The organism is Burkholderia sp. GbtcB21 (assembly GCF_019091065.1).
GTDB classification, from domain to species: Bacteria; Pseudomonadota; Gammaproteobacteria; order Burkholderiales; family Burkholderiaceae; genus Burkholderia; species Burkholderia pyrrocinia_C.
This window is the reverse complement of the sequence record NZ_JAGXKA010000002.1, coordinates 114,982-172,652: the sequence shown is the minus strand read 5'-3', so window position 1 is coordinate 172,652 and position 57,671 is coordinate 114,982. Positions and strand designations below refer to the sequence as shown.

The 57,671-nt window shown below is 67.8% G+C and carries 42 protein-coding genes (1 of these 42 running past the window's edge); 24 read left to right on the top strand and 18 right to left on the bottom strand.

Translation table 11 applies throughout. The features are described 5' to 3' along the window. The 6 genes from KVT39_RS04975 to KVT39_RS04950 form a co-directional block, all read left to right on the top strand. Positions 1-1,008 carry the 3' portion of an HpnL family protein gene (locus KVT39_RS04975; RefSeq protein WP_217588050.1) on the top strand. It extends 45 nt beyond the left edge of the window, so 1,008 of the gene's 1,053 nt are visible here — the last part of the coding sequence; the start codon falls outside the window, past its left edge; the stop codon is at positions 1,006-1,008. Positions 1,009-1,095: 87 nt separating this feature from the next. Beyond that, positions 1,096-1,653, top strand: a complete 558-nt coding sequence (locus tag KVT39_RS04970; RefSeq protein ID WP_034183140.1) for a lipoprotein — start codon at positions 1,096-1,098, stop codon at positions 1,651-1,653. Between the two features lie 269 nt (positions 1,654-1,922). Beyond that, entirely contained in the window at positions 1,923-2,612 is a 690-nt protein-coding gene (locus tag KVT39_RS04965; protein ID WP_034183141.1) for an ABC transporter permease, read from the top strand. After that, the gene (locus tag KVT39_RS04960) at positions 2,609-3,322 is read left to right on the top strand and encodes an ABC transporter permease (RefSeq protein WP_006401214.1); all 714 of its coding nucleotides are present in this window, start codon (positions 2,609-2,611) and stop codon (positions 3,320-3,322) included. The genes KVT39_RS04965 and KVT39_RS04960 overlap by 4 nt, the downstream gene beginning before the upstream one ends. 21 nt (positions 3,323-3,343) lie before the next feature. Beyond that, on the top strand, positions 3,344-4,144 hold the full coding sequence (locus KVT39_RS04955; protein WP_034183142.1) for an ABC transporter ATP-binding protein: 801 nt from the start codon (positions 3,344-3,346) through the stop codon (positions 4,142-4,144). Between the two features lie 22 nt (positions 4,145-4,166). Next, positions 4,167-5,204 (top strand): GlxA family transcriptional regulator, encoded by a 1,038-nt coding sequence (locus KVT39_RS04950; RefSeq protein WP_217588049.1) that lies wholly within the window; start codon positions 4,167-4,169, stop codon positions 5,202-5,204. A gap of 751 nt (positions 5,205-5,955) precedes the next feature. Here the strand turns inward: KVT39_RS04950 and KVT39_RS04945 are convergent. Beyond that, the gene (locus KVT39_RS04945) at positions 5,956-6,573 is read right to left on the bottom strand and encodes a type VI secretion system amidase effector protein Tae4 (protein ID WP_217588047.1); all 618 of its coding nucleotides are present in this window, start codon (positions 6,571-6,573) and stop codon (positions 5,956-5,958) included. After that, positions 6,566-7,147 (bottom strand): PAAR domain-containing protein, encoded by a 582-nt coding sequence (locus tag KVT39_RS04940; RefSeq protein ID WP_217588045.1) that lies wholly within the window; start codon positions 7,145-7,147, stop codon positions 6,566-6,568. Before KVT39_RS04940 ends, KVT39_RS04945 begins: the two co-directional genes overlap by 8 nt. 759 nt (positions 7,148-7,906) lie before the next feature. On the opposite strand from KVT39_RS04940, the gene KVT39_RS04935 reads away from it, so the two are divergent. The 7 genes from KVT39_RS04935 (at position 7,907) to KVT39_RS04905 (ending at position 16,216) form a co-directional block, all read left to right on the top strand. Then, positions 7,907-9,139: an aspartate aminotransferase family protein gene (locus KVT39_RS04935; RefSeq protein WP_034183144.1), complete on the top strand. Its 1,233-nt coding sequence runs from the start codon at positions 7,907-7,909 to the stop codon at positions 9,137-9,139. A gap of 30 nt (positions 9,140-9,169) precedes the next feature. Beyond that, positions 9,170-10,222, top strand: a complete 1,053-nt coding sequence (gene aruF, locus KVT39_RS04930; protein ID WP_034183145.1) for an arginine/ornithine succinyltransferase subunit alpha — start codon at positions 9,170-9,172, stop codon at positions 10,220-10,222. After that, the gene (gene astA, locus KVT39_RS04925; protein WP_034183146.1) at positions 10,219-11,253 is read left to right on the top strand and encodes an arginine N-succinyltransferase; all 1,035 of its coding nucleotides are present in this window, start codon (positions 10,219-10,221) and stop codon (positions 11,251-11,253) included. The genes aruF and astA overlap by 4 nt, the downstream gene beginning before the upstream one ends. A 7-nt stretch (positions 11,254-11,260) precedes the next feature. Further along, positions 11,261-12,724: a succinylglutamate-semialdehyde dehydrogenase gene (gene astD / locus KVT39_RS04920; protein WP_217588042.1), complete on the top strand. Its 1,464-nt coding sequence runs from the start codon at positions 11,261-11,263 to the stop codon at positions 12,722-12,724. Positions 12,725-12,738: 14 nt separating this feature from the next. Next, positions 12,739-14,079, top strand: coding sequence for an N-succinylarginine dihydrolase (gene astB / locus KVT39_RS04915; RefSeq protein WP_034183148.1), 1,341 nt, complete (start codon positions 12,739-12,741; stop codon positions 14,077-14,079). A gap of 7 nt (positions 14,080-14,086) precedes the next feature. Next, positions 14,087-15,130 carry a succinylglutamate desuccinylase gene (astE, locus tag KVT39_RS04910; RefSeq protein ID WP_217588329.1) on the top strand — a complete coding sequence of 348 codons (1,044 nt, stop codon included), beginning with the start codon at positions 14,087-14,089 and terminating at the stop codon, positions 15,128-15,130. A gap of 291 nt (positions 15,131-15,421) precedes the next feature. Continuing rightward, positions 15,422-16,216 carry an ABC transporter substrate-binding protein gene (locus tag KVT39_RS04905; protein WP_034183150.1) on the top strand — a complete coding sequence of 265 codons (795 nt, stop codon included), beginning with the start codon at positions 15,422-15,424 and terminating at the stop codon, positions 16,214-16,216. Positions 16,217-16,313: 97 nt separating this feature from the next. Here KVT39_RS04905 and KVT39_RS04900 read toward each other — a convergent pair whose 3' ends face one another. Together KVT39_RS04900 and cdpA are read right to left on the bottom strand one after the other, a co-directional pair. Next, positions 16,314-17,816 carry an HDOD domain-containing protein gene (locus KVT39_RS04900; RefSeq protein WP_034183151.1) on the bottom strand — a complete coding sequence of 501 codons (1,503 nt, stop codon included), beginning with the start codon at positions 17,814-17,816 and terminating at the stop codon, positions 16,314-16,316. A 27-nt stretch (positions 17,817-17,843) separates the two neighbouring features. Beyond that, a complete protein-coding gene (gene cdpA / locus KVT39_RS04895) occupies positions 17,844-19,586 on the bottom strand; it encodes a bifunctional diguanylate cyclase/phosphodiesterase (protein ID WP_208448932.1) in 1,743 nt (580 codons plus the stop codon). Positions 19,587-19,863: 277 nt separating this feature from the next. Between cdpA and KVT39_RS04890 the strand changes: the two genes are divergently transcribed. Continuing rightward, positions 19,864-20,412 (top strand): peroxiredoxin, encoded by a 549-nt coding sequence (locus KVT39_RS04890; RefSeq protein WP_034183446.1) that lies wholly within the window; start codon positions 19,864-19,866, stop codon positions 20,410-20,412. A gap of 88 nt (positions 20,413-20,500) precedes the next feature. Here the strand turns inward: KVT39_RS04890 and KVT39_RS04885 are convergent, their stop codons facing one another. Next, positions 20,501-21,130, bottom strand: coding sequence for an SDR family oxidoreductase (locus tag KVT39_RS04885; protein ID WP_034183153.1), 630 nt, complete (start codon positions 21,128-21,130; stop codon positions 20,501-20,503). Positions 21,131-21,420: 290 nt separating this feature from the next. Here KVT39_RS04885 and KVT39_RS04880 point away from each other — a divergent pair, with 290 nt between their 5' ends. Beyond that, a complete protein-coding gene (locus tag KVT39_RS04880) occupies positions 21,421-22,878 on the top strand; it encodes an NYN domain-containing protein (RefSeq protein ID WP_217588040.1) in 1,458 nt (485 codons plus the stop codon). 90 nt (positions 22,879-22,968) lie between these two features. Here the strand turns inward: KVT39_RS04880 and KVT39_RS04875 are convergent, their stop codons facing one another. The 8 genes from KVT39_RS04875 to KVT39_RS04840 form a co-directional block, all read right to left on the bottom strand. After that, complete coding sequence (locus KVT39_RS04875; RefSeq protein WP_034183155.1) at positions 22,969-23,352, bottom strand: VOC family protein; 384 nt, start codon at positions 23,350-23,352, stop codon at positions 22,969-22,971. A gap of 106 nt (positions 23,353-23,458) precedes the next feature. Further along, a complete protein-coding gene (locus KVT39_RS04870) occupies positions 23,459-26,764 on the bottom strand; it encodes an efflux RND transporter permease subunit (protein WP_034183156.1) in 3,306 nt (1,101 codons plus the stop codon). A gap of 104 nt (positions 26,765-26,868) precedes the next feature. Then, complete coding sequence (locus KVT39_RS04865) at positions 26,869-29,982, bottom strand: MdtB/MuxB family multidrug efflux RND transporter permease subunit (protein ID WP_034183157.1); 3,114 nt, start codon at positions 29,980-29,982, stop codon at positions 26,869-26,871. 15 nt (positions 29,983-29,997) lie between these two features. Beyond that, the gene (locus tag KVT39_RS04860; RefSeq protein ID WP_034183158.1) at positions 29,998-31,356 is read right to left on the bottom strand and encodes an MdtA/MuxA family multidrug efflux RND transporter periplasmic adaptor subunit; all 1,359 of its coding nucleotides are present in this window, start codon (positions 31,354-31,356) and stop codon (positions 29,998-30,000) included. A 255-nt stretch (positions 31,357-31,611) separates the two neighbouring features. Beyond that, a complete protein-coding gene (locus KVT39_RS04855; RefSeq protein ID WP_034183159.1) occupies positions 31,612-32,436 on the bottom strand; it encodes an IclR family transcriptional regulator in 825 nt (274 codons plus the stop codon). A gap of 619 nt (positions 32,437-33,055) precedes the next feature. Further along, positions 33,056-35,020: a PhoX family phosphatase gene (locus KVT39_RS04850; protein ID WP_217588038.1), complete on the bottom strand. Its 1,965-nt coding sequence runs from the start codon at positions 35,018-35,020 to the stop codon at positions 33,056-33,058. A gap of 165 nt (positions 35,021-35,185) precedes the next feature. After that, positions 35,186-36,379, bottom strand: coding sequence for an ammonium transporter (locus KVT39_RS04845; protein ID WP_217588034.1), 1,194 nt, complete (start codon positions 36,377-36,379; stop codon positions 35,186-35,188). A 252-nt stretch (positions 36,380-36,631) separates the two neighbouring features. Beyond that, positions 36,632-36,967, bottom strand: coding sequence for a hypothetical protein (locus KVT39_RS04840; protein WP_034183162.1), 336 nt, complete (start codon positions 36,965-36,967; stop codon positions 36,632-36,634). A 194-nt stretch (positions 36,968-37,161) separates the two neighbouring features. Between KVT39_RS04840 and KVT39_RS04835 the strand changes: the two genes are divergently transcribed. From KVT39_RS04835 to KVT39_RS04820, 4 genes are all read left to right on the top strand, one after another. Next, a complete protein-coding gene (locus tag KVT39_RS04835; protein ID WP_105390758.1) occupies positions 37,162-37,590 on the top strand; it encodes a hypothetical protein in 429 nt (142 codons plus the stop codon). Between the two features lie 91 nt (positions 37,591-37,681). Continuing rightward, positions 37,682-38,137 carry an Rrf2 family transcriptional regulator gene (locus KVT39_RS04830; RefSeq protein WP_034183164.1) on the top strand — a complete coding sequence of 152 codons (456 nt, stop codon included), beginning with the start codon at positions 37,682-37,684 and terminating at the stop codon, positions 38,135-38,137. A 128-nt stretch (positions 38,138-38,265) separates the two neighbouring features. Continuing rightward, positions 38,266-38,907 carry an NAD(P)-dependent oxidoreductase gene (locus KVT39_RS04825; protein WP_217588033.1) on the top strand — a complete coding sequence of 214 codons (642 nt, stop codon included), beginning with the start codon at positions 38,266-38,268 and terminating at the stop codon, positions 38,905-38,907. 269 nt (positions 38,908-39,176) lie between these two features. Further along, a complete protein-coding gene (locus KVT39_RS04820; protein WP_034183166.1) occupies positions 39,177-39,647 on the top strand; it encodes an Lrp/AsnC family transcriptional regulator in 471 nt (156 codons plus the stop codon). Positions 39,648-39,694: 47 nt separating this feature from the next. Here KVT39_RS04820 and KVT39_RS04815 read toward each other — a convergent pair whose 3' ends face one another. Genes KVT39_RS04815 through KVT39_RS04805 form a run of 3 tightly spaced genes read right to left on the bottom strand, consistent with a single transcriptional unit; the run spans position 39,695 to position 43,194 of the window. Then, positions 39,695-40,468 carry an ABC transporter ATP-binding protein gene (locus tag KVT39_RS04815; RefSeq protein WP_217588032.1) on the bottom strand — a complete coding sequence of 258 codons (774 nt, stop codon included), beginning with the start codon at positions 40,466-40,468 and terminating at the stop codon, positions 39,695-39,697. Between the two features lie 4 nt (positions 40,469-40,472). Next, positions 40,473-42,161 (bottom strand): iron ABC transporter permease, encoded by a 1,689-nt coding sequence (locus tag KVT39_RS04810; protein ID WP_217588026.1) that lies wholly within the window; start codon positions 42,159-42,161, stop codon positions 40,473-40,475. Beyond that, positions 42,151-43,194, bottom strand: coding sequence for a Fe(3+) ABC transporter substrate-binding protein (locus KVT39_RS04805; RefSeq protein ID WP_217588025.1), 1,044 nt, complete (start codon positions 43,192-43,194; stop codon positions 42,151-42,153). The genes KVT39_RS04810 and KVT39_RS04805 overlap by 11 nt, the downstream gene beginning before the upstream one ends. 243 nt (positions 43,195-43,437) lie before the next feature. On the opposite strand from KVT39_RS04805, the gene KVT39_RS04800 reads away from it, so the two are divergent. Further along, positions 43,438-43,599, top strand: coding sequence for a hypothetical protein (locus tag KVT39_RS04800; RefSeq protein ID WP_105390764.1), 162 nt, complete (start codon positions 43,438-43,440; stop codon positions 43,597-43,599). Positions 43,600-43,747: 148 nt separating this feature from the next. Here the strand turns inward: KVT39_RS04800 and KVT39_RS04795 are convergent, their stop codons facing one another. Both KVT39_RS04795 and KVT39_RS04790 read right to left on the bottom strand, forming a co-directional pair. Continuing rightward, complete coding sequence (locus tag KVT39_RS04795) at positions 43,748-45,115, bottom strand: amino acid permease (protein WP_217588024.1); 1,368 nt, start codon at positions 45,113-45,115, stop codon at positions 43,748-43,750. Positions 45,116-45,410: 295 nt separating this feature from the next. Then, positions 45,411-47,702 (bottom strand): FUSC family membrane protein, encoded by a 2,292-nt coding sequence (locus tag KVT39_RS04790; protein ID WP_217588023.1) that lies wholly within the window; start codon positions 47,700-47,702, stop codon positions 45,411-45,413. Between the two features lie 183 nt (positions 47,703-47,885). Here KVT39_RS04790 and recC point away from each other — a divergent pair, with 183 nt between their 5' ends. Genes recC through arfB form a run of 4 tightly spaced genes read left to right on the top strand, consistent with a single transcriptional unit; the run spans position 47,886 to position 57,626 of the window. Further along, positions 47,886-51,224 carry an exodeoxyribonuclease V subunit gamma gene (gene recC / locus KVT39_RS04785; RefSeq protein WP_217588022.1) on the top strand — a complete coding sequence of 1,113 codons (3,339 nt, stop codon included), beginning with the start codon at positions 47,886-47,888 and terminating at the stop codon, positions 51,222-51,224. Further along, entirely contained in the window at positions 51,221-54,931 is a 3,711-nt protein-coding gene (gene recB / locus KVT39_RS04780; RefSeq protein ID WP_217588021.1) for an exodeoxyribonuclease V subunit beta, read from the top strand. The genes recC and recB overlap by 4 nt, the downstream gene beginning before the upstream one ends. Then, a complete protein-coding gene (locus KVT39_RS04775; protein ID WP_217588019.1) occupies positions 54,928-57,225 on the top strand; it encodes an AAA family ATPase in 2,298 nt (765 codons plus the stop codon). Before recB ends, KVT39_RS04775 begins: the two co-directional genes overlap by 4 nt. Next, complete coding sequence (gene arfB, locus KVT39_RS04770) at positions 57,222-57,626, top strand: alternative ribosome rescue aminoacyl-tRNA hydrolase ArfB (RefSeq protein WP_072435927.1); 405 nt, start codon at positions 57,222-57,224, stop codon at positions 57,624-57,626. Before KVT39_RS04775 ends, arfB begins: the two co-directional genes overlap by 4 nt. The last annotated feature ends 45 nt before the right edge of the window (positions 57,627-57,671 follow it).

Genomic DNA, 57,671 nt, shown 5'->3' with positions numbered 1-57,671 from the left:
ATCCTGCTCGCGCTGGGGCTGCACGAAGGCATCGGCGACGTGTCGCAGATGCTCGCGCGCGCCGGTTACGCGCTGCTGTGGCTCGTGCCGTTCCACGCGCTGCCGCTGCTGCTCGACGCGTATGCATGGCACCAGCTGCTCGACCGGCGCAGCTCGCTGCCGTTCCTGTGGTGGATCGCGACCGTGCGCGAGGCCGTGAACCGGCTGCTGCCGGTGGTCGGGATCGGCGGCGAACTCGTCGGCATCCGGCTCGCGCGCTGGCAGGTACCCGACGCGAGCCGCGTGACGGCGTCGGTGATCGTCGAGGTGCTCGTGACGATCGTCGTCCAGTATGCGTTCGCGGCGCTTGGCCTCGTGCTGCTGCTGTCGACGACGGACAACATGGGCGGCGGCACGATCGGCCTCGCGCTGCTGCTGACGCTGCCGTTGCCCGTGCTCGGCGTCGTGCTGATGCGGCGCGGCGGCATCTTCCATGCGATCGAGCGTTTCGCGGGCCGCCTGCTCGGCGATTCGCACCGGCTGCTGCAGGGCGTCGACGGCCGCCGGCTCGACGCCGACATCGACGGGCTGATGTCGCGCACGGGCCTGCTGTTCAGCGCATTCTTCTGGCAGCTGGCCGGCTACGTGCTCGGCGCGCTCGAGATCTACTGGGCGCTCGCGCTGCTCGGCCATCCGGTATCGATCGGCGGTGCGATCGCGATCGAGGCGATGACGCAGGCCGTGCGGCATGCGGCGTTCATGGTGCCGGGCGGCCTCGGCGTGCAGGAGGCGACCGTCGTGCTGCTCGCGCAGATGTTCGGCGTGGATCGCGAGACGGCGCTGTCGCTCGCGCTGGTCAAGCGCGGCCGCGAGGTGCTGTTCGGCTGCGTGGCGCTCGGTTCGTGGCAGCTCGCCGAGCTCGTGCGCACGCGCCGCCGCATCGACGACGCGCCGCCGGCCGGGCCGCGCGCGCCGCATCTGGCGAGCCGCACGCCCGAAACCGAAGCCGAAACCGAAACGACGCATTGAACACGAGACGGGCCGCGCGCCCGTCTCGCGCTTTTGGCGTCGTGCGGGTATGCTTGCCGCGTGTTTTCTCGACGCGCATTTCTTCCGATGATTTTCCGTTTCCGGCTGCTTCCCGTGACGATGCTGGCCGCTGCGCTGGCGCTGACCGGCTGCGACGACAAGCAAGGTAACCTCGACGTGCAACGCATCAGGGACTTCTTCAACGCGATCAAGCCCGCGCCGCTGCTGCTGAAGGGGCTGAAGGTCGGCGAATCGACCGAGGCCGACGTGCGCGGCACGATGGGCAAGCCCGAGACCGAGCGCGTGTTCACCGACGGCTCGAAGCGTCTCGAATATCCGCGCGGCCCGATGGGCAACCAGACCTGGTTCGTCGATCTCGATGCGAGCGGCCGCTACACGGGTGCGACGCAGGTGCTGACCGCCGAGAATTTCGCGAAGGTGCGCCCCGGGATGAACGAGGACGAGGTGCGGCGCCTGCTCGGCAAGCCCGGCGACATCGCGCAGTATCCGCTGAAGCCCGAGACGGTCTGGAGCTGGCGCTGGCTCGAGGACGGCGTCAACACCGACGCATTCTTCAACGTCCATTTCGGCCCGGACGGGCTCGTCTATACGACTTCGCGCTCCGACATCCTGAAGGGGCGGTGAGCCGGCCCGCGTTCGGCGCTATATCGAAAAAGCGACCGGAAAATTGCAAAAAGTCCGCTTCCCTGCGTGTCATCCGACTGTCAGGAAGCGGCTTTTTTCCTTTTGAAACAGCGGTGTAGGCCGGACTCGCAATGACCGGACGGGTTGCTGCGGCGCAGCAAACGCGTGCCAGGTGATTTGAGGCAAACAATTTCGCTTGCGACTATCCGCGTCACCCCGGCGCGGGACAGGCATTCGCGTCGGCATCCATTCCAACTCTGGAGGCGCGCGTGTTCCTTTACGGCTTTGGTCCTGTCCTCTGGGCCGGCACCGTGCAGACCATCGAGCTGTCGGTGCTGTCGCTCGCCACTGCGGTGGCGCTGGGGCTGATCGGCGCGGTGGCGAAGCTGTCGCACAACCGGGTGCTGCGAGCGATCGCGACCGGTTATACGACGTTGATCCGCTCGGTGCCCGATCTTGTGCTGATGCTGCTGCTGTTCTACAGCATCCAGATCTGGCTGAACCAGTTCACCGACCTCGTCGGCTGGAGCCAGATCGACATCGATCCGTTCGTGGCCGGCGTGCTGACGCTCGGCTTCATCTACGGCGCGTACTTCACCGAGACGTTTCGCGGCGCGTTCCTGTCGGTGCCGCGCGGCCAGCTCGAAGCCGGTGCCGCGTACGGGATGAGCGGCGCGCGCGTGTTCGCGCGGATCATGTTTCCTCAGATGATGCGCTTTGCGCTGCCCGGGATCGGGAACAACTGGCAGGTGCTCGTGAAGGCGACCGCGCTGGTGTCGATCATCGGTCTCGCGGACGTCGTGAAGGCCGCGCAGGACGCCGGCAAGAGCACGTTCAACATGTTCTTCTTCATCCTCGTCGCGGCGCTGATCTACCTCGCGATCACGACCGTTTCCAACCTCGTGCTGATCCAGCTCGAGAAGCGTTATTCCATGGGCGTGCGGCACGCAGAACTATGATCGAGATCCTCCAGGAATTCGGCAAGGCGTTCCTTTACTGGGACGGCCAGCGCCTCTCCGGCCTTGCGGTGACGTTGTGGCTGCTCGTCGCGTCGATTTCGCTCGGCTTCGTGTGCGCGGTGCCGCTCGCGGTCGCGCGCGTGTCGAAGAAGAAGTGGGTGTCGATGCCCGTGCGGTTCTACACGTACGTGTTCCGCGGCACGCCGCTCTACGTGCAGCTGCTGCTGATGTACACGGGCATGTACAGCCTCGAGTTCGTGCGTTCGCATTCGCTGCTCGACGCGTTCTTCCGCAGCGGCTTCAACTGCGCGATTCTCGCGTTCGCGCTGAACACCTGCGCGTACACGACCGAGATCTTCGCGGGTGCGATCCGCGCAATTCCGCACGGCGAGGTCGAGGCTGCGCGGGCATACGGGATGACGCCGTTCACGATGTACCGCCGCGTGATCCTGCCGTCGGCGCTGCGTCGCGCGCTGCCGCTGTACAGCAACGAGGTGATCCTGATGCTGCACGCGACGACCGTCGCGTTCACGGCGACCGTACCCGACATCCTGAAGGTCGCGCGCGACGCGAATTCCGCGACCTACATGGCGTTCCAGTCGTTCGGAATCGCCGCGCTGATCTATCTTGCGGTATCTTTCGCACTCGTCGCGGCATTTCGCCGTGCGGAGCGCCACTGGCTCGCGTATCTCGCGGCCGGCCGTCATTGATTTCACTTCGAGGAGAGCCAGATGGCCGAGATCACTCAAACGAGCGCTTCCGCTTCCACCAAGCTTGCGGCGGTCGACATCCACAAGCGCTATGGCGACAACGAGGTGCTCAAGGGCGTATCGCTGAACGCGAAGGCCGGTGACGTCATCAGCATCATCGGCGCGAGCGGCTCGGGCAAGAGCACGTTCCTGCGCTGCATCAATTTTCTCGAGCGGCCGAATGCGGGGCAGATCGTCGTCGACGGCGAGACCGTCCGCACGAAGACCGACCGCGCCGGTGCGCTCGAAGTCGCCGACCACAAGCAGCTGCAGCGTATCCGCACGAAGCTCGCGATGGTGTTCCAGCACTTCAATCTGTGGGCGCACATGAACGTGCTCGAGAACGTGATGGAAGCGCCCGTGCACGTGCTCGGCATTCCGAAGAAGGAAGCCGAGGATCGCGCGCGCGCGTATCTCGAGAAGGTCGGCCTCGCGCCGCGCGTCGAGAAACAGTATCCGTCGCATCTGTCGGGCGGCCAGCAGCAGCGCGTCGCGATTGCGCGTGCGCTCGCGATGCATCCGGACGTGATGCTGTTCGACGAGCCGACGTCGGCGCTCGACCCGGAGCTGGTGGGCGAAGTGCTGAAGGTGATGCAGAAGCTCGCCGAGGAAGGCCGCACGATGATCGTCGTCACGCACGAGATGGGGTTCGCGCGCAACGTGTCGAATCATGTGATGTTCCTGCATCAGGGGCGGACCGAGGAAGAGGGCGATCCGAAGGAAGTGCTGGTGCGCCCGCAGAGCGAGCGGCTCAAGCAGTTCCTGTCGGGCAGCCTCAAGTAACGCGACAAGGCAGGTTTCATACGTGGTACCGGTGTCCCGTCCCGCAGGCGCCACCCGCACGACGCAGGTGGCGATCGTTGCATTGCCGCCCGTGTCGATGTCGGGCGTGGGCCCGATCGTCGACGCGCTGAATCTTGCGAACGAGATCGACGGCCGGCTGCTGTATCGCTGGCAGGTATGTTCGTGGGACGGGCGGCCCGTGCCGCTCGCGGGCGGTGCGCAGTGGCATGCCGATGCCGCGTTCAACGATGCGATCGCGTGCGACTGGCTGATCGTCGTGACCGAGCGGTTTCAGCAGTTTGCCGACTATCGGCTGTTTCTCGCGAGTCTCGCGCGGGTCGGGCAGCGTACGCCGCTCGTGACCGGCATTCACCACGGCGTATGGTGGCTTGCGATGGCCGGGCAGCTTTCCGGTTATCGCGTGAGCGTGAACTGGGAGACGTATCAACAGTTTGCCGAGCAGTTCGAGCGGTCGATCGTCACGCAGCAGATCTTCGAGATCGATCGGGATCGCGCGACGTGCGCGGGCGGGCAGGCTACCGTGGATTTCATGCTGGCCATGATTGGCCGGGAACATGGTGTCGATCTCGCCGAGAGGATCGCCGATGCGCTCGGTGCGGGGACTTTGCGGAGTGGCGAGGAACGCCAGCGGATTCCTTTTGTGACGGCGCCTGGCGAGCGGCATCCTCAGTTGAACGATGCGTTGCTGCTCATGGAAGCCAATGTCGAGGATCCTTTGACGACCGATGAGATCGCCGAACTCGTTGGCGTTTCACGCCGGCAGCTGGAGCGGCTCTTTCGACAGTATCTCGGGGCGATGCCCTCCAAGTATTACCTCAATTTGCGGTTGCTCAAGGCAAGGACGCAGTTGCAGCGCACGAGCAAATCGGTCGTGCAGGTTAGTCTCGCCTGTGGGTTTTCTTCTGCTGCGCATTTTTCCAATGCCTATCGCGAGAGGTTCGGGGTTACGCCTCGGGAGGATCGGCGAGCGTGGCTCGAAAAGCAGACCGGGAGTGAGCCTCGTGGGGGCGCTCTGGTCGAGCGGGGTGGGAAGGATTGATTTGTGGTTCGCTCGCGGTTTTCGTGAAGCACCTGTGATCGTGTCGGTCTATTTGCGTCGCCCCTGCGCGGGGCGGCGGTTACTTTTCTTTGTCTTGCCAAAGAAAAGTAACCAAAAGAAAGGCGCTGTGAGAACGCATGACTTCCCGGTGCCGTGGCCATCAGAGTGGCCCTCGCCTAAGTGTCCGCGCCAGGACAGAACCCGGAGTGGTTCGAGCAATGGTTCCGACACCACTCACCACCCAACAAAGCGGTATACCGCCCGCTAGCTCCATCCTCGCTGCGCTCGGCTGCAAGGTGCTTCAAGTCTCAAGGTGCTTCAAGTCGGAAGGTGATGGTGTTTGCGGTGACCTTGCCAGGAGGCGTGCGACAAATGGACCGCGACGGCGCACGTCCGATCCCCAAGAGCAGCGATAGGGGTTAGCCGGCAAGACCTAAGTAGGGTGCGACGTATGGCTTGCAATAGAACAGCGTGGCGAGCAACGTTACAACGAAAAACGCTCCGCCCCAGCGACGTCCCGACCATCGTTTATACGCTACCGCATTTAATATCGCGCATGAGACAGCGGGCCATAACAGCATGGCGAACATGCCCCACAGGAACTTCGCATGCGATGCGCAGTGTTCCATGTCGTTGCAACCTGTCGCATGTGATTTCACCTCGGGCCAATGGATGTGATTGAGGGCGTAGATGGTCACCCAAGTGACGAGCAAACCCCATACGAACCCTAGTACAGCGAGCGCCATACGTTTCATTTCACTTCCCAGAAAAGGATTTCTTTGGAATTGGCAAGGTCGGAGAACCAGTTGTTGTTTGTCAGTGGGTTTCGGAATCGCGACATGCCAATGCGGAAGCGTAAGAAACTCACGACGGATGGCGTAAGCGTGTCCTTGTTCCACAGGTCGATATGACCGCCGCTTAGTGCGTCGGCTGAGTCGCCATCCTGTCGCCAGTAGCCGAAAAAGTAGATGATACCGGTTCGGTTTTTTACCTTGTCTTGCCAGTCCGGGCCGGTGATGTTTTCAGGTTTGCCAAGCCCCAGGAATGGACGCAGCTTTAACCATTCAGCCAGCTCGTACGCGCGCGTCGCAGTCGATTTGCCACCAAGTATCAGACGGCCTAGCGTTTTCTTCCCCGGCATCGGCTTCAACACATTTTGCGAAAACGACTTCATGGCGCTTCCGATGCCGTGAAACGTGACGCTCAAGCGAATGGCGCATTGATTCTCATATTCGCCAGTGGGGTCGTCGTAGGGGTCTTTCTTCGGGTACGCGTTCCAAAGCTCTTGAAAGGACAGCGCTTGAAGCTGTACAGATTTCTTTGATTTTGGTGTGTCGTTCGTGCGGACCTTCGTGGGAGGATTAGGCATGGCTTACCCCGGTGAGCTTTTTTGCAATTGCTTCGTCTCCCCAATAGACGGTGTAGTCTCCGGATCCGTCACCGGTGTGGACGCGCGGTAGCTCGCAGCTCGCATCGAGCACGCCGGAATGGACGCGGCCGTCTGCCGTTTCGATGTAATAGGGGTAACCTTCCGGCCCGTGGGCAATACTGCCGCTAGTCTTCGCTTCGACCTGTTCATCAAATGCACCTTTCTTGATCGACACGACGCGACCCGTTATCGTTCGGCTCGAAATGACCTCCCCGAGGCCTTTTAGCCCATCATCACACCATGCTTCACCGGCAAGCAGAGCAACGATGTTCGGCGGAGTCGGGCACCCGCACAGGACAGTATCGCGGTCTAGTGCGACTTCTCCCTGAAACTTGAGCCGATATGGCCCGCCAGCCTTTGCGATGATGCCGGTGCTTTGACATGCAGTGCAGAACGCACTGCCGCCAATCAAGGCTGCTTGATGCCCGTGGACCAGGAACGGTGGCCCGCTGTATGAGTTGATTGTTCCGCCGCTTGAAAGACTATCGCCAACAACCGCAATTCTTCTATTCATCGTTTGGCCCTCGCGGAAAGTCACAATCGTATCGGCACGACGTAAGGGTGCATCTCGATATTGTTCGAGGCGCTTGAGACGGAGTGATCGCGCTGGGTGTGCAATTTGCCGACCGGTGCTCATTTGTTCCGTGTCATCAAGCAATGTGCCGACTGCGTTATTCCTCGTTCGCCGGCTGCGTCATTCTTGTGGGCTGTGAGAATGACAGGCTGCCTGTGCATAGGATTCGTGGCGTCGCGTGCGCGCCGTGATTCCCGGAACTGATCGACCAACAGCTCCGCTTGAGAGATGTGTACCTTGCAGCCGAGCGCAGCGAGGATGGAGCTGGCGGGCGGTATACCGCTCCGTTGGGTGGCGAGTGGTGTCGGAACCATTGCTCGAACCACTCCGGTCTCCTGACTGGCGCGGACACTTAGGTGCGATCCACTCTGATGACCACGGCACCGGGAAGTCATGCGTTTTCCGAGCGCCTTTCTTTTGGTTACTTTTCTTTGGCAAGACAAAGAAAAGTAACCGCTGCCCCGCGCAGGGGCGACGCTAATAGACCGACAAGTCAACAGGTGTTTCACGACAAACACAGGCGAACCACCCAAAAAACCACCCTGACACCAAAACCCACAGCCCCCCGCCCGGAAGGGCAAAATAGCAGCAGAAAAAGGGGCTTCCGATAGAACCCGTCGCAATTCCGCAAGACGCTTGCGTCACCCTTACCTAAACTTGATCCTGTTGAACCCTCTTACGAAACCGAAAGGAACGACCATGACGACCTCGACCGTGACCCGCCAGACATTCGACGAAGTGATGGTGCCGGTATTTTCCCCCGCCCCGTTCGTGCCGGATCGCGCAGAGGGCTCCCGCGTGTGGGACACGGCCGGCCGCGAGTACGTGGATTTCGCGTGCGGCATCGCGGTGACGTCGCTCGGCCACGGCCACCCGGAACTGCTGAAGGTCCTGGACGAACAAGGCCGCAAGCTCTGGCACATCGGCAACGGCTACACGAACGAACCGGTGCTGCGCCTCGCGAAACGCCTCGAATCGCTGACCTTCGCCGACCGCGCATTCTTCGCGAACTCGGGCGCGGAAGCGAACGAAGCCGCACTGAAGCTCGCACGCCGAGTCGCATTCGATCGCCACGGCGCCGACAAATTCGAAATCATCTCGTTCGTGCAGTCGTTCCACGGCCGCACGTTCTTCACGGTGAGCGTCGGCGGCCAGCCGAAGTACTCGGAAGGCTTCGGCCCCGTGCCGGCCGGCATCAAGCACCTGCCGTACAACGACATCGAAGCCGCGAAGGCAGCGATCGGCCCGCAAACCTGCGCGGTGATCGTCGAGCCCGTGCAGGGCGAAGGCGGCGTGATCCCGGCCGATCCGGCCTTCCTGAAAGCGCTGCGCGAAGCGTGCGACGCCAACAACGCACTGCTGATTTTCGACGAAGTGCAAACGGGCGTCGGCCGCACGGGCCAGTTCTACGCGTACATGGACACGGGCGTCACGCCGGACATCCTGACGACCGCCAAGGCGCTCGGCAACGGCTTCCCGATCGGCGCGATGCTGACGACGAACGAACTGGCCGCTCACTTCAAGGTCGGCGTGCACGGCACGACGTACGGGGGCAACCCGCTCGCATCGGCGATTGCCGACAAGGTCGTCGAACTGATCGGCGACCCGGCGCTGCTCGAAGGCGTGCGCGAACGCAGCGTGCGCCTGAAGGGCGCGCTCGAACGCATCAACGCACGCTTCGGCATCTTCAAGGACATCCGCGGCAAGGGCCTGCTCGTCGGCGCGGAACTCACCGCCGCGTTCGACGGCCGCGCGAAGGACTTCGTCAACGCAGCCGCCGAGAACGGCCTGATCATGCTGATCGCCGGCCCGAACGTGCTGCGCTTCGTCCCGTCGCTGGTGATCCCGTTCGACCTGCTCGACGAAGGCGTCAAGCGCTTCGAGAAGGCAGTCGAACAAGTGCTCGCCGCGCAGGAAGCCACCGCGCGCTGATCGGCGCACCCATCGCAGACAGGAACGACGATGCTATTTGTTCGCCCCGGCAAACTCACGGATCTCGATGCGCTCGCGCACATGGCGCGCACCGCGCAGCCGGTCCTGCACTCGCTGCCGCACGACCGTGCGGCGCTGGAAGCGCGCGTGGCGCTTTCCGAGGATTCGTTTCGCGCGGACGTCGACTTCGCCGGCGAGGAGTTCTACCTCTTCGTGCTCGAGGATTCGTCGACGGGCAAGCTGCTCGGCACGGCGAGCATCGTGGCCGCGGCCGGTTACTCGGAGCCGTTCTACGCGTTCCGCAACGACGCACTGATCCACGCGTCGCGCGAGCTGCACGTGAACCGCAAGATCCACGCGCTCACGATGTCGCACGAGCTGACCGGCAAGAGCCGGCTCGCCGGCTTCTACGTCGATCCGTCGCTGCGCGGCGACGCGGCCGCGCACCTGATCTCGCGCGCCCGGATGATGTACATCGCCGCGAACCGCCGCCGCTTCACGCCCGAAGTGTTCACGCTGCTGCTCGGCGTCAGCGACGGCAACGGCGCATCGCCGTTCTGGGAAGCGGTGGGCCGCAAGTTCTTCGGCCGCGACTTCACCGACGTCGACATCGCGTCGGGCGGCCGCAGCCGCACGTTCATCGCGGAAGTGATGCCGGCCTATCCGATCTACGTGCCGCTGCTGCCGGAAGCCGCGCAGCGCGTGCTCGGCGAGCCGAACGAGACGGCGCTGCTCGCGTACGACATCCATCTCGAGGAAGGCTTCGAACCCGACCGCTTCGTCGACATCTTCGACGCAGGCCCGGTGCTGACCGCGCAGGTTGACCGCACCGCGTGCGTGAAGCACGGCACGGAGCGCGTCGTGCGCGAAGCCGCGCACCAGCAGGGCGATGTCGCGTACATGGTGTCGACGGGCAGCGGCGAATCGTTCCGCTGCGTGCTGACCGACCTGCCGGGCGATGTGGGCGACGCGCCGCTGGCCGGCGACGTGCGCGCGGCGCTCGGTGTGAAGGATGGCGATGTCGTGCGCTGCGTGCCGCTGCACCGCCGCGACGATGAAGATTTGAAGGGAGACGCAGCATGATCGTCGTTCGGGTCGTACAAACGGGCGACGTCGACGCGCTCGTGTCGCTCGCGAAGGAAACCGGGCCGGGCCTGACCACGTTCAAGCCCGACCGCGACGCGCTCGCCGCGCGCATCGAGCGCACGCGCCGCACGCTGGCGGGCGAGGCCGCGCCCGGCGAGGCCGGCTACTTCTTCGTGATGGAAGACTCGAAGACGGGCGACATCGCGGGCGTATGCGGAATCGAATCGCAGGTCGGTCTCGAGCAGCCGTTCTACAACTACCGCGTGAGCACGGTCGTGCACGCGAGCCAGGAACTCGGCGTGTGGACGCGGATGTCCGCGCTGAACATCTCGCACGACCTGACGGGCTACGCGGAAGTGTGCTCGCTGTTCTTGAGCCCGCGCTATCGCACGGGCGGCGTCGGCGGCCTGCTGTCGCGCTCGCGCTTCATGTTCATCGCACAGTTCCGCGAGCGCTTCCCGGAACGCATCTGCGCGGAACTGCGCGGTCACTTCGACGAAGACGGCACGTCGCCGTTCTGGCGCGCAGTCGGTTCGCACTTCTACCAGATCGATTTCAACGCGGCCGACTACCTGAGCTCGCACGGCCGCAAGTCGTTCCTCGCGGAACTGATGCCGCGCTACCCGGTATATGTCGACCTGCTGCCGCAGGACGCGCAGGATGCGGTCGGCCTCACGCACCGCGACACGCTGCCGGCCCGCAAGATGCTCGAAGCGGAAGGGCTGCGCTACCAGAACCACGTCGACATCTTCGACGCGGGCCCCGTGCTCGAATGCCACGTGAACGACTTGCGCACGGTGCGCGAGAGCGTCGTCGTACCGGTCGCGATCGGCGTGCCCGACGCGCAGGGCGACCGTCCGCCGACGTCGCTCGTGTCGAACACGTCGCTCACCGATTTCCGCGTCGGCGTCGCGCCGGGCGTGGTCGCGAACGGTTCGTTCGTGCTGTCGGCCGACGATGCCGTCGCGCTCGACGTGAAGGCCGGCGATCCGGTCCGCGTGCTGCCGCTCAAAGTCAAACAGGGATAAACGAATCATGACGGAACTCTTCATCGACGGCGCCTGGGTCGCAGGCTCGGGCCCCGTCTTCGCTTCGCGCAACCCGGGCACCGACGAGATCGCATGGCAGGGCGACAGCGCATCGGCGGCCGACGTCGACCGCGCGGTCGCGAGCGCGCGCCGCGCGTTCGCCGGCTGGTCGGCGCTCGACTTCGAATCGCGCTGCGCGATCGTGAAGCGCTTCGCGGCATTGCTCAACGAACGCAAGGAAGCGATCGCAACCGCGATCGGCCGCGAGACGGGCAAGCCGCTGTGGGAAGCGCGCACCGAAGTCGCGTCGATGGCCGCGAAGGTCGGCATCTCGATCCAGGCCTACCAGGAACGCACGGGCGAGAAGCGCCAGGACATGGCCGACGGCGTCGCGGTGCTGCGCCACCGCCCGCACGGCGTCGTCGCTGTGTTCGGCCCGTACAACTTCCCCGGCCACTTGCCGAACGGCCATATCGTGCCCGCGCTGATCGCCGGCAACACGGTCGTGTTCAAGCCGTCGGAGCTCGCACCGGGCGTCGCGCGCGCGACGGTCGAAGTATGGAAGGAAGCCGGGCTGCCGGCCGGCGTGCTGAACCTCGTGCAGGGCGAGAAGGACACGGGCATCGCGCTCGCGAATCATCGGCAGATCGACGGGCTGTTCTTCACGGGCAGCTCGGACACCGGCACGCTGCTGCACAAGCAGTTCGGCGGCCGTCCGGAAATCGTGCTCGCGCTCGAGATGGGCGGCAACAACCCGCTCGTGATCGGCGAAGCCGAGGACATCGACGCGGCCGTGCATCACACGATCCAGTCGGCGTTCCTGTCGGCCGGCCAGCGCTGCACGTGCGCGCGCCGCATCTTCGTGCCGCAGGGCGCGTTCGGCGATCGCTTTCTCGTGCGCTTCGCCGACGTCACGTCGAAGATCACGGCCGACGTGTTCGATGCCGATCCGCAGCCGTTCATGGGCGCGGTGATCTCGGCGCGCGCGGCGGCGAAGCTGGTCGACGCGCAGTCGCGCCTGGTCGAGCAGGGCGCGAAGCCGATCGTCGCGATGACGCAGCGCGATCCGCGCCTCGGTTTCGTGAACGCGGCGATCGTCGACGTGACGGGCGTGGCGAACCTGCCCGATGAAGAACATTTCGGCCCGCTCGCGCAGATCGTTCGCTACGCGACGTTCGACGAAGCGATCGAGCGCGCGAACGACACGGCGTTCGGCCTGTCCGCCGGCCTGCTCGCCGACGACGCGCGCGTTTGGGAGCACTTCCGCCGCACGATCCGCGCCGGGATCGTCAACTGGAACCGGCCGACCAATGGCGCCTCGTCCGCCGCGCCGTTCGGCGGCACGGGCCGCTCGGGCAACCATCGCCCGAGCGCGTACTACGCGGCCGACTATTGCGCGTATCCGATGGCGTCGGTGGAAAGCACGCAACTGACTTTGCCCGCGAGCCTGTCGCCGGGCCTGCATTTCTGATCGAGGGAACGACGATGAACGCACAAGAAGCCAATTTCGACGGGCTCGTCGGCCCGACCCACAACTACGCCGGGCTGTCGTTCGGCAATGTGGCGTCGCTCAACAACGAGAAGTCGGCCGCGAACCCGAAGGCCGCCGCGAAGCAGGGGCTGCGCAAGATGAAGCAGCTCGCGGATCTCGGTTTCGCGCAGGGCGTGCTGCCGCCGCAGGAGCGGCCGTCGCTGCGCCTGCTGCGCGAGCTCGGCTTCTCGGGCAAGGACGCGGACGTGATCGCGAAGGCCGCGAAGCAGGCGCCCGAACTGCTCGCCGCGGCTAGCTCGGCGTCGGCGATGTGGACCGCGAACGCGGCCACCGTCAGCCCGTCGGCCGACACGAGCGACGGCCGCGTGCACTTCACGCCGGCGAACCTGTGCAGCAAGCTGCATCGCGCAATCGAGCACGATGCGACGCGCCGCACGCTGTCGACGCTGTTCGCCGATCCCGCGCACTTCGCGGTGCACGAGGCGCTGACGGGCACGCCGGCGCTCGGCGACGAAGGCGCGGCGAACCACACGCGCTTCTGCGCCGAATACGGCAAGCCGGGCATCGAGTTCTTCGTGTATGGCCGTGCCGAGTATCGCCGCGGCCCCGAGCCGAAGCGCTTCCCGGCACGCCAGACCTTCGAGGCGAGCCGCGCGGTCGCGCATCGCCACGGGCTCGCGGAAGAAGCGACGGTCTACGCGCAGCAGGATCCGGACGTGATCGACGCCGGCGTGTTCCACAACGACGTGATCTCGGTCGGCAACCGCGACACGCTGTTTACGCACGAACGCGCATTCGTCAACAAGCAGGCGATCTACGACACGCTGACCGCCGCACTCGACGCACGCGGCGCGCGCCTGAACGTGATCGAGGTGCCCGACGCGGCCGTGAGCGTGAACGACGCGGTGACGTCGTATCTGTTCAACAGCCAGCTGCTGTCGCGCGCGGACGGCTCGCAAGTGCTCGTCGTGCCGCAGGAATGCCGCGAGAACGCGAACGTCGCGGCCTATCTCGACCGTCTCGCGGCCGGCAACGGCCCGATTCACGACGTGCTCGTGTTCGACCTGCGCGAAAGCATGAAGAACGGCGGCGGCCCCGCGTGCCTGCGCCTGCGCGTCGTGCTGAACGAAGCGGAGCGCGCGGCCGTCACGTCGAACGTATGGATCAACGACACGCTGTTCGCGTCGCTCGATGCGTGGATCGACAAGCACTACCGCGATCGCCTCGCACCGGAAGACCTCGCCGATCCGGCGCTGCTCGACGAATCGCGCACGGCGCTCGACGAGCTCACGCAGATCCTGCGCGTCGGGTCGTTGTATGACTTCCAGCGCTGACGCACCGATGTCCGCCGCCGCGCCGCTCGACGACTTTCTCGCGTTCACGCTGGCCGGCACCGTGCCGGCCGTGACCGACGGCGCCTGCGCGGGCGGGGCGGTGCGCTGGCAATGGCTCGGCGACGGGCTGCTCGCGCTCGAACCGGCCGCAACTGACGGTGCGGCGCGCGCGAGCGTGCTCGTATCGGCGGGCGTGCACGGCGACGAGACGGCGCCGATCGAGCTGCTGTCGATGCTCGTGAGCGATCTCGCCTCGGGCGCGCTGCCGCTCGCGTGCCGGCTGCTGATCGTGCTCGGCAACGTGCCGGCGATGCGTGCCGGCGAGCGTTATCTCGACGACGACCTGAACCGCCTGTTCAGCGGCCGTCACGCGCAGGTGCCCGCGAGCCGCGAGGCGCCGCGCGCCGCGCAGCTCGAAGCGGCCGCTGCCGCGTTCTTCGCGGCGGCGCCGGCGGGCAGCACGCGCTGGCACATCGACATGCATACGGCGATCCGCGCGTCGGTGTTCGAGCAGTTCGCGCTGCTGCCGCATACGGGCACGCCGCCGACGCGCACGATGGTCGAATGGCTCGGCGACGCGCGCATCGCGGCCGTGCTGCTGCATACGGCGAAGGGCAATACGTATTCGCATTTCACGGCCGAGCACTGCGGCGCGCTCGCATGCACGCTGGAACTCGGCAAGGTGCGGCCGTTCGGCCAGAACGACCTGACGCGCTTCGCGCCGGCCGACCTGGCCGTGCGTCGACTCGTATCGGGTGCGCGGGGCGGCCATCCGCGGAGCGACGCCGGGGCCGCGTTGCCGCGCGTATTCACCGTGATCGACCAGATCACGAAGCAGAGCGACGCGCTCGAACTGTTCGTCGCGGCCGACGTCGCGAACTTCACCGCGTTCGCGCGCGGCACGGTGCTCGCGCAGGACGGCGACTACCGCTACACGGTGACGCACGACGAGGAACGGATCGTGTTTCCGAACCCGACCGTGAAGCCGGGCCTGCGCGCGGGCCTGCTCGTCGTCGACACGACGCGCGAGACGCTCGCGGCGCTCGTCTGAGCGCGTGTCCCTACCAATTGCGCGACTGATGGCATGCGGCCCCCGGCCTTGCGTATTTGCGACATCGTCTTGCAAGTTCGGCGGCCGGCACGGCCGGCGCCGCGCACGCACCGCAGCATCGCGCGCCGTCGGCCGCTTTGCCATATCGGGCCGTGCGGATTGGTACAATCGCGGCCTTGCGGCTGTTGCGCCGCATCACGGCGCGGCATCGACATTGTCGCGGCCATCTGGCCCTGCAATGATGCAAGCGCCCGTAGTTCCGGAACATTCGAGTATCGAGGAGAGCACCAGATGAAGTTGGATTGGCGTAAAGTGGCCGCGCACGCGGTGGTGGCGGCATCGGTGGTGGCGGCAGGCAGCGCGTTTGCCGCGGATCTGAAGGAGATCCGGTTCGGCGTCGAGGCCTCGTACGCACCGTTCGAATACAAGACGCCCGACGGCAAGCTGACCGGCTTCGACATCGACATCGGCAACGCGGTGTGCGCGAAGCTGAAGACGAAGTGCGTGTGGGTCGAGAACGACTTCGACGGCCTGATCCCCGCGCTGCAGGCGCGCAAGTTCGACGCGATCAACTCGGACATGACGATCACCGACCAGCGCAAGCACGCGATCGCGTTCACCGATCCGATCTACACGATTCCGAACCAGCTGATCGCGAAGCAGGGCAGCGGCCTGCTGCCGACCCCGCAATCGCTGAAGGGCAAGCGCGTCGGCGTGCTGCAGGGCACGATCCAGGAAGCGTACGCGAAGAAGAAGTGGGCGCCGGCCGGCGTCGAAGTCGTGCCGTACCAGACGCAGGACCTGGCCTATGCCGACCTGAAGTCGGGCCGCCTCGACGCGACGTTCCAGGATTCGGAAGCCGGTTCGAAGGGCTTCCTGACGAAGCCGCAGGGCCAGGGCTTCGGGTTCGCGGGCGGCACGGTCAGCGACACCGAGATCCTCGGCTCGGGCGTCGGCTTCGGCCTGCGCAAGAACGACGCGGCGCTGAAGACCGCGCTCGATCAGGCGCTGAAGGACCTGAAGGCCGACGGCACGATCGACAACCTCGCGAAGAAGTACTTCAGCGTGCCCGTGACGCTCAAGTAAGCGTTTCGTTCGATCGCACGATGCGAGCAAGCCGGCCGCTCATGCGGCCGGTTTGCTTTTGGAGGCGGGAAACTGTGGAGGGCCGGCCGGCCCCGCGCTACGCGGGAAAGAACCGCCCCAGTTCGCGCGCGAGCTCGTTGAGCACGCTCATCTCCTGCTGCGCGATCTTGCGCGCGGGCTGCGCACCGGCCCAGTCGCCATACAGCAGCGCGACGGTCGTCGTGCCGACCCGCACGGGCAGCAGCACGAACGCGCGCGTGTCGTCGAACGCGTCCAGATACCACGCGGGCAGGCGCTTGAGCATCTTCGGATCCTGCGCCTGCTCGATGAAGATGCCGACCGAATTCGTGATCGCGAGATGAAACACGTCCGGCTCGAAGCGTTCGTCGAAGCGCAGCCGGTCGAGCGCCGTATCGACGCCGGGGCCGAAGCCGAGGCGCGCGGCGAACGTGCCGTCGTCGTGACGCACGAACATCACGGTGCGCGTGAACGCGAGGCCGGCCAGCAGGCTTTCCGACGCGAGTGCGAGCACCGGCGTCAGCACATGCTCGGACGGCAGCGCGCGCAGGTCCGCGAGGCCGGCTTCGAGGCATGCCTCGGGTTCGGCCTGCGCGCGCGCGATCGCATCGGCGTTCGCGCGCAGCTCGACGATCTCGCGCATCACGGTGTCGCTCGCTTCCTCGCGCGCGAGCAGGTCGGCGATCTCGACGAGCGCGTCGGACTCCATGTCGAGCTCCGTGCCGTAGTGCTGCGCGAGCGTCGCAATGCGCGCGTCGCGCTGCGGGCTCGCGGGCATCGCGAGCGCGCTCGCGACGTCGGTCGAGCAGCGGCTCACTGCGCGCAGCCAGCGTACGCGGTCGGCCGGGCCGTCGTCGGCTGCATGGCCCGCGTTGCGGTCGTCGTCGTATTCGTCGTCGAACGCGTCGGCGTGGGCCGCGTGATCGTCGTTGGCCATCCCCGCGCGAATCACGTCGGGCAGCCGCCAGCGCGCGGCCGCTTCGAGCCCGATCTCGTCGAAGCCGACGCCGAGCACGTCGATGCACGCGGCCGCGTCGTCGCCGTTCAGCTCGGCCGTGCGCCGGCGGATCCGGTCCCATTCGCTGTCGAGATAGCAGACCACCAGCAGCTTGCCGACCTGGCGCATCAGCGTGCAGACGACGGCTTCCTCGCCGCCGCGCAGCTCGGCGTGCTCGGTCAGCTTGCGCGCGACGCAGCCGGACAGCAGCGCGCGGTTCAGTTCGAGCTTCGCGTCGATGCGTCGCGGCGTGCTGTGGTGGAAATGGTCGACGAGCTTCAGTCCGACGACGAGATGGCCGACCGCGTCGAGGCCGAGCACCATCAGCGCGCGGGTGACGGTCGTGATGTTGCCGCCGAACGCCATGTACATCGCGGAGTTCGCGAGCCGCAGCACTTTCTGCGTGAGCGCGAAATCCGACAGCACGACGCGTACGAGCGCTGTGAAGTCGAGGTCGTCGTTCTTCATCGCGGCCATCGTCGCGCGCAGCGATTCCGACAGCAGCGGGAAGTCGCCCCGTTCGTTCATCCGGGCCCACAGCTTGTCGAGCAACGCGGTGCGGGGCAGGTATTCGGTGGTTGACATACGGATCTGTCCGGTTCGCCGCGCGCGTCAGGCGGCGGCGTGCAGGTGCAGCTGCTGCGCCTCGAAGCGCCGTGCGAGTTCCTCGGACGGCAGCGCCTGGCAGACGAGCCAGCCCTGGATGTGATTGCAGCCCATCTCCGTCAGCAGTTCGCGCTGCGCCTCGGTCTCGACGCCTTCGGCGACGAGCTCGAGATCGAGCGTCTGCGCGAGGCCGACCACCGCCGACACGATCGCGCGGTCGTTGCGCGACGTCAGCAGGTTCTCGACGAAGCTGCGGTCGATCTTCAGCTTCGCGAGCGGGAAGCGCTGCAGGTACGCGAGGCTCGAATAGCCGGTGCCGAAATCGTCGATCGCGAAACGGATGCCGAGATCGGTCAGCTCCTCGAGCAGCCCCTTCGCGTGCGCGGGGTCGTGCATCAGCAGGCTTTCGGTGATTTCGAGCACGATGCGGCGCGGGTCGATGCCCGTCAGCGCGATCGCCTCGCGCACGCTCTGCGTGAAGCGCGGGTCGCGGAACTGCTGCGGCGACACGTTGACCGCCACGTACTGCAGCGCGAGCCCCTGGCGGTCCCATGCGACGAGCTGCATGCACGCGGCCTTGAGCACCCAGTTGCCGAGATAGTTGATCAGGCCGATCGATTCGGCGAGCGGAATGAAGGTCGCCGGCGGCACGAGGCCGTGCACCGGATGGCGCCAGCGGATCAGCGCCTCGACGCCGACCACCGCGCACGACTGGCTGTGCGTGATCGGCTGGAAATGGAGCGAAAACTCGCCGTTGCGCACGCCGTCGTACAGGTCGGCTTCGAGCTGCAGCCGTTCGGCGTCGGCCGGATCGTCGACAGGCGCATGGAACGCGAGCGCGTTGCCGCCCGATGCCTTCGCCTGCGCGAGCGCGTGGTCGGCGCGGCGCAGCAGCGGGCTGTGGTGCTGCGCGCGATGCGGTGCGGCGCGCTCGTCCGGATAGAGCGCGATGCCGATGCTGGCGGACAAGTGCACCGTCTGCCCCTGGTATACGTAAGGTTCGCGCACCGCGGCCTGCAGCCGGCGCGCGAGCGCGTCGGCTGCATTGCTCGCCTGCACGCGGTCCGGCGCACCGAGCACGACCGCGAACTTGTCGCTTGCGACGCGCGCGAGCCGTTCGTTCGGCGTGGCGAGCGCCTTCAGCCGCTGCGCGGTTTCGCGCAGCAGCGTGTCGCCCGCGTCGTAGCCGAGCGCGCGGTTGATCCGCTGGTAGTCGTCAAGGTCGAGCAGCAGCAGCGCCGCGCAGGTGCCGTCCTCGTCGGCGGTCTGCTGCGCGCGCATCAGCGCGGGCACGAGCGCGGACAGGTTGTCGAGCCCCGTCATCGGATCGTGGTGCATCTCGTACGTGAGGCGCGCCTCGAGCGCGCGCCACGACGATACGTCGAACGCCGCGATCGCGAAGCCGTCGACCCCGTGGTGGCGGCTCTTGAACGCACGGATCTCGACGTCGAGCGGGTAGGTCAGCGACTTGACGATGCACATCGTCGCCTTCTCGACCTGGCCCGAATGCGCGGCGCGTGCAAGCAGGCCTTCGAGCGCCGCGGTATCCTGTTCGGCGATCAGGTCGCGCAGCGTCAGCGTGTGCAGGTAGTCGCGGTGGTAGCCGATGAAGCGCAGGCTCGCGTCGGACACGTACAGAAAGCGCAGCTCGCGGTCGACATGGGCGAGGAAATCCACCGTGCCGACCGTCTGTTCCAGCCAGTTGCGCACGGAGTCGTCGCGCCGCGGCGCGCCGGCGCGCGCGGGCATCAGCGCGCCGCCCGACCAGGCGAAGCGGCGCAGCGTATGCAAGGCGCTGCGCCAGGAGCCCTTGCGTGACGTCTGTTTCCTGTTGGCTTCCATGTTTCTCGCTGACGTGAAGGGCTGGAACCGGTTGTCCGGAAGGAATAACGGCAGACTGTGGGAAATCTTTAACGGGCCGGGCGCGGATGGCGCTGCCGCGCAATCCGATCATGCACGCGCGTTCGACAGGCGAACGCTGGCGTGGCCTACATCGAGGCTGACTTTATAAGAAATGAGGACGCAGATGAAGCGAAAACTGTTGCTGGGCGCCGCGGCGGCGCTGGTGGCCGGCCATGCGCTGATGGCGCAGGCGCAACTGAAGCCGGGCGCCGCGGCGCCGGACTTCACGACGCAGGCGTCGCTGGGCGGCAAGACTTACACGTACTCGCTCGCCGATGCGCTGAAGCATGGACCGGTCGTGCTGTATTTCTACCCGGCCGCGTTCACGAAGGGCTGCACGATCGAGGCGCATGCGTTCGCGGATGCGGTCGACCGTTACAAGGCTTACGGCGCGACGGTGATCGGCGTATCGGCTGACAATATCGACACGCTGACGAAATTCTCGGTGAGCGAGTGCCGTAGCAAGTTCCCGGTCGCGGCCGACCCGGACGCGAAGATCATCCGCGAATACGACGCGAAGCTGCCGGCGCTCGACCGCGCGAACCGCGTGTCCTACGTGATTTCGCCGGAAGGGAAGATTCTGTACGAATACACGAGCCTGTCGCCCGACAAGCACGTCGAGAACACGCTGGCCGCCGTGAAGGCGTGGGCCGACACGCATCCGAAGCAGTAAGCGGCAGGCCCACGCGCAAGCGGCCCGTCGTGCGGGCCGCGGGCACGGGAAAACGCGCCGCCCGCGAGGCGGCGCGCATGGCGCCGCGCTACGCGCGCAATGCCTGCTCGATCGGCACGCCGCCGCCGACGAAGCCGACGATCTTGCGCGAGATGCCGAGCTTGATCGCCTCGATCGCGGCCCACGCGACATCCTGGCGCGATACCGGCGGCGCGGGCTCGACGCGCTCCTCGGTCAGCGCGATCTTGCCGACGCCCGGCGTGTCCGTGAGCGGGCCGGGGCGCAGGATCACGTAGTCGACGCCGGACGCGATCACGCGCTCGTCGCCTTCGCGCTTCATCTGCGAATAGTGGCGCAGCGCGTCGGGGCTCTGCTCGGGCCAGTACGCGGACAGCGAGCTGATCACGACCAGCTTCTGCACGTTGTACGCCAGCGCATACTCGGCCGCGCGGGCGACCGCGTCGCGGTCGATCTGCTCCTCTTCGGCCGCGCCTTCCGATTCGGCCGAGCCGGCCGTATAGATCACGTGCGTGATGCCCTGGAATGCGTGCGAGAAATCGTCCGTCAGATCTGCCTCGACGACCTTCGCGCCCGGCAGCGCATAGCCGTGCCGGCGCACCAGCGCCGTGACCTCGAACTCCGGCTGCTTGAGCAGCAGATCCGCGCAGGCCTGGCCGGTGCGGCCGGTCGCGCCAATCAGCAGTACCTTCGTCGTCATGAAACCGCTCCTTGCTCGATGCGTCATCCTCCCAGATAGGGACGGACGACCGATAACTCAAGTGTAATGTCGAATCGCGGCGGCGGCGCACAGGTAATAAGGGGCGTACCGGCGCGGGCTGTCGGCGAAGGCTTCCCGGTGCAGGCACGCGGCCCCCGCCGACACGGCGCACGTTCGGGCGGTCATTCATTCACATGGATTCGGGAATGACGCGCCGACCGGCTATCATGTGCGCGATGCATTTTTCGACGCTATGTCCTAAACGCGTCGGCCAACCGGTTGGAGTACACATGGCATTACCCCTGGACAACGTCAGCATGGCCGTGTTCTGCGACTTCGAGAACGTCGCGCTCGGCGTGCGCGACGCGAAGTACGAGAAATTCGACATCCAGCCCGTGCTGGAGCGCTTGCTGCTGAAGGGCAGCATCGTCGTGAAGAAGGCCTATTGCGACTGGGATCGCTACAAGGGCTTCAAGGCGTCGATGCACGAGGCGAGCTTCGAGCTGATCGAGATTCCGCACGTGCGCCAGTCGGGCAAGAATTCGGCCGACATCCGGCTCGTCGTGGACGCGCTCGATCTCTGCTACACGAAGTCGCACGTCGATACGTTCGTGATCATCAGCGGCGACTCGGACTTTTCGCCGCTCGTGTCGAAGCTGCGCGAGAACGCGAAGAAGGTGATCGGCGTCGGCGTGAAGAAATCGACGTCGGACCTGCTGGTCGCGAACTGCGACGAATTCATCTTCTACGACGATCTGGTGCGCGAGCAGCAGCGCACGCTCGCGAAGCGCGAACAGCAGCAGCGCGCCGGCAACGGCGGCGCGAAGCGGCCCGACGAGCCGTCGCGCAAGCACGACATGGACGCGCGCAAGGCCGAGGCGATCGCGCTGGCGGTCGAGACGTTCGACGCGCTCGCGTCGGAGCGCGACGACGTCGGCAAGATCTGGGCGTCGGTGCTCAAGAGCGCGATCAAGCGCCGCAAGCCGGATTTCAACGAGTCGTACTACGGGTTCCGCGCGTTCGGCAACCTGCTCGACGAGGCGCAGGCGCGCGGCCTGCTCGAAGTGGGGCGCGACGACAAGTCGGGCGCGTTCGTGTCGCGGGCACGCCAGCCGGCGGCTGCGGAGCACGTTGCGGCCGGTGGTGAAGGCGCCGCCGCGCACCACGGCACGCGCGCGGCGGAGCCGGCGCGGGCCGGGCGCGAATCGCGGCGTCGCGGGCAGCGGCCGGAAGCGGCCGTGCACGAAAGCGTGCAGGTCGAAGCGCAGGAGGCGGTCGTTGCCGAAGTCGCCGACGCAGCGGCGGTCGCACCTGCCGTCGCGGCCGACACGGCCGATGCGCACGGCGACGCGAAGGACGGCCGCAAGCGCGCACGCAAGAGCGCGGCGAAGAAGACCGGCGCGAAGAAAACTGCCGCCGCGAAGAGCGCCGGCCGTCACGAGGCCGGGCAGCCGGACGACGCCGCGCATGGCGCGGCGCAGCACGGTGGCGACAAGCACGCGCACGGCAAGCATGCCGACGACGCACATCGCGATGCGGGGCAGGGCGACGACCGGCACGCCGCGGTGACGCACGCCGAGCCGGCGGCCGGCGATTTCGGCGGCGAGGTTGCCGCGGCGCAGCCGTCGCATGACGCCGCGCCGGTCGAATCGGCTGCCGAAGCACCGGCCGCTGCCAAGCCGAAGAAGCCGGCCCGCAAGGCGGCGCCGCGCGCGCGTCGTCCGCGCAAGACGGCGGCTACCGAGTAAATAAACCGCAGCCGGGCCCGGATCGTCCGAAACAGGACGGCACCCGGCCCGCGCAATACCGGCCGGCGCAACGCCGGCCGGCCTGCCGAGCTAACCGTTCAGCACATACGGCCGCGTCATCACTTCGAGGAAATGGCCGTCCGGATCGTCGAAATAGACGCCGCGGCCGCCGTTGTGGCGGTAGATGTCGCCGGGTTGCCGCTTGGCCGGATCGGCCCAGTGCGGCAGCCCACGCTCGCGAATGCGGGCGAACACGCGGTCGAAACCGGCTTCGTCGATCAGGAACGCGTAATGCTGCGCCGTGATCTCCCCCGTCTTTTCGTAAAAATCGAGCGACACGCCGTTGTCGAGCGCGACGACCAGCATCGCGCCGAACGGCGTCGGCGGCGGCAGTTCCAGAAGCTCGGTGAGGAAGCGGCTCGACGCGTGCTTGTCGCGGCACCAGACGATCGTGTGGTTCAACTGGACGTTCATGGCGTGTTCCGGGGAAGGGCACCGGCGGTGGGCATGGAAACACGATAGCCGATCGCCGCCGGTGTTCAAGCGCGGAAAGCGGCCGCCTGACGGGCGGCCGCTGCCATCATTCCCCGGCGACCGCCGGCCCGCCCGGATTCCGGCGGTTGCGCCGCTTCTCGGCCCACACGCGCAGCCGGTCCATGTACAGATAGACGACCGGCGTCGTATAGAGCGTCAGCACCTGCGATACGACCAGGCCGCCGGCGATCGCGATTCCGAGCGGCGCGCGCAGCTCGGCGCCGTCGCCGCTGCCGAACGCGAGCGGCAGCGCGCCGAGCAGCGCCGCCATCGTCGTCATCATGATCGGACGGAAGCGCAGCAGGCACGCCTCGTGGATCGCGTCGAACGACGACTTGCGGTTGTTGCGCGTCTGGTCGATCGCGAAATCGACCATCATGATCGCGTTCTTCTTCACGATGCCGATCAGCAGGATCACGCCGATCAGCGCGATGATGCTGAACTCGGTCTTGAACAGCAGCAGCGCGAGCAGCGCGCCGACGCCGGCCGACGGCAGCGTCGACAGGATCGTGATCGGGTGGATGTAGCTCTCGTACAGGATCCCGAGCACGATATAGACGGCCAGCAGCGCGGCGAGGATCAGGATCGGCTGGTCGTTCAGCGACTGCTGGAACGCCTGCGCGGTACCCTGGAAGCTGCCGACGATCGTCGGCGGCACGCCGACCTGCGCCATCGTCTGGTAGATCACCTGGGTCGCCTGCGACAGCGACACGCCCGGCGGCAGGTTGAACGAGATCGTCGTCGCGACGAACAGCCCCTGGTGGTTGACCGACAGCGGCGTCGTGCTCGGCCCGAACGTCGCGATCGCCGACAGCGGGATCATCGTCGACTTCGACGTCGATACCGACGCGCCCGACGACGCGCTCGACTTGCCGCTGGCCGCGATCGAGTTGAGCGCCTGGTTGCGCGCGGAATCGGACGCGATCGCCGCGGCGCTCTGCGCGGCCGTGCCGGCGCTCGACGTGCCTGCCGACGTCGCGACGTAGGTGCCGGCCGCCGCGTTGGTGGTCTGCGAGCCGTTCGCGCTGCCGCCCGACGTGCTGATCCATACCTGGTTCAGCATCTCGGGGCTCTGCCAGTATTTCGGCGCGACTTCCATCACGACGTGGTACTGGTTCAGCGGGTTGTAGATCGTCGAGACCTGGCGCTGGCCGAACGCGTCGTACAGCGTGTTGTCGATCTGCGCGGGCTTGATGCCGAACCGCGCGGCCGTCGCGCGGTCGATCGTCACCATCGCCTCGAGGCCGCCTTGCTGCTGGTCGGAGTTCACGTCGGTCAGCTCGGGGCGCTTTTGCAGCGCCTCGGTCAGGATCGGCGCCCACTTGTACAGGTCGGCGCTCGAATCGCCGAGCAGCGTGAACTGGTACTGCGCGTTGCTCTGCCGGCCGCCGACGCGGATGTCCTGCGCGGCCTGCAGGAACGTGCGCGCGCCCGCGACGTCCGCCAGCGGCGGGCGCAGTTGCTGGATCACCTGGTCGGCCGACAGCTTGCGCTCGGTGCGGTCCTTCAGCGTGACGAACATGAAGCCCGAGTTGGTCTGCGTGCCGCCGGTGAAGCCCGCGACGCTCTTCACGTTCGGATTGCTCTGCACGATCCGCATCATTTCGGAGAACTTCAGCTTCATCGCCTGGAACGACGTCGACTGGTCGGCCTGGATGCCGCCGATCATCAGCCCGGTGTCCTGCTGCGGGAAGAAGCCCTTGGGCACGACGATGTACAGGTAGACGTTCAGCCCGATCGTGGCGAACAGGGTCATCAGGATCAGCAGCGGCCGGCGCAGCGCCCACGACAGCGAACGCTCGTAGCCGCGCTGCATGCGCGCGAAGCCGCGCTCGAGGAAGCGCCCGAAGCGGCCTTCGTTTCGCGGGTCGTGCGACTCGGGCAAGAGGCGCGCGCACATCATCGGCGTGACGGTGAGCGACACCGCGAGCGATACGGCGATCGCGAGCGACAGCGTCAGCGCGAACTCGCGGAACAGGCGCCCGACGATGCCGCCCATCAGCAGGATCGGCAGGAACACGGCGACGAGCGAGATGCTCATCGACAGCACCGTGAAGCCGACCTCGCGCGCGCCGTCGAACGCGGCCTGCATCCGCGACTTGCCGTTCTCGATGTGCCGCGAGATGTTCTCGAGCACGACGATCGCGTCGTCGACGACGAAGCCGGTCGCGACGATCAGCGCCATCAGCGACAGGTTGTCGATCGAGAAGCCGAGCAGGTACATCGCGCCGAACGTGCCGATGATCGAGATCGGCACCGCGACGCTCGGGATCAGCGTCGCGCGCCAGTTGCGCAGGAACAGGAACACGACCATCACGACGAGGCTGACCGCGATCAGCAGCGTGTGCTGGGTGTCCTTCAGCGATGCGCGGATCGTCGTCGACCGGTCGAGCACGGGCGTGACCGTGATGTCGGCCGGCAGCGACGCGGTGAGCTGCGGCAGCGCCGCGTGCACGCGGTCGATCGTCTCGATGATGTTCGCGCCGGGCGAGCGGTACAGGATCACGAGCACCGCGCGCTTGCCGTTCGCGAGGCCCAGGTTGCGCAGGTCCTCGACCGAATCGACGACGTCGGACAGGTCGGACAGCCGCACGGCCGAGCCGTTGCGGTATGCGACGACGAGGTCGCGGTATTGCGACGCGTCGGAGGCCTGGTCGTTCGTATAGAGCTGGTAGCGCTGCGGGCCGAATTCGATCGCGCCCTTCGGTGCGTTCGCGTTCGCGGACGCGAGCGCCGCGCGCACGTCCTCGAGGCCGATCCCGTAGTGGAACAGCGCCTGCGGTTCGAGTTCGACGCGCACGGCCGGGTTGGCGGAGCCGCTGACCGACACCTGGCCGATCCCGTCGATCTGCGACAGCGATTGCTGCAGCACCGTCGACGCCGCGTCGTACAGCTTCGCCGGCGACGAGGTTTCCGACGTGAGCGACACGACCATGATCGGCGAATCGGCCGGGTTGACCTTGCGGTAGGTCGGGTTGCTCTTCAGCGCGGCGGGCAGGTCGGCGCGCGCCGCGTTGATCGCGGCCTGCACGTCGCGCGCGGCGCCGTCGATGTCGCGGTTCAGGCCGAACTGCAGGATGATCCGCGCGTTGCCGACCGTGCTCGTCGACGTCATCTCGGAGACGTCGGCGATCGAGCCGAGATGCCGCTCGAGCGGGCTCGTCACGCTGGTCGCGACGGTCTCGGGGCTCGCGCCGGGCAGCGACGCCTGCACCGAGATGGTCGGGAAGTCGACCTGCGGCAGCGGCGACACCGGCAGCTTGATGAACGCGAACAGGCCCGCGAGCGCGACGCCGAGCGCGAGCAGCGTGGTCGCGACGGGGCGGGTGATGAAGGGGCGCGACAGGTTCATGTCGGCACTCGCTGGGCCGCCGCGTGTTCCGACGGATGCGTTTTCGGCAGATGGGGGGGCTGCGCCCCCCCACGCGAACGAAGTGAGCGTGGGGGTCGTTTCATTTACGCATCCGTGCGCGTGCCGGCACCGGGGCCGTGGCGTTCGAACCAGCCGCGCACGCGGCGCGCGAGCGAGTCGAAGCCGAGGTAGATCACGGGCGTCGTGAACAGCGTCAGCACTTGCGACACGATCAGGCCGCCGGCGATCGCGATCCCGAGCGGCTGGCGCAGCTCGGAGCCCGCGCCGGAGCCGACGATCAGCGGCACCGCGCCGAGCAGCGCGGCGAGCGTCGTCATCAGGATCGGCCGGAAGCGCAGCAGGCACGCCTGGAAGATCGCCTCGCGCGCCGGCTTGCCTTCGACGCGCTCGGCCTCGAGCGCAAAGTCGATCATCATGATCGCGTTCTTCTTCACGATGCCGATCAGCAGCACGATGCCGATGATCCCGATGATGTCGAGGTCGTGCCCGGTGATCATCAGCGCGAGCAGCGCGCCGACGCCGGCCGACGGCAGCGTCGACAGGATCGTGATCGGGTGGATGTAGCTTTCGTACAGCACGCCGAGCACGATGTACATCGTGATGATCGCCGCGAGGATCAGGAAGATCTGATTCGACAGCGATGCCTGGAACGCGAGTGCCGCACCCTGGAAGCGCGTCTGGAACGACGCGGGCAGCGCGATGTCCTTCTCGGCGGCCTCGATCGCCTTGACGGCCTCGCCGAGCGACGCGCCGGGCGCGAGGTTGAACGAGATGGTCGTCGACGGGAACTGCGACAGGTGCGCGACCAGCAGCGGCGACGGCCGCTCGTGGAACGACGCGATCGACGACAGCGGCACCTGGCCGCCGCCGGCCGACGGCAGGTAGATGTCGTTCAGCGATTGCGCGTAGTGCTGCTCCTTCGGTTCGGACTCGAGAATCACGCGGTACTGGTTCGACTGCGTGAAGATGGTCGACACGATGCGCTGGCCGAACGCGTCGTACAGCGCGTTGTCGACGGTTGCCGGCGTGATGCCGAAGCGCGCGGCGCTCGCGCGGTCGATCTCGATGTAGACGGACTGGCCGTTGCTCTGCAGGTCGGTCGCGACGTCGGCGAGCGACGGTTCCTGCTGCAGCCGCGCGACGAGCTTCGGCACCCAGGTCGCGAACTCGTCCGAGTTCGGGCTCGTCAGCATGAACTGGTACTGCGTCGGGCTGACGGTCGAGTCGATCGTCAGATCCTGCACCGACTGCATGAACAGCGAAATGCCCGTGATGTTCGCGACGCGGTGCTGCAGGTCGCGGATGATCTGCGCCGCCGTCTCGGAGCGCTCGTCGCGCGCCTTCAGGTTGATCAGCATCCGGCCGCTGTTCAGCGTGATGTTGCTGCCGTCGACGCCGATGAACGACGTGAGGCTGACGACGTTCGGATCCTTCAGGATCTCGGTCGCGAGCGCCTGCTGGCGTTCGGCCATCGCACCGTACGAGATCGACTGCGGCGCCTGCGTGATCGCCTGGATCACGCCGGTATCCTGCGCGGGGAAGAAGCCCTTCGGTATGTAGACGTAAAGCAGGCCGGTCAGCACGAGCGTCAGCAGCGCGACGACGAGCGTCGAGCGCTGGCGGTTCAGCACCCATTCGAGCGCGACCGCGTAGCGCGCGATCACCCAGTCGATCGTCTGGTGCACGCGCGCCTCGAAGCGGTGGCTCTCCGGCGGCGGCGAATGGCGCAGCAGCTTCGCGCACATCATCGGCACGAGCGTGAGCGACACGATCGCCGAGATCACGATCGTCACCGCGAGCGTGATCGCGAATTCATGGAACAGGCGCCCGACCACGTCGCCCATGAACAGCAGCGGGATCAGCACCGCGATCAGCGACACCGTTAGCGAGATGATCGTGAAGCCGATCTGCCGCGAGCCCTTCAGCGCGGCCTCGAGCCCCGATTCGCCTTCCTCGACGTAGCGCGCGATGTTCTCGATCATCACGATCGCGTCGTCGACGACGAAGCCGGTCGCGATGGTGAGCGCCATCAGCGACAGGTTGTTCAGCGAGAAGCCGGCCAGGTACATCACCGCGAGCGTGCCGATCAGCGACAGCGGCACCGACAGGCTCGGGATGATCGTCGCGTAGACGTTCGCGAGGAACAGGTACATCACCAGCACGACCAGCCCGACCGCGAGCAGCAGCTCGAACTGCACGTCGCGCACGGCCGCGCGGATCATCGTCGTGCGGTCGGTGACGATCTGCACGTCGAGCGCGGCCGGCAGCGTTTCCTGCAGCTTCGGCAACTGCGCCTTGATCGCGTCCACCGTCTGGATCACGTTCGCGCCGGGCTGGCGCTGCACGTTCAGGATGATCGCGGGCTCCGAATTCACCCACGCGCCGAGCTTGGTGTTCTCCGAGCCGGCGACGACCGTCGCGACGTCGGTGAGCATCACCGGGCGGCCGTTCTTGTACGCGACGACGGCGCTGTTGTACTGGTCGGCGCTCGTGAGCTGGTCGTTCGCGTTGATCGTGTAGGCGCGCGTCGGGCCGTCGAAGTTGCCCTTCGGCGTGTTCACGTTCAGGTTCGAGATCGTCGTGCGCAGGTCGTCGAGGTTCATCCCGTACTGCGCGAGCGCGGTCGGGTTGGCCTGGATCCGCACGGCCGGGCGGTTGCCGCCCGACAGGCTGACGAGGCCGACGCCCGCGATCTGCGAGATCTTCATCGCGAGCCGCGTGTCGGCCAGATCCTGCACCTGCGTGAGCGGCAGCGTCTTCGACTTGACGGCGAGCGTGATCACCGGCGCGTCGGCCGGGTTGACCTTCGCGTAGATCGGCGGGGCAGGGAGGTCGGACGGCAGCAGGTTGCCGGCCGCGTTGATCGCGGCCTGCACTTCCTGCTCGGCGATGTCGAGCGGCAGGTCGAGCGAGAACTGCAGCGTGATCACCGACGCGCCGGCCGAGCTTTGCGACGACATCTGGTTCAGCGACGGCATCTGCCCGAACTGCCGTTCGAGCGGCGCGGTGACCGACGAGGTCATCACCTCCGGGCTCGCGCCCGGGTAGAAGGTCTGGACCTGGATCGTCGGATAGTCGACCTCGGGCAACGCGGCGAGCGGCAGGAAGCGCAGCGCGACGAGGCCGGCCAGCATGATCGCCGCCATCAGGAGGGCGGTGCCGACCGGCCGGAGAATGAAGAGGCGGGATGGATTCATCGAGCGGCCCGCGCGTTATCGGGCCGCTGCTTGCGACGCGCCGTGCGGGTGTCCGCCGCGATGGCCGCCGGCGCCCGATGCACCCGACGCCGCGCCGGCGCCGCGCGCGCCCGACGCGCCTTTCGGCTTGTCGGCCGGGATCGAGATCTTCGCGCCTTCGCGCAGGCGGTCGGAGCCGTCGGTCACCACGCGCTCGCCGAGCGCGATGCCGCTGACGATGCTCGTGCGTTCGCCGTCGACCGGGCCGGGCTTGACCTTGCGCACTGTCACCGTGTTGTCGGGTTTCACGACGTAGACGAACTGGCCGATCGAACCCGTCAGCACCGCGGACGTCGGCACGATCGTCGCATCGCGCATCACGTCGACGAGCAGCCGCGTGTTCACGAACTGATTCGGGAACAGCATGCCTTCCTTGTTATCGAAGTTCGCGCGCAGCTTGACCGTGCCCGTGCTCGTGTCGATCTGGTTGTCGAGCGTCGCGAGCGAGCCCGTCTCGAGCGGCACCGTGTTGTTGCGGTTGTACGCGGTGACCGACAGCTTCTGGCCCGCGTTCACCTGCTTGAGGATCTGCGGCAGGTTGTCTTCCGATGTCGTGAAGATCACGCTCATCGGCTGCAACTGCGTGATCACGACGATGCCGGTGCTGTCGCCCGGCGTCACGTAGTTGCCGGGGTCGACCTGGCGCAGGCCGACGCGGCCCGACACGGGCGCCGTGATGCGCGCATACGTGAGGTTCAGCTTCGCGGAATCGATCGCGGCCTGGTCGGTCTTCACCGCGCCTTCGTATTGCTTGACGAGCGATTTCTGCGTATCGACGGTTTGCGACGCGATCGAGTCCTGCGACAGCAGCGTCTGGTAGCGCTTCAGGTCGAGGCGCGCCGTCGCGAGCAGTGCCGAGTCGCGCGCGAACGTGCCTTCGGCGTTCTCGAGCGACACCTGGTACGGGCGCGGGTCGATCTGCGCGAGCACGTCGCCTTTCTTGACGATCTGGCCTTCCTGGAACGACACCGACTGCAGATAGCCCGACAACTGCGTCTTCACCGTCACGTTCGCGAGCGGCGTCACGGTGCCGAGCGCGGACAGCACGATCGGCATCTCGCCCTGCGTCGCGGTCGCCACCTGTACCGGCTGCGGAACGTTCGCCATCGCGGCGGGGCCGCCGCGGCCGCGATGGCCGCCGGCGCCGCTCGCGCCCTGGGCCGCGCTGCCGGCACCCGGCTGGGCCGCCGACGTGCGGTTCCACGGGTGCCACCACAGCAGGCCGCCGATGACGACGACCGCGAGCGTCCCGATCATCAGCGTGCGGCGCGGGCGCCGTGCGGCGGGAGATGCGGGATCTTTCGAAGGGGGCGTGGGATTTTGTTCGTTATCCATCGTGTTCTGTCAGGAAGACGGCGCGGCGTGCCGGGAATCGGACTGCTCTTGGCTGCGCGTGGGCGAGCGGTGCCGGGAGGGGCAACCCGGCTCGGTCCGGTGCCCTCCCGACCCGCGCGGGAAAAGAGCTGTGCGCACCGCGAATGCGGCGCGACGATGGGCATGATCCTACGTGCCGTCCCCGTTACAGTCCAGCGGTCTATCTTTCAACGGGTTACGGTCGTTACAGAACGCGTCGGCACGATGACGGAACGATTACACGCTGATGCGCCGGGCCGGCGCGCCGCCGATCTCGCGGGTGATTTTCGCGATGCATTCGTGCAGTGCGGGTACGACATGTTCCTGTAGCCATTCGGGCGGACACTGGTGCGACGCACCGCCGCAATTCACCGAATAGCGCTGGCCCGACGGGCCGACGAAACCGGCCGCGACCGCATTCAGGCCCTCGCGCCATTCGCCGATCGCGATCGCGTGGCCTTCGCGCATCGCTTCGTCGAGCGCAGGATTGAGTCTTGCGGACACATGCGGCCAGTCGTCGCCCGCCGTCGTGCGCAGCGAGTCGAGCAATTGGCGCCGCTCGTCGTCCTCGAGTGCCGCGAGATACGCGCGGCCGACGGCCGTGCGCGCGATGTCCATCCGCGAGCCGATTTCGAGGCGCGTGACGAGCACGGCCGAGCGTGGCCGGATCACGTCGATCGCGACCATGTCGAGCCGGTCGCGCACCGCAAGGTGCACGGACAGCGACGTGCGTTCGGCCAGCTCGATCATGAACGGCCGCGAACGCGCGCGGATGTCGAAGTTGCGCAGGAAGCCGTGGCTCAGCTCGAGCACCGACGCGGTGAGCACGAAGCGCTCGCTGTCGGGCAACTGGAACAGGAAGCCGGCGCTGACCAGCGTCGCGGTGATGCGCGACACGGTCGGCTTCGGGATGCCGGTCAGTTCGGTCAGCTCGCGGTTGCTGACGGGCGCGTCGGCAGCCGCGATGCGGCGCAGCACGGCAAGGCCGCGGGCGAGCGCGGTGATCTCGTCGGGCGACGATTCACGGTCCCGGGACGCGGAAGGGGTTACAGTTGTCGACACGAGGGGTTCTCTCTATTTCCGAAACTCGATTTCAATTTTGTTGGTATTGTAGGACGATTGTCAAAAGATGCATGTTCCATGGGTGAACCGGTCATTGGATGAGATTTTGCGGGTTCACCCTTGGTTTATTAGGAAAACGCTCAAAGGAGCATTGCCGGAAAGTGCATGAGCCGGTGCAAATACCGCTTGACTTGTCGGGCGGAAACGGAAAGAATGTCTCACGTTTTCGAAACATCGTTTCAGGAGTTTAACCGGCAACGGTGTTTCGCGCAGTCTCTCAGGTTCTAGCACGGCCCTCGGAATGGCTAGAACTTTTTTAGCGCCACGGTCTCCGTGGCGCTTTTTTTTGCCCGTCCGCCCGGACGCGTCAGGCCCGTATTATCCCCCGATCGCAGAAAACGCCCGTCCGAACGTCCGACGGAGCATGCTTGCGCGCGATGCATTCGCGGCAGGTTCGATTCGCGCGCGCAAAAAAAAGCGCGATGCCCGCACTGGGCATCGCGCACAAACCGGCGTGGAGCGCCGACGAATGAACGGTGATGAAGAAAGGGGCGCCCGGCTAGGGACGCCCGGTTAGGGGCGCCCGGCCAGGGACGCAAGGCTCCCTCGAGCGAAGCGGTCAGGCCTTCGCGAGCTTGATGCTGGTCTGCTCGGCCGTCAGGTAGCCGACGCTGGCGCCGAAGCGGTCCTTGAAGTTCGCGCGCACGAGCGGGTCGAGCGTCGGCTTGACCTTGTCGTGCAGCGGCGTTTCCCAGTCGCCCGCGTGCTGGAAGTTGCTCATGACGTAGGTCCAGCCGTTGATCTCGTCGACCGCGTGCAGGCCCGTCGATTCGGCGCCGGCCGGGCACGACAGCACGCGCACGAGCGATTTCGTGTCGACGTTGTAGGCCCACAGGAAGTTGTTCACGTGCATGCCCGAGTCTTCGCCGATGAAGAGCGTGCGCAGCTTCTCGGAGAACTTCAGGTTGTCGGGGTTCGCGATCTTGTCCGGGTTCGCGAGGTTGCCGAGCCCGTCGGCCGCGGCGAGATCCTCGCCGACGAGCGCGGCCGGCGCGCCCATGTCGACCGGCACCCATTCGCTGTCGATCGCGCCGCCCGTCGTGTCGCGCTGGCTACCCTTCAGGTTCAGCGCATAGACGGCGCCCGCGGCGATCTTCTTGTCGACCGCGACGTCGCGCGACACCGCGTTGCCCTTGACCATCGACGTCTCGATCCGCGACATCGCCGTATAGACGATCTTGTCCTTCGCGTTCACGGTCGTGCCTTCGAGCTTCGTGAACGCCATGCTGCCGCCGAGCAGCGCCGCGTAGCGGTGCGTCTCGAGGAACGCGGCCGCCTTCTCCATCCCCGGCTTCACGCGCATCCAGTTGAACTTGCCGCCGAAGTGGATCTTCATGTAGCTCGCATCGTTCGGGTCGGTGGTCGTCAGGTCCATGATGTCCGACGCCTTCAGCGTGTTCGCGAGCGCTTCGATCTCGCTGCTCGTCGCGTGGCCGATCCTGATCCACGTCAGCGTCGCCGTGCCCGCGCCGGCGGCCGACGTCTGCGCCCACTTTGCGACGTACAGCGTGCCGGCCGACAGGTCGGCCGCCTTGTCGGCGACGAACATGAACAGGCCGCCGTTGGTTGCGTCGTCGCCCATCATCACGGTGCGCTGGTCCGGCATCACCTGGATCAGTTCGTGCGAGATGCGGCCGAGGCAGTAGTGCTTCTTCACGGTGCCCGTGCCGTCCGCGTTCACGGTGATCTCGGGCAGGTGGCCGTAGTGGTAGGGGTTCGCCTTCGTCTCGTCGCCGAACGTGTTCTTGCTGAACGCCTTGAACTGCGCGTCGGTCGCGGCCTTCGTCGCGTCCGGCTCGTACTCCTCGCTCGACAGGTGCGTGCCCCACGGCGACAGGCTCGCACCGCAGGTGATCCACAGGCCGTGCGCGTTCGACGTGTCGACGTTGTGGTACTTGACGACCTTCAGCGCGCCGGTGGCCGGATCCTGGTCGAGCGTGAGCACCGCGATCGGCGACGGCAGCTGGCCGTACTGCGATGCGCTGGCCTGGTCGCGCGTCGTGTATTCGAACTGCACGACCGCGAACACCGTGTTGCCCTTCACGCCGGGCACGTTCGCGTTCTTCAGCGTGAGCAGCGAGCTGCCGTCCGGGCAGTCGGAATAGAACTGGCGCTCCTTGCCGGCTACCGAGCGATCGATGATCGGCTGGTTGTTGATGTCGTAGTAGCCGCCCGCGAGCGTCGTGCCGCCCTTGCCGTCCGGCACCATGTCGCCCGTCACGAAGAACGGCCGGTACGCGAGCTTGAAATTGCGCGACGAACCGTCCGAGAACGACACCGACAGTGTCGAGCCGACCGTCGTCGTGGCCATTGCGGCCGCGTTGTCGAGCGTGGGTGCGGCCATCGCCGAGAACGTCGCCGACGTATAGGCGGCGGCGACCGGGGCCGGCGTCGACGTCGGATTGTCGTCGCCGCCGCAACCCGTCAGCAGGGCCGGCAGCGCGAGGCCGGAAAGGGGAAGCATCGGCGCGCCGGCGAGGATCTTCAGGGCCTGACGACGGGCAGCATTGGGCAACGCGGGCATGTGGAGTCCAGTTTCAGTTGTTGGAAGAATGGCCTTCGCGAAGCGCAAGCAGGCGATCGGCAAGCTCCGCGAAGGCAAAGTGAAAACTGGACGGAAGTGTAAGGACGCTCGATGAAAGTTTTTTGAATCGAAAACGTAATGCTGCGTCGGGCGTTCGTCAGGCGCTCAGTCGCGTTCGGGCGTCGCCGAGATCCGGTGGATCGACAGGTCCGCGCCGTCGAATTCGGCTTCGCGGTCGAGGCGCAGCCCGACGGTCGCCTTCAGCGCGCCGTAGACGAGCGTGCCGCCGGCGGTTGCGATCGCGATGCCGCCGAGCGTGCCGACGAGCTGCGACAGGAACGACACGCCGCCGAGACCGCCGAGCGCGGGCAGGCCGAACACGCCGGCCGCGAGGCCGCCGAGCGCGCCGCACATCCCGTGCAGCGGCCACACGCCGAGCACGTCGTCGATGCGCCACTTGTTCTGCACGCAGGTGAACATCGCGACGAACAGCGCGCCGGCCGCCGCGCCCGTGACGAGCGCGCCGATCGGGTGCATCACGTCGGAGCCCGCGCACACCGCGACGAGGCCCGCGAGCGGCCCGTTGTACGTGAAGCCCGGATCGTTGCGGCCCGCCATCCACGCGGCGAGCGTGCCGCCGACCATCGCCATCAGCGAGTTCACGGCGACGAGGCCGCTGATCTTGTCGAGCGTCTGTGCGCTCATCACGTTGAAGCCGAACCAGCCGACCGCGAGCACCCATGCGCCGAGCGCGAGGAACGGGATGTTCGACGGCGGGTGCGCGGCGATCCGGCCGTCCTTCGCATAACGACCGTGGCGCGCGCCGAGCAGCAGCACGGCCGGCAGCGCGACCCAGCCGCCGAACGCATGCACGACGACCGAGCCCGCGAAATCGTGGAACGGCGCACCGAACGCGTGCGTGAGCCAGGCCTGCACGCCGTAGCGGTCGTTCCATGCGATCCCTTCGAAGAACGGATAGATGAAGCCGACGATGATCAGCGTCGCGACGAGCTGCGGATTGAACTTCGCGCGCTCGGCGATGCCGCCGGACACGATCGCGGGAATGGCCGCAGCGAAGGTCAGCAGGAAGAAGAAGCGCACGAGCGCGTAGCCGTTGTGCTGCGACAGCGAGCCGATGTCGTCGAAGAACTCGACGCCGTACGCGATCGTGTAGCCGATGAGGAAGTACGCGAGTGTCGACACCGAGAAGTCGACCAGGATCTTCACGAGCGCGTTGACCTGGTTCTTCTTGCGGACCGTGCCGAGTTCGAGAAATGCGAAGCCCGCGTGCATCGCGAGCACCATGACGGCGCCGATCAACAGGAACAGTGTGTCGACGCCGGATTTCAGACCATCCATGCCGTGGTTTCCTTGCGCAAAAAACGGGCGAGGAACGCAAGTATCGAGCCAACTTGGTGAACGGTTGCGTGGAATTGGTGCTCAGGCACCACGTGGCGGGGCATTTCGGTGAATCGCGCCCGGTATTGACGCACGTATGGTGCGGGCCGGGGCCGCACCGTACGCACGCACGTGGTGCGGCGCGTGCGGAACTGGTGCGAATGGGTGCGGCGTGGTGCGGCGGCGTATGCCGTTGCGCACCGATCTGGCGCGTCAGTGGCGCACGAACAGTTCTCGCGGCCGGCGCAGCCGCAATGCGCACGCCGACCAGTACGCGGCGACGGTCGTCAGCCCGAGCGCGGCGAACGAGAGCGCCGCGAAACCCGTGAGCGACTGGCCGTCGCCGTCGGGGCCGAGGATGCCTTGCGCGACGATCAGCGCGGCCGTCCAGAAGCCGATCACGGCCTGCGTGAGCAGGCGCGCGGACGTGACGCGGCGCGAGCGCCCGGCTTCGGCCAGGCGGCGCGCCGACGGAGGGCGCAGGCACAGGAACAGGGTGGCGGCGAGCAGCGCGGCCAGGGCGATGAACCAGTCGACGAGGAAAGCCATGACGGAAAAGGGGACACGTACGAAGCGGATTGAAGCGTGTCCACTTTAGTGGCGTCGTGCCTGCGATTGAATCAGACGAATCCGAAATTGAAAGGCATTTTTAATCACGGGTCGTCATTTGGCCTGTTCAACAGGCGGTATCATCGACGTCGGTCCAACCACGAGGCCGTGCGACGCACGGCCGGAGATTGCTGATGAACATGAAGACATCGCGGGCGCGTCGCGTGCCCGGGTTCGCGCTGGCGGCCGTGGCTGCCGGTGCGCTGCTGTTGCTCGCGGGCTGCGAGAAGTCCGGTACGCCGGTCGCCCAACCCGATACGGCCGCGAGCGCGGCGGCCGATGCCGCGAACAGCGCGGCCAAGGCGCTCGACCAGGTCGCGAGCACCGTCAACCAGCAGCTCAACGCCGCGAAGGCCGGCATCGCGTCCGCGGCGTCGGCCGTGCCGCCGCTGTCCGCGAGCGGCCTCGCGTCCGCCGCGCAGGCGCAGATCGACGCGGCGGCTTCCGCGGTCGTCGCGCATGCGGCTTCCGAAGCCGGAGCGAAGATGGCGGAAGCCGGCAAGAAGCTCCAGCAGTGGAGCCAGCAGAACGCGTCGGGCGCGAAGCCCGCAAGCGGAGAATGACGCAGGCTTGCATGATCCGCAAAATGTAATTATTATGGTTACACATTGTCGCCGGCCGCGGTACGGGCCGGCGTCGCCGAGTGGGTGAGGAATGAATACCAGCAGCCGGTTCGCGTTTGCCGTCCACGTGCTTGCCTTGCTGTCGATGCAGGAAGGCGCGCCGTTGTCGTCCGACATCATCGCGGGCAGCGTGAACACGAATCCGGCGCTGATCCGCCGGTTGCTGTCGATGCTGGCGGGCGCGGGGCTGACCACGTCGCAGCTCGGCGCGGGCGGCGGCGCGCTGCTGGCGCGCGAGCCCGGCGAGATCACGCTGCTCGACGTGTATCGTGCGGTCGACGATGCCCAATTGTTCGCGCTGCACCGCGAGGCGCCGAATCCCGCGTGTCTCGTCGGGCGGCACATCCAGGGCGTGCTGATCGACTACATCGGCGACGCGCAGCGCGCGATGGAGGCATCGCTCGCCACGCGCACGCTTGCCGACGTAACGGCCGACGTGCTGGATTCGGAGCAGCGCAAGCAACACGCGGGGCGCGCCGGCGGGTGAGCGGCGGCAGGCAGAGCGCAGGAAGCCGGGCGGCGCGTGGGTGTGGCGATCGGCGCAACGGGGGATTCGCCCCGTTTTTTTCGGTCTTATATGTAATCAATTTAGTAACATTTTTTCGGAGAATCGATATGACGCAACGTACCTTGAATATCGCGCTGTTCGGCGCCACCGGCATGATCGGCTCGCGCATCGCAGCGGAAGCCGCACGGCGCGGCCATCGCGTGACCGCACTGTCGCGCAACCCCGGTGCGGCCGGCGACGGCATCACGGCGAAGGCGGCCGACCTGTTCGACGCGGCCAGCATCGCGGCCGCGCTGCCGGGCCATGACGTCGTCGCGAGCGCGTACGGCCCGAAGCAGGACGACGCGGCGAAGGTCGTCGCGGCCGCGAAGGCGCTGGTCGCCGGCACGCGTCAGGCGAGCCTGAAGCGGCTCGTGGTGGTGGGCGGCGCCGGTTCGCTCGAAGTCGCGCCCGGCAAGCAGCTCGTCGACAGCGAAGGCTTCCCGGAAGCGTACAAGGCGGTCGCGCTCGCGCACCGCGATGCGCTCGACTACCTGAAGACGGTCGGCGATCTCGACTGGACGTTCTTCGCGCCGGCCGCGCTGATCGCACCGGGCGAGCGGACGGGCACGTTCCGCACCGGCGTCGGCAAGCTGATCGCGGACGCGCAGGGCAACAGCAAGATCTCGGCGGAAGACTACGCGGTCGCGTTCGTCGACGCGCTCGAGCAACGCAGCTTCGTGCGCGAGATCGCGACGGTCGCGTATTGAGCGGTTTGGCGGCCGGTGCCGCGTGAGCGCCGGCCTGGCCCGGGCGCGGCACGCGAGCCGCAACGGACGGTACATGAGGCGATTCCACCTGGACGGGTGGAGTCGCCTTTTTCGTTTGGAGGGACGCGTGCCGGCTCGATCGCCTGCGTGGCGGATTCACGCGTATCGGATTGGTATTTATACCGGTCGACGCGGAGAGGCGGTTTCCATATTGTTCCCCGTTATGCAGAATGCATAGAATAAATTTCTATCTACGAGGGACTGGAGAAATGGACGCCATCGATCGCAAGCTGCTGGAGCTGTTGCAGGCGGATGCCACGCTGCCGATCGCGGAACTGGCGCAGCGCGTGAACCTGTCGCAGACGCCGTGCTGGAAGCGCGTGCAGCGGCTGAAGGAAACCGGCGCGATTCGCGCGCAGGTTGCGCTGTGCGATCCGCGCAAGCTCGGGGTCGGCACGACCGTGTTCGTCGCGATCCGCACGAACCAGCACACCGAGGAATGGGCGCAGCGTTTCACGCAGGCCGTGCGCGACATGCCGGAAGTCGTCGAGGTCTACCGGATGAGCGGCGAGACCGATTACCTGCTGCGCGTCGTCGTCGCCGGCATCGACGATTACGACCGCGTCTACAAGCAGCTGATTCGCGCGGTGCCGCTGTTCGACGTCAGCTCGTCGTTCGCGATGGAGCAGATCAAGTATTCGACCGCGCTGCCTGTGCGCGATCATGCCGAGCCGGCCTGACGTGCTGCAGACGCGGCGCCGTTGCCGATCGCGCCGGCGGCGCGGGTTCAGCGGCCGCGCGCCAGTGCGCGCGCACGTTCGTCGGCCAGCGCGTCGCGGCGCACGAAATCCGCGACGAACGGGCTGGCCGGATGGTGATGCAGCGCGTACGGCGTGTCCCATTGCGCGAGCCGGCCGTCCTTCATCACGCCGATCCGGTCGGCGATCGCGAACGCTTCGGCCTGGTTGTGCGTGACGAGGATCGCGGTGTGGCCGGTGCGCTTCAGGATGTCGCGCAGTTCGAACGCGAGCCGTTCGCGCGTATCGACGTCGAGATTCGAGAACGGCTCGTCGAGCAGCAGCAGCTCCGGCGACGGCGCGAGCGCGCGTGCGAGTGCGATGCGCTGCTGCTGGCCGCCCGACAGTTCGTGCGGATAGGCGCCGCCGGATCCGGCGAGGCCGACGAGTTCGAGCAGCTCCGCGACGCGCGCACGGCGTTCGGCCTTCGGCATGCGCCGCAGGCCGAACGCGACGTTGTCGGCCGCGCTCAGGTGCGGGAACAGCGCATAGTCCTGGAACATCATGCCGACGCGCCGCCGCTCGGGCGGCACGTCGAGCGATGGCGCCGCGACGGGCGTGCCGTCCAGCACGATGCGCCCCATGCGCACGGGTTCGAAGCCGGCGATCGCGCGCAGCACGGTGGTTTTTCCGCAGCCCGACGCGCCGAGCAGGCAGCCGATGTCGCCGCGCGGCAGCGCGAGGCTCAGCCCGTCGACCACCGTGCGGCGGCCTTGCGGCGTGTCGTAGCCGAGGTGGAGGTCATCGAGTTCGAGCAGGTTCACGGGTTCAGGCTCCGATCTTGTGGCGGGTGCGGGCGAGCAGGATCACGGGCACGAGCCCGGCCAGCACGATCGCGAGCGCGGCGACCGCGCCTTCCTCATAGGTGCCGCGCGCGGCTTCCGCATACAACCAGGTCGCGAGCGTGTCGAAATTCAGCGGACGCAGCAGCAGTGTTGCCGGTAGTTCCTTCATCGCGTCGACGAACACCAGCAGCGCGCTCGTCGTCAGCGCGGGCCGCAGCAGCGGCAGGTGCACGCGGCGCAGCGTGCCGCCGGCCGTCTCGCCGAGCGAGCGCGACGCCTGTTCGAGCGACGGCGGGATACGCGCAAGGCCGGCCTCGATGCTGCCGGCCGGAATCGCGAGAAAGCGCACGGTGTATGCGATGACGAGCGCGGTCGCCGAGCCCATCAGCAGCAGTCCGTCGCGGCCGAGCACCGCGCCTAACAGCCGGTCGGCCGCCGCGAACGGGATCAGCAGGCCGATCGCGAGCACGGTGCCCGGCACCGCGTAGCCGAGGCTCGCGATCCGTGCACACACGCGGGCAGGGCCCGCGCGGGCGCTGTCGCGTTGCGCGCGTGCGGCCCACGCGACGACGAGCCCGCACGCGAGCGTCGCGGCGGTCGCGGCGGTGGCGATCGTCAGCGTGTTCGCGAGCCCTGTCATCAACTGCGCGGACACGCCGCCGACGAGATGCAGCCGCTTGCCGGTCTCGACCGCGAGATATGCGGCCGGTGCACCGAAGCCGAGCAGCACGGGCAGCCAGCCGAGCACGGCGGCGCCCAACGCGGCCGTGCCCGTCAGGCGGCGCGGCGCGATCGGCCGCATGCGCCGGCCATGCGCGTAGCGCTGGCGGCGGCGTCCGTAGCGTTCGAGCACGATCATGCCGACGACGATCGCGAGCATCGCGAGCGCGATCTGCGCGGCGCCGGCGAGATCGGAGCGCGTGATCCACGTCGTGTAGACGGACACGGTCAGCGTTTGCACGCCGAGGAATTCGGATGCGCCGATGTCGTTCAGCGTTTCGAGCAGCGCGAGGCTCACGCCGACCGCGATCGCCGGCCGCGCGAGCGGCACGACGACGCGCCAGAACGTCGCGACGCGCCCCGCGCCGAGCGTGCGCGCGGCTTCGAGCAGGCTCGCGGACTGCGTGACGAACATCGCGCGCGTGCTCAGGTACACATACGGATACAGCACGAAGCCGAGCACGAAGATCGCGCCGGGCAGCGAACGCAGGTCGGGCAGGCGGAACTGGCGTGGGCTGTCGAGGCCGAGCAGCCAGCGGATCGCGCCCTGGACGGGGCCGATCGGGTGCAGCAGGTCGAGATACGCGAACGCGACGATGTAGGTGGGGACCGCGAGCGGCAGCAGCAGCGCCCACGTCAGCATCCGGCGGCCGGGAAAGTCGTATGCGGTAACGAGCCATGCGCAGCCCGTGCCGACGATCGACACGATCGCGCCGACGCCCGCGAGCAGCAGCAGCGTATTGACGAGCGCCTGCGGCAGCACGAATTCGGCGAGATGCCGCCAGTGCGCGAGATCGGCGTCGAACGCGGCGGCCACGAGCACCGCGAGCGGCGCCGCGACCGCTGCGGCGATCGCCAGCGCCGCGAGCAGCCACAGGCTGCCCGCGCGCGGCCGCAGGCGCGGCCGATACGGCTGGCGGCGCGCGCCGGCGGACGATGCGTCAGTTGTCAAAGCCGACCTTGTCGACGAGCTGGCTCGCCTGCTTGCGATGCTTCGCGATGTCAGCCAGCGACAGCGGATCGACCTTCAGCGTGCCGAAGCTCGCGATCACCGGGTCGAGCTTCACGTTCGCGCGCACCGGGTATTCGTAGTTCGCCTGCGCATACAGCGCCTGCGCTTCCGGCGACACGAGGTATTCGAGCAGCTTCACCGCGTTGGCCTTGTGCGGCGCGTGCTTCGCGACCGTCGCGCCGCTGATGTTCACGTGCGTGCCGCCGCTCTTCGCGTTCGCGAACGTCGGCCGCACGACCTTGATCGCGTCGCCCCACTTGCGTGCATCGGTGCCCGGTTCGGCGTTCTTCATGTGACCGACGTAGTACGCGTTCGCAAGACCGACGTCGCAGATGCCGCCGAGGATGTCGCGCGCGACGTCGCGGTCGCCGCCCGTCGCCTTGCGCGCGAGGTTCGCCTTCACGCCGCGCAGCCACTTCTCGGTCGCGGCTTCGCCGTCGTGCGCGATCATCGCGGCGACGAGCGCCGTGTTGTACGGATGCTGGCCCGAGCGGATGCAGACCTTGCCCTTCCATTTCGGGTCGGCGAGATCTTCGTAGCGGAACGCATCGACCTTCAGGTCCTTTTCGACGTACAGCACGCGGTCGCGCAGCGACAGTGCATACCAGTCGCCGTTCGCGCCGCGCAGGTTCGCGGGAATCGCATCGTCGAGCGCCTTCGAGCGCACCGGCTGCGTGAGCCCGCCGTCGACGAGATCGAGCAGGTTGCCGACGTCGACCGTCATCAGCACGTCGGCCGGCGACTGCGCGCCTTCGGCCTTCACGCGCTCGAGCAGACCGTCCTTCACGAACACGGTGTTGACCTTGACGCCGCTCTGTTTCGTGAACGCGTCGATGAGCGGCTGGATCAGCTTCGGCTCGCGGGTGGTGTACAGGCTCACTTCCTCGGCCGCATGGGCCAGCGGCGCGAATGCGGCCGCGGCAAGGGCGAGGGCGCCGGCGAGCGGCAGCAGGCGGGTGCGCGGATTCGACATGAAGACTCCGGTGGGGCAGGTGGACGAGGGGAGCGTTCCGGGGCGCGCCTGCCGCCCGAGCGATCCGGAACATTACGAAATGAAAGACTCCGGATTCTAGATCGAAATGGGAATGATTATCAAATGAAAGCTTGCGGTGGGCGGTAGGGAAGGCGGGGACGGGGATCGGAAACGGGGCGTCGCGGCGGGGGCGCAAGCGCGTAGAATGCCCGCTTCGACGAATTTGACGGAATCGCCCCGACCATGAACGATCAGCGCAAGAAGAACCCTGTCCGCAACGTGAGCATCCTGATCGTCGTGGCCGTGCTGCTCGTGATCGGGACGATCCTGTACAACGCGATTTCGCAGAAGCACGCGTACGACGAGGCCCACCCGGCCGAGGCCACGAGCGCGGCATCGCATTGACGTGCCGGTGCGCGGCCCGGTCGGGCCGCGTACGGCGTGCATGCGAAAGGGGGCAGCCCGCGGCTTCCGGCGCGGCAGGCGCCGCGCGGAGCAGGGAAAGGAAGCGGGCGCCGAAACCGGCGCGCCGCGCGGGCAGGTCAGCCGTGCGTCAACGTGACGCGGGCGCTAAGTTCGGGCGGATCCGTGCGTAGAACAGGGCCGCGAGCAGTGCGAGCCACGCTGCGCCGACATACAGCGCGACGCGCGTATCCTCGAACCAGCCGAGCATCACGATCACGAAACCCATGAACGCGATCGTCAGTGCCGGCGCGACCGGCCACAGCGGCACCTTGAACTTCAGCGCCGCAACTTCGGCGCTCGACAGGCGGCGGCGCATCGCAACCTGCGACAGCAGGATCATCAGCCACACCCACACCGTTGCGAACGTCGCGATCGCCGCGACCATCAGGAACACGTCCTTCGGCATCAGGTAATTGAGCAGTACGCCGACGAGCAGTGCACCGGCCATAACGAGCACCGTGACCCACGGCACGCCGTGCCGCGACGTCGTCGTCAGCACGCGAGGCGCCTGGCCCTGCCGCGCCATCCCGAACATCATCCGGCCCGCGCCGAAGATATCGCTGTTGATCGCAGAGATCGCCGCGCTGATCACGACCAGGTTGAGGATCGTCGCGGCCGACTTCACGCCGAGCGCCGAGAAGATCTGCACGAACGGGCTGCCGTCGCCGCCGACGCCCGTCCACGGGCTGATCGACATCAGCACGACCATCGTCAGCACGTAGAACAGCAGGATGCGCGCGGGCACCGCGTTGATCGCGCGCGGAATCACGCGCTCCGGGTCCTTCGCCTCGCCGGCGCTCATCCCGATCACCTCGATCCCGCCGTACGCGAAGATCACGACCGACAGCGACGCGATCAGCCCGCCGATACCGTTCGGCAGGAAGCCGCCATGGTTCCACAGGTTCGCGAACGTCGGCACGTCGGCCGAATGGCCGAAGTGCATGCCGGTCAGCAGGATCGCGACGCCGCCGCCGATCATCGCGACGATCGCGCCGACCTTGATGATCGACAGCCAGAACTCGAGTTCGCCGAACACCTTCACGTGGCACAGGTTCAGCCCGCAGATGATCGCGACGACCGCGAGCACCCAGATCCATTGCGGGACATCCGGAAACCAGAAGCCCATGTAGATGCCGAACGCGGTGATGTCGGCGATCGCGACGATCACCATTTCGAGCGTGTAGGTCCAGCCCGTGACGAATCCCGCGAACGGGCCGAGGTTCTCGGTCGCGTAGTGGCCGAACGAGCCGGCGACGGGTTCGCGCACGGCCATCTCGCCGAGCGCGCGCATCACCATGTAGACGGCCGCGCCGCCGAGGACGTACGCCAGGATCACGGCCGGGCCCGCGAGCTGGATCGCGGACGCCGAACCGTAGAACAGGCCCGTGCCGATCGCCGAGCCCAGCGCGAGAAAGCGGATGTGCCGCGCGCTCAGGTGGCGCTGCAAGTTTTTCATCGAGTCTCCGATATCGTTATGCGACGGACCGGGCGAACGGGACCGGTCCGACTGCGTCAAGTTGTATATACAACTTGAATGTGAACGAATGATAACAATTCGGGCCCGGTAACCGGAATCGGGTATTCCCTGACTGGTGCGACGAGCGGAATAGGGTGTGGGGCGGTCGCGCGACGGATGCGCGGGCCGCGTGGAGCGGGCGGATCATGCTTCGAGGGTTCGTTGAATCGGGGAACGCCGGTGGCCGGGCCGCGGCGTGCGCGGGCCGGCCACCGGCGGGAACGGTCGGGCAGGCTCAGGCAGGCAGGCGGATCACGCTCGCGTCCTTGCGGATCAGCAGCGACGACGCGAGCATCTGCTTGCACTGGTGCGCAAGCACCTTCAGGTCATGCGTGAGCTCGGCGCCGACCGCGTCGGATTTTTCCGCCGACACGACCATCGCGTCGAGATCGCGCGTGATCTGTTTCGACGCTTCGAGCTGATGGGCAGGCGGCGGCTCGCCGGCTTCGGCCTTCTCGAGATTGTCGAGCACGGCAGCAAGGCCGCGCTGCAGTGCGTCGTCGTGGACGAGACCGCCGTCGGCCGAGCACGCGTTGCGGATCAGCGGCGCGGCGGCCGTGATCTGCGCGCCGAGCACGTGCGTCTGCACGAGCAGGTCGTTCAGCTCGGGCACGAAACGCTGGTGCGCCTTCGGCTCGATCATCATCCGCTGGAACGCCTGCCCGAGGTTCGCGAACGCGATGTGCACATCCTTGCGCGCGAGGCGGTAGCGGTAGTCGTCGTCGAGGCTCGCGGCCGGCGTCTCGACCGCCGCGGCGATGACCGGCACCACGGCCGCGCCGTCGGCGGCGGGCACGGGCGGCGACGACGCACCGCGCCCGACGCGCCACACGGCCTCGAAATACTTGCGGGTCGCCGTGAGCATGTCGGCGACCTGCTTGCCCATCAGCCGGTATTCCCAGTACGGGAACAGCCGGCTCGCCGCGATCGCGATCATGCAGCCGACCACGGTGTCGATCGCGCGCTCGCCGATGATCCGCATACTGCCCGGCGCGAGCAGGTGGAACATCAGCAGCACGTACGACGACGTGAATACGACGCTCGCCGCGTAATTGAACAGCAGCAGGCTGTAGCTCATCACCATCGACCCGAACATGATCGCGATCAGCAGGTGCGGCTCCTTCACCGTGTAGATCAGCGCGATGCTCGCCGCGCAGCCGATCAGCGTGCCGACGATACGCTGTGCGTTGCGCTGCTTGGTCAGCGAATAGCCGGGCTTCAGGATGATGATGGTCGTCATCACGATCCAGTACGCGTTCGTGAGCGGCAGCAGCCGGCCGAGCCAGAAGCCGACCGCCACCGCGATCGTCACGCGCAGCGCGTGGCGCAAGCTCGGCGAGCTCATGTTCAGGTTCGAGAAGATCAGCAGCGGCGACATCCGGCGGCGCTGCAGGAAGCGCGTGAGCGCCTTGTCGATCTTCAGTTCGGTTTGCTGCGGATCGGCGTGGCCCGACAGGTTGCGGCGCATCCGTTCGATCAGGCGCGTCGCGCTCCAGATGCGCCGGAACGTCGCGAGCACGGCCGCATACGCTTCCGCGTTGGTGGCTGCGAAGTTCTTCTTGCGCATCAGCTCGATCTCGTACTCGATCGCGCGCAGTTCGGCCTTCACGCTGATCCGCGAATGCGGTGCGCGGTTCTCGAGCACCGCGAGGCCGATCTCCTCGAGATCGGCGGCCGCCTTGCGGATCAGGTCGCGGTAGAAAATGATCAGATCCGAGCCGCCGAACGTGTTGCGCACGAGCGGGTAGTCGGTATGCGCGCCGACGAACAGCTCGTGCAGGTCGACGCTGTTGATGAACAGGTTGTACATCGTCGTGCGGCCGGGATCGAGCTTGCCGCGCCGCAGCTTCGGCAGGTTGCGCAGCACGATGTCGCGCGCGGTTTCCTGCGTTTCGACCGCGGTGATCTGCCGCGCGACGAGATTGCGGTAGCACTCGTCGAGATCGGCATCGAGATCGTAGAACTGCGCGCGCGCGAGCAGGTAGTCCGCGCATGCGAACAGGCTTTCGGCCAGCGCCTGCTGCTCGATCCGGCGCGCCTGCCAGCGCGACACGAGCGTGGCCCAGTACGTATACCAGAGGCCGCCCGCGAGAATCCAGCCGGCGTTGACGAGCGCCTGCAGCGGCGTGAATTGCTCCTCGAGCGTCATCACCATCATGAACAGTGTCGCGAAGCTGATCTGCGGCCAGCGGTTGCCGTAGACGACGATCAGCGACAACACGAACGTGAGCGGCACGATCGTGAGCCACAGCGCGAAGATGTTCGGTGTCGCGAGGCCGGTGGCGAGCGCGGCCAGGAAGCCGATCACGCTGCACGCGAGCATTTCGTTGTGCTTGTACTTCAGCGGGCCCGGCATGTCGACGACGCACGCGCCGAGCGCGCCCGTCGAGATCGTGAAGCCGAGCTCGCGGTTGTGAAACACGATCAGGCACAGCACGGCCGGCAGTGAAACGCCGACCGCGATCCGCAGGCCGCCGAAAAAGTACTGGCTGTAGAGAAACTTTCTGATTTCGACCGAATAGCGCATCGATGGGCTGAATGGCAGACGAAGAGGCCCGGGGGCGGCGTATTTGACTGGCGACGAGTCTATCGTATTTCGCGGTCCGTAAAACCTGGCTTTCCGGCCGAGGCTCGCGGCGGCGGCCCATTTGCTATCCTTGGGGACCCTGTTCGCCCGGCCCGGCCGGCGCGAGGTTCCGACGCCCGCCTCATGCTCCATCTTTTCTATTCGAATCGTCACGAAACGCTGGCCGATGCGCTGCTCGAGGATCTGGCCGCGTTCCCGGCCCGCAACGGCCCGTGGGCGCCGCAGCAGGTCATCGTGCCGAGCGCGGCGCTGCGCCGCCGTCTCGAGCTCGACATCGCCGCGCGCAACGGCGTGTGCGCGAACGTCGAGTTCACGTATCTCGCGCAATGGCTGTGGGCGCAGATCGGCCGCGTGCTGACGGTGCCCGCGCGTTCGCCGTTCGCGCCCGACCGCCTCGTGTGGCGCTGCTACCGGCTGTTCGCGCAGGCGGCCGACGGCGCGCCGTGGCTCGCGTCGCCGCGGCTCGCCGCGTATCTGTCCGCTTCCGACGACGCGATGCGCTACGAGCTCGCGCATCGCGTCGCGGCCGTGCTCGATCATTACCTGACCTATCGCCCCGAATGGCTGGCCGCGTGGCAGGCCGGCGAGTCGGTGCTCGCGGGCGACGGCGCGCCGCGCGGGATCGGGGACGCCGCACGCGACGACGAGCGCTGGCAGGCCGCGCTGTGGCGCGCGCTGCTCGCGGAACTGAGCGACAGCGGCACGCCGCCCGCGCACCGCTTCCTCGTCGAAGCGCGCCATCTCGATGCCGATGCGGTCGCGCGCGCCGACTGGCCGGAATCGGTCAGCGTGTTCGCACTGCCGACGATGCCGCCGCTGCACGTCGCGCTGCTGCGCGAGCTGTCGCGCTGGATCGACGTGCGCGTCTACGCGCTGAACCCGTGCCGCGAATTCTGGTTCGACATCGTGACCGCCGCGCATGCCGAGGCGCTCGATGCGGCCGGCCGGCTCGACTACCAGGAAGTCGGCCATCCGCTGCTCGCCGAGTGGGGCCGGCAGACGCAGGCGCAACTGCACATGCTGCATGAGCTGACCGAAAGCGCCGCGGTGGGCGATGCGTCGCGTTTCGTCGAGAATCCCGCGCCGACGTGGCTCGCGCGCGTGCAGAACGCGATCCTCGAACTGCAGCCGGAGGCCGAAGCCGGCGATGCGCCGGCCGAACGCGGGATCGAAGTGCACGTGTGCCACAGCCTCGCGCGCCAGCTCGAGGTGCTGCACGACCGGCTGCTCGCGTGGTTCGATGCCGACGCGAGCCTGCAGCCGTCCGACGTGCTCGTCGCGGTGGCCGACCTCGCGGCGGCCGGGCCGCTGATCGATGCGGTATTCGGCACGGCCGGCGCCGGCGGCGCGCGCGTGCCTTACCGGATCACCGGCCTGCCGCCGTCGCAGGCGAACCCGGTCGCGCGCGTGCTGCTCGACTGGCTCGCGCTGCCGGAGCGGCAGGTCGGCGCGCCGGAGCTGGTCGAATGGCTGCGCGTCGATGCGGTGGCTGCGCGCTACGGCATCGATGCGGCTGCGCTCGAGACGGTGCAGACTTGGCTCGCGGCCGCCGGCGCGCGGCGCGGGCTGTCGCCGCGTGCGAGCGACGACGCGGCCGTGCCTGCGCCGCGCCATACGTTCTCCGATGCACTCGCGCGGCTCTTTCTCGGCTATGCGATGCCCGAAGGCGCGGCGCCGGTCGGCGCGTGGCTGCCGATCGAGGCGGCCACGGGCAGCGAGGCCGAACTGCTCGGCCGGCTCGCGCGTTTCACCGACGATCTCGACGGCTTCGCGAGGCGGCTCGCCGAGTCGCACACGCCGCGCGGCTGGAGCGAGCTGTTCGCCGACACGCTCGCGCGCTTCTTCGATTCTGGCGCCGCGTATGCGGATGGGCTCGCGGGCGTGCGCGACGCGCTCGACGCGATGCTGGCCGCGATGACGGAGGGCGCGCCCGACGAAGCGCTGCCGGCGGCCGTCGTCCGCGCGGGGCTTGCCGCGGCGCTCGACGATCCGGCGCGCGGCGGGGTGCCGTGGGGCGGCGTCACGTTCTCGTCGCTGACGAGCCTGCGCGGCCTGCCATACCGCGTCGTCTGCCTGCTCGGGATGGACGACGGCGTGCTGCCGAGCCTCTCGCGTGCGGACGAATTCGACCTGATGGCCGTGTTGCCGAAGCTCGGCGACCGACAGCGCCGCGACGACGAGCGCAACCTGTTTCTCGACCTGCTGCTCGCCGCACGCGATCGGCTGCTGATCGCGTATACGGGCCGCAGCATTCGCGACAACGCGCCGTTGCCGCCCGCGGCACTCGTCGACGAACTGCTCGACCATCTCGCGCTCGTCACGGCCGGGCCCGACGCGGCGCCGGACGCGGTCGATGCCGCGCGGCGCGCGTTCATCATCGAGCATCCGCTGCAACCGTTCGCGGCCGCGTATTTCCAGCCCGGCAGCGGGCTCGTTTCCTATGACGCCGAGCGCGCGACGCTCGCATCGCTGCTGGCCGCCGACGCGTCACGCGACGGCTCGCGCGAACCGCCGTTCTTCGCACAGCCGCTGCCGGCCGAACCGGTCGAGCCCGTCGCGTTCAGCGAATTCGAGCGCTTCTGGCGGCATCCCGCGCGGGCGCTGCTGCGCGCACGGCTCGGCATCGTGCTCGCCGATGCGCAGGCCGAATTGCTCGACACGGAGCCGTTCGCGCTCGACTTCGCCGGCAGCGATGCGCTCGCCGAGCGCGTGCTGCCGCTCCTGATCGAATCGGATGATGGGGCCGCGCACGATCATGCGCTGCGCATTGCGGACGCGAGCCCCGAGTTGCCGGGCGGCGCGACGGGCGCCGTGTGGCGCGACCAGGCGCTCGGCTCGATGACCCGGCTTGCGTCGAACGTGCGCCGTGCGCTGGCCGACGGCATCGAGCGGCGGCCGTTTTCGCTCGTCATCGTGCCCGCGTGGCCCGATACGGAGCAGGCGCTGTTCGGCGCCGACGACGCGATGCTGTCGGGCGACGCGGTCAGCGCACCGCTCGAACTGCACGGCACGCTGAACCGGCTGACGCCGGCCGGGCAGATCATCTACCGCTATGCACGGTCGAGCGCGCGCGACTACCTGTCCGCGTGGCTCGCGCATCTCGTCTACTGTGCGGTCGAACCGGGCGGCCCGCGCCGCACGCTGTGGTTCGGCAGCGGCGGTGCGTTCGAGCTGACGCCCGTCGCGGCGCCGCTCGAACGGCTCGCGCCGCTTGCCGCGCTGTTTCGCGCAGGGCGGCGCATGCCGCTGCGGTTTTTCCCGCGCAGTGCGTGGGCGAGGGTGTCCGACGGCGAAGCCAAGGCCGCGAGCGTCTGGATCAACGAGCGCGTCGTGAGCGAAGCCGACGATCCGGCCATCGCGATCGCATGGCGCGGCGCGCACGCGTCGCTCGACGAGCCGTTCGGCACGCTCGCGCGGCTCGTGTTCGAGCCGCTCGTCGAACATCTGAAGGAGGTCGCATGAGCGCCGTGTCGCAGCCGCAGCCGGCGCTCGAACTCGACGTGTTCGCGTGCGCGCTCGACGGCGTCAACCAGATCGAGGCGTCGGCCGGCACCGGCAAGACCTGGAACATCTGCGCGCTATACGTGCGCCTGCTGCTCGAAAAGGATCTCGGCGCGGACGAAATCCTCGTCGTGACCTTCACGAAGGCGGCGACGGCCGAGCTGCACGAGCGGATTCGCGGCCGGCTCGCGCAGCTCGCGCACGCGCTCGATACGGGCGACGACGGCGGCGATCCGTTCATCGTGCGCCTGCTCGAAACCACGCTCGGCGAAGACGGCGCGCTCGATCCCGAGACAGCCGCGAAGCGGATCCGGCGCGCGCTGCGCGCGTTCGACCAGGCCGCGATCCATACGATCCATGCGTTCTGCCAGCGCGCGCTGCAGGAAGCGCCGTTCGCGGCCGCGATGCCGTTCGCGTTCGACATGGAGGCCGACGACGCGTCGCTGCGCTTCGAGCTCGCAGCGGACTTCTGGCGCACGCGCGTCGAACCGGCGGCCGCGCGCTGGCCGGGCTTCGCGACCTGGCTCGTCGAATCGGGCGCCGGCCCGGCCGCGCTCGATGCGCAGCTCGCGCGCCGGCTGAAGAAGCCGCTCGCCGCGCTGCGCTGGGACGGCGTGACCGAGCCGGACGAATCGGCCGAGGCCGCCGCGGCCGAATGCTTCGCCGAGGCGGCGCGGATGTGGGCGGCCGAACGCGACGCGATCGATGCGTTGCTGCGCACCGCGCAGCCCGCGCTCAACCAGCGCTCGCACAAGCCCGACGCGGTTGCCGATGCGCTCGACGCATGGGCCGCGCATTTCGCGCAGGGCGACGCGACGGCCGCGCTGCCGAAGGCCGCACTGAAGCTCACGCGCACCGCGCTCGTGAAAGCGACGAAAAAAGGCGGCGCGACGCCCGAACACGCGTTCTTCGACGTGGCCGACGCGCTCGAAGCGGCCGTGGCGGCAGCCGAGGCGACGCAGCGCGCGCGCTGGCTCGCGCTGATCGCCGAATGGCTCGACATGGCGCCCGGCGAGCTGGCCGAGCGCAAGCGTACGCGACGCGTCGTGTCGTTCGACGATCTGCTCGCGAACCTGTATCACGCGCTGCATGCGCATCCGTGGCTCGCCGACACGCTGCGTGCGCGCTATCCGGCCGCGCTGATCGACGAGTTCCAGGATACCGACCCGCTGCAGTTCGCGATCTTCAACCGGATCTTCGCACCGGGCGGGCCGCTGTTCCTCGTCGGCGATCCGAAGCAGGCGATCTACAGCTTCCGCGCGGCCGATCTGCATACCTATCTTGCGGCGCGCGCGAGCGCGAGCGCGTGCTACACGCTCGCGGTCAACCAGCGCTCGACGCCCGCGATCGTCGATGCGTGCAACCGCTTCTTCATGGCGAATCCGCGCGCGTTCGTGCTCGACGGGCTCGACTATTACGCGGTGCGTGCCGGCACGCGTGTGCGTGCGCCGTTCGTCGACGAAACCGATCCGGGCCCGGCTGGCGATTTCCGGGTCTGGGCGTTGCCGGGCGGCGAAGGCACGCTGCTCAAGCGCGATGCGCAGGCGCAGGCCGCCCAGGCTTGCGCGGCCGAGATCGCGCGGCTGATGCGCGGTGCGCGCGAAGGGCACGTGCGGCTGGGCGACACGCCGCTGTCGCCGGGCAACATCGCGGTGCTCGTGCAGACGCACCGGCAGGGCAGCCTCGTGAAGCGCGTGCTCGCCGCGTGGGGCATCGGCAGCGTCGAACTGGCGCAGGCCTCGGTGTTCTCGACCGGCGACGCCGAGCAGCTCGAACGCGTGCTGGCGGCGATCGATGCGCCGGGCGACCTGCGGCGTCTGCGTTCGGCGCTCGCGGCCGACTGGTTCGGCCTCGATGCCGGTGCGCTGTGGCGGATGGAACAGGGCGACGGCGATGCGTCGCACGAAGCGTCCGCGGCCGACAGTGCCGACGCGATGAGCTGGGTCGAACGTTTCTCGCGGTATCGGCTGCTGTGGCGCGAGCGCGGTTTCGCGGTGATGTGGCGCACGTTCGCGCGCGAGCTGCGGATTGCCGAGCGGCTGATGGCCGGCGCGGACGGCGAACGCCGCGTGACCGACATCAACCACCTGGCCGAACTGACGCAGGCACGCGCGTCCGCGCAGCCGGGCATCGCACCGACGCTGCGCTGGCTCGCCGCGCAACGGCTCGACGGCGGCGGCGAGGAAGCGCAGTTGCGTCTCGAATCCGATCGCAACCTCGTGCAGATCGTGACCGTGCACAAGTCGAAGGGCCTTGAATACGCGATCGTGTTCTGTCCGTTTCTGAACGACGGCGGGCTGCGCGAGCCGCCTTCGTCCGCGCTGCCCGATGCGCGCGAGTATCACGACGACGCGGGCGACGCGGTGCTGCATTACGGCTGCGACGACGAAGCGGCCGCGCACGCGGCGCGGCAGGCGATGCGCGAGCAGGCCGCGGAACGCGCGCGGCTCGTCTACGTGGCGCTCACGCGTGCGGTCTATCGCTGCTATGTCGTCGCCGGGCCGTACCAGTCGTCGCGCTCGACGCGCGAAGCGCGGCGCAGCGTGCTCAACTGGCTCGTCGCGGGTGCCGGCCAGTCGTTCGACGCGTGGCTCGACGAGCCGCCCGACGAAACGGCGCTCGATGCCGCGTGGCTTGCGCTCGCGGGCGGCCCCGTGAGCGTCGCGCCGCTGCCGGTGCCCGCGCGCCGCGAGCGTCTCGCGGCCGGGCACGACGCGTCGCAGACGCTCGCGGCGCGCCATGCGACGCGCGTGCTGCGCGATGCGTGGCGGATGGCGAGCTTCAGTTCGCTGACCGCGTCGATGGCGCGCGAGGAGGCCGGCGTCGCGGCCGTGCCCGACGACGAGCTGCGGCCCGATCATGATGCACTTGCCGCGGTGGCGCCGGACGGCGAGTTCATCTTGGCCGATCCGGTTGCGCCCGAACCGCCGGACGACGACATCCTCGTGTTCCCGCGCGGCGCGGCGGCGGGCGAGTGCCTGCACCGTCTGTTCGAACTCAGCCGTTTCACGGAGCCCGAGTCGTGGCACCAGGCCGCGCTCGGCGCGCTGCACGACCGGCCGGTCGAGGCCGAGCCCGAACTCGCGACGCGCCTGCCGGCGATGATGGCGCGGCTCGTCGACGATGTCGTGCGCACCGAGCTCGTGCCGGGCATGCGGCTCGCCGATCTCGATCCCGCGAAGCGGCTCGACGAAATGGGTTTCCTGTTTCCGGCACCGTCGCTCGACCTGACGGCGCTGCGCCGGCTGCTGGTTGCGCACGGCTACCCGGACGTTGCACTGGAGGCGGGCATGCTCGCCGGATTCATCAAGGGTTTCATCGACATGATCGTCGAACACGACGGCCGCTTCTGGATCGTCGACTGGAAGTCGAACCATCTCGGCACGACGCCGGACGCCTATGGCCCGCGCGCGCTCGACGTTGCGATGGCCGATCACGCGTATCACCTGCAGGCGCTGCTCTACACGGTCGCGCTGCATCGCTACCTGCGCGGGCGGCTGCCCGATTACGACTACGACACGCATATCGCGGGCTACCTGTATCTGTTCGTGCGCGGCGTGCGGCCCGACTGGCGCAGCGGCGGCGAGCCGGCCGGCGTGCATGCGCGGCGGCCCGAACGCGCGCTCGTCGACGCACTCGACCGGATGATGGAAGGGGGGCGCGCATGAATGCATCCGACGACACGCTCGAATTCACCGGCGGCCTCGTCGCGCGACTGCCCGAGCCCGCCGATTTCGGCATCGCGCTCGCGGAAGGCTTCGCGCGCCGTATCGGCGACCTCGCGCGGCGCGCCGGCGCGCCGGCCACGGCCGCGCGCTGGGCGGCGCGCGCCGCGTTCGCGACGAGCCGCGCGACCGCGGGCGGCCACGTATGCGTCGCGCTTGGCGCGCTCGCGCAGCGCTACGAAGAGCCGCTCGACGACATCCGCGCGGCGCTCGCCGCGAGCGGCGTGGTCGCGTTCGGCACGCTCGCGCGCGGCGACGAACGGCCGCTGATCGTCGATCGGCACGACCACCTGTACCTGTCGCGCTATTTCGATTACGAACGGCGGCTGGCCGATGCGCTCGTTGCGCAGGCCGGCGTCGCGGTGCCGGACGACGGGCTGTCGCCCGAGCGGTTGCGCGACAACCTCGCGCGTTACTTCGGGCCCGCGACCGGCGAAGTCGACTGGCAGCGCGTCGCGGCGATCGTCGCGTTGACGGGCCGCGTGACGATCGTCAGCGGCGGCCCCGGCACCGGCAAGACGACGACCGTCGTCGGCGTGCTGGCCTGTCTGCTCGATGCGCATCCGGGGCTGCGCGTCGCGCTGGCCGCACCGACCGGCAAGGCCGCGCAGCGGATGCAGGAAGCGCTGCATGCACGGGCCGGGGACCTGCCGCCCGAGCTCGCGGCGCGCCTGCCCGACACGTCGTACACGCTGCATCGCCTGCTGGGCGGCGGCGGGGCGGCCGGCTTCCGGCATCATCGCGACAATCCGCTGCCGTACGACCTGATCGTCGTCGACGAGGCGTCGATGATCGACGTCGCGCTTGCCGCGCACCTGCTCGACGCGCTCGCGCCGGGTGCGCGGCTCGTGCTGCTCGGCGACAAGGATCAACTGGCCGCGGTCGAGGCGGGCGCCGTGTTCGCGGAGCTGAGCGCGCGGCCGGCGTTTACCGCCGCGGCGCGCATGCGCATCGCGCAGGCGCTCGGTATCGACGAGGCGGCGTTCGTCGCGGCATTGCCGGTGCCGGACGAAGCGGCGGCGACTGTGCCTGCTGCGAATCCGGTTTCCACTGCGGCCCAGGCCCAGGCTTCCGCTTCGGTATCCGCCGCCGCTTCACGAAAACGCGCGTCGCGTCCGCGCGCCGATGCGCGACAGGCGTCGCTGTTCGACGACGAACCGCAGGACGACGCGGTTGCCGCGGCCGACGTCGCGCCATCTCCGTCCGCCGGTCCGGCATTGACCGATGCCGGCGATATCGGCGATGCGGGCAACGCCGCCGCATGGATCGAGGTCGACGAACTCGCGTGGCTCGACGCCGTCGAGCTGCCGCCGTTCGATGCAGGCGACGCGGCGCTTGCGTCGATCACGTCGACATCGCCCGGCGAAACCGCTGCATCGCCCGCCACGTCCGCACCGGCGCCGCTCGCCGACTGCGTCGTGTGGCTCGAACGCAATTACCGCTTCGGTCTCGATTCGCCGATCGGGCGGCTGTCGCTCGCGATCCGCCGCGGCGACGTGCAGGCCGCGCTCGATGCGCTGCCCGCGGACGACGCGGCTGCCGCGTCGTTCCACGACGATGCGGGCGAGTCGCTCGCGTCGTCGACGGTCGAGCGGCTCGCGCGGCGGTTCGGCGCCTACCTCGATGCATTGCGCGACGCGCTGGCCGCGCCGGTGCCCGATCCGCTGCCGCTGTTCGACGCGCTCAACCGGTTCCGGATCCTGTGCGCGACCCGCAGCGGCTTGCGCGGCGCGGAGCACGTCAACGCGCTCGTGGCCGCGCACGTGCGGCATGCGGCACGCGTGCCGCTCGCGGTCGGTGCGCACTGGTTCACCGGGCGGCCGATCATGGTGACGCGCAACGACTATGCGCTCGGGCTGTTCAACGGCGACATCGGCATCGCGCTGCCCGATGCGCACGGCGTGCTGCGCGTGTGGTTCAGGCGCGCGGACGGCACCGCGCGCGCGGTGTCGCCGGCCGCGCTGCCGCCGCACGAAACCGCGTTTGCGCTGACGGTCCACAAATCGCAGGGCTCGGAATTCGACGAGGCCGCGCTCGTGCTGCCGGCGTCGTTCGGCCGCGTGCTCACGCGCGAACTCGTCTACACGGCCGTGACACGGGCACGCACGCGCGTGCAGGTGATCGGGCCGCGGCGCGTGCTGGCGCAGGCGGTCGCGACGCGTACGCAGCGCGACTCGGGCCTCGCGGCCCGCGTCGACGAGGCACTCGCACGGCGCCGCATGGAGGCTTCGCGATGATGATCCGCTATACGCTCGATCCGGCCGAAGTCGAATGGACGGCCGTGCGCGCACAGGGCGCGGGCGGGCAGAACGTGAACAAGGTGTCGAGCGCGATCCACCTGCGCTTCGACATCCGCGCTTCGTCGCTGCCGCCCGTCATCAAGGAGCGGCTCCTCGCGCTGTCCGACCAGCGCATCACGCGCGACGGCATCGTCGTGATCAAGTCGCAGGAATACCGCACGCAGGAGAAGAACCGCGAAGCCGCGCTCGCGCGGCTCGATACGCTGATCGCCGGCGTCGCGTTCACGCCGCGCGCACGGGTCGCGACGCGGCCGACGCGCGCGTCGAAGGAGCGGCGGCTCGAGCACAAGTCGCGCCGCAGCGCGGTGAAGTCGGGCAGAGGGAAGGTGGTCGACTGACGCATGGATGGCCGGAGGGCCGCATGCTCGACGGGGCATCGCGGG

What these genes read in the sequence shown, in the direction of transcription:
- KVT39_RS04970 (WP_034183140.1), top strand. Translation starts at nt 1,096, where the DNA reads ATGATTTTCCGTTTCCGGCTGCTTCCCGTGACGATGCTGGCCGCTGCG.
- KVT39_RS04960 (WP_006401214.1), top strand. Translation starts at nt 2,609, where the DNA reads ATGATCGAGATCCTCCAGGAATTCGGCAAGGCGTTCCTTTACTGGGAC.
- KVT39_RS04955 (WP_034183142.1), top strand. Translation starts at nt 3,344, where the DNA reads ATGGCCGAGATCACTCAAACGAGCGCTTCCGCTTCCACCAAGCTTGCG.
- KVT39_RS04945 (WP_217588047.1), bottom strand. Translation starts at nt 6,573, where the DNA reads ATGCCTAATCCTCCCACGAAGGTCCGCACGAACGACACACCAAAATCA.
- KVT39_RS04940 (WP_217588045.1), bottom strand. Translation starts at nt 7,147, where the DNA reads ATGAATAGAAGAATTGCGGTTGTTGGCGATAGTCTTTCAAGCGGCGGA.
- KVT39_RS04935 (WP_034183144.1), top strand. Translation starts at nt 7,907, where the DNA reads ATGACGACCTCGACCGTGACCCGCCAGACATTCGACGAAGTGATGGTG.
- aruF (WP_034183145.1), top strand. Translation starts at nt 9,170, where the DNA reads ATGCTATTTGTTCGCCCCGGCAAACTCACGGATCTCGATGCGCTCGCG.
- astA (WP_034183146.1), top strand. Translation starts at nt 10,219, where the DNA reads ATGATCGTCGTTCGGGTCGTACAAACGGGCGACGTCGACGCGCTCGTG.
- astD (WP_217588042.1), top strand. Translation starts at nt 11,261, where the DNA reads ATGACGGAACTCTTCATCGACGGCGCCTGGGTCGCAGGCTCGGGCCCC.
- astB (WP_034183148.1), top strand. Translation starts at nt 12,739, where the DNA reads ATGAACGCACAAGAAGCCAATTTCGACGGGCTCGTCGGCCCGACCCAC.
- astE (WP_217588329.1), top strand. Translation starts at nt 14,087, where the DNA reads ATGTCCGCCGCCGCGCCGCTCGACGACTTTCTCGCGTTCACGCTGGCC.
- KVT39_RS04905 (WP_034183150.1), top strand. Translation starts at nt 15,422, where the DNA reads ATGAAGTTGGATTGGCGTAAAGTGGCCGCGCACGCGGTGGTGGCGGCA.
- KVT39_RS04900 (WP_034183151.1), bottom strand. Translation starts at nt 17,816, where the DNA reads ATGTCAACCACCGAATACCTGCCCCGCACCGCGTTGCTCGACAAGCTG.
- cdpA (WP_208448932.1), bottom strand. Translation starts at nt 19,586, where the DNA reads ATGCCCGCGCGCGCCGGCGCGCCGCGGCGCGACGACTCCGTGCGCAAC.
- KVT39_RS04890 (WP_034183446.1), top strand. Translation starts at nt 19,864, where the DNA reads ATGAAGCGAAAACTGTTGCTGGGCGCCGCGGCGGCGCTGGTGGCCGGC.
- KVT39_RS04885 (WP_034183153.1), bottom strand. Translation starts at nt 21,130, where the DNA reads ATGACGACGAAGGTACTGCTGATTGGCGCGACCGGCCGCACCGGCCAG.
- KVT39_RS04880 (WP_217588040.1), top strand. Translation starts at nt 21,421, where the DNA reads ATGGCATTACCCCTGGACAACGTCAGCATGGCCGTGTTCTGCGACTTC.
- KVT39_RS04875 (WP_034183155.1), bottom strand. Translation starts at nt 23,352, where the DNA reads ATGAACGTCCAGTTGAACCACACGATCGTCTGGTGCCGCGACAAGCAC.
- KVT39_RS04870 (WP_034183156.1), bottom strand. Translation starts at nt 26,764, where the DNA reads ATGAACCTGTCGCGCCCCTTCATCACCCGCCCCGTCGCGACCACGCTG.
- KVT39_RS04865 (WP_034183157.1), bottom strand. Translation starts at nt 29,982, where the DNA reads ATGAATCCATCCCGCCTCTTCATTCTCCGGCCGGTCGGCACCGCCCTC.
- KVT39_RS04860 (WP_034183158.1), bottom strand. Translation starts at nt 31,356, where the DNA reads ATGGATAACGAACAAAATCCCACGCCCCCTTCGAAAGATCCCGCATCT.
- KVT39_RS04850 (WP_217588038.1), bottom strand. Translation starts at nt 35,020, where the DNA reads ATGCCCGCGTTGCCCAATGCTGCCCGTCGTCAGGCCCTGAAGATCCTC.
- KVT39_RS04845 (WP_217588034.1), bottom strand. Translation starts at nt 36,379, where the DNA reads ATGGATGGTCTGAAATCCGGCGTCGACACACTGTTCCTGTTGATCGGC.
- KVT39_RS04840 (WP_034183162.1), bottom strand. Translation starts at nt 36,967, where the DNA reads ATGGCTTTCCTCGTCGACTGGTTCATCGCCCTGGCCGCGCTGCTCGCC.
- KVT39_RS04835 (WP_105390758.1), top strand. Translation starts at nt 37,162, where the DNA reads ATGAACATGAAGACATCGCGGGCGCGTCGCGTGCCCGGGTTCGCGCTG.
- KVT39_RS04830 (WP_034183164.1), top strand. Translation starts at nt 37,682, where the DNA reads ATGAATACCAGCAGCCGGTTCGCGTTTGCCGTCCACGTGCTTGCCTTG.
- KVT39_RS04825 (WP_217588033.1), top strand. Translation starts at nt 38,266, where the DNA reads ATGACGCAACGTACCTTGAATATCGCGCTGTTCGGCGCCACCGGCATG.
- KVT39_RS04820 (WP_034183166.1), top strand. Translation starts at nt 39,177, where the DNA reads ATGGACGCCATCGATCGCAAGCTGCTGGAGCTGTTGCAGGCGGATGCC.
- KVT39_RS04805 (WP_217588025.1), bottom strand. Translation starts at nt 43,194, where the DNA reads ATGTCGAATCCGCGCACCCGCCTGCTGCCGCTCGCCGGCGCCCTCGCC.
- KVT39_RS04800 (WP_105390764.1), top strand. Translation starts at nt 43,438, where the DNA reads ATGAACGATCAGCGCAAGAAGAACCCTGTCCGCAACGTGAGCATCCTG.
- KVT39_RS04795 (WP_217588024.1), bottom strand. Translation starts at nt 45,115, where the DNA reads ATGAAAAACTTGCAGCGCCACCTGAGCGCGCGGCACATCCGCTTTCTC.
- KVT39_RS04790 (WP_217588023.1), bottom strand. Translation starts at nt 47,702, where the DNA reads ATGCGCTATTCGGTCGAAATCAGAAAGTTTCTCTACAGCCAGTACTTT.
- recC (WP_217588022.1), top strand. Translation starts at nt 47,886, where the DNA reads ATGCTCCATCTTTTCTATTCGAATCGTCACGAAACGCTGGCCGATGCG.
- recB (WP_217588021.1), top strand. Translation starts at nt 51,221, where the DNA reads ATGAGCGCCGTGTCGCAGCCGCAGCCGGCGCTCGAACTCGACGTGTTC.
- KVT39_RS04775 (WP_217588019.1), top strand. Translation starts at nt 54,928, where the DNA reads ATGAATGCATCCGACGACACGCTCGAATTCACCGGCGGCCTCGTCGCG.
- arfB (WP_072435927.1), top strand. Translation starts at nt 57,222, where the DNA reads ATGATGATCCGCTATACGCTCGATCCGGCCGAAGTCGAATGGACGGCC.